This window comes from Parendozoicomonas sp. 209JJ7-1, from assembly GCF_058147085.1.
Genome location: NZ_JBYVJU010000023.1, coordinates 1 through 42,152, shown reverse-complemented (window position 1 = coordinate 42,152; position 42,152 = coordinate 1). Strand labels below are relative to the sequence as shown.

Genomic DNA, 42,152 nt, shown 5'->3' with positions numbered 1-42,152 from the left:
TACAGGGTTATGGAGATCTGAGGCGATCTAGCACAACTTTACGGCCATGGTCTTATTTTCCTGTCAACTCCTGCATTAAGCATCCCTCAGCCAGTAAAAATTTATAAAAGCCGCCCAGTAAAAAATCTTATATGTATGGCCATCCTGTAAATCACCTGGTGTGCATATGACGTGACGATTATCACCTTTATAGCTCCAATTATGTGCACAGTGTCCGTCTCCGTTTGACCACTGCACGCCAAATGGATTCCAGGGGACTGCAGCCACCTCAATGGAAATGCCCTCGTGATGCTGGCATGTCACAGTATCTCCGTTAATGTTGAGGGAGGTTACATGGCCATCACAATAGACATATATCGTATCAATCCCCGTCGTATATTGAATATAAACTTCTGCGGGCGCTGACGTAGCCAAGGCTGTCAGCATGGCAAGAAAAACGTAGTTATGGCAGTTTTTAAAAGGCATCAGAGAGTCACTCTGTAAGTCAATATATTGGTGGTGAGGGCTAAGGATGGCACACATATCGCCTCTGTGCGTGCAGACAGCGGAAGAACACGGCAGGGTTTTGCTGACATACAGGGTTATGGAGATCTGAGGCGATCTAGCACAGCTTTACGGCCACAGTCTTTATTTTCCTGTCAACTCCTGCATTAAGCATCCCTCAGCCAGTAAAAATTTACAAAAGCCGCCCAGTAAAAAATCTTATATGTATGGCCATCCTGTAAATCACCTGGTGTGCATATGGCGTGATCACCTTTATAGCTCCAATGATCTGCACAGTGGCCGTCTCCGTTTGACCACTGCACGCCAAATGAACTATAGGCACCTGGAGTCACCTCAATGGAAATGCCCTCGTGATGATGGCATGTTGCAGTACCTCCGCTAAAGTTGAGGTTGAATTTCTGGCCATCACAATAGACATGTATGATATCCAAGCCCGTCGTATATTGAATATAAACTTCCGCGGGCGCTGACGTAGCCAAGGCTGTCAGCATGGCAAGAAAAACGTAGTTATGGCAGTTTTTAAAAAGCATCAGTCAGTCACTCTGTAAGTCAATATATTGGTGGTGAGGGCTAAGGATGGTACATATATCCCTTCTGTGCATGCAGACAGCGGAAGAACACGGCAGGGTTTTGCTGACCTCATGAGAGATCCTATGCATATTGGTCTATTCACACATGACCAGTGGCGCTATGATAGTAATACCTCAAACAATAAAGTGCTTATGCCACCATTATCAGCACCTGCGATGGGCAGGGATGCAGATACCCTTCTACTGACGACTATTCGCCAGCAAGTGAAAGGGCATACACCCCGTGAGTTTGCTGGGGATATGCCTGAAGCTGCGGTTCTGATCGCGCTGACCAGGGATGAGAGCAATCCCGAAATTATTTTTACCCGCCGTTCAACCCATATGAATACCCACAGCGGTGAGGTTGCCTTTCCCGGAGGAAAGCGTGACCCGGAGGATATGAATCTGGAGATGACGGCGCTAAGGGAAAGCCATGAAGAGATTGGGCTCTCCCCCTCAGACGTTGAAGTGCTGGGTGCGGGGAATGATGTGATGTCCCGTTTTGGTTTGAGAGTCCGGCCTTTTATCGGTGTTATCTCTCCCAGTGTTGAGTTGGTAGCCAATACCGATGAACTGGATCGTATTTTCCGTGTGCCGGTGCGTTTCTTCCTGGAGCAGGGCCGGATACGCACAGACCGCATCACTTACAAGCACAGGGCCTATCAAGTGCCGGCCTGGCAATATGGGGAATATCATATCTGGGGTTTGTCAGCGATTATGCTGGCGGAATTTTTGCAGTTTGGCCTTGGGGCGGACTTTCGCCTTTGATTGAGAACTGCCTTTCTCTGGTAAACGCACTGTTTGTGGTAATTTAATACTCCCTTTATCTGTCTCAAGAGTCATTTTAATGATTTACCAACTGGGCGAAAGAACCCTGGAGTGTCAGGGAGAAGACTGGTTTATTGCTGACAATGCCACCGTAATCGGTTCCGTGGTGCTCGGGCACAATGCCAGTGTCTGGTATAACGCAGTGATACGTGGTGATAATGATCTGATTACCATTGGTGAAAACAGTAATGTGCAGGATGGCTCTGTGCTCCATACCGACCCGGGTATTCCTCTGACCATTGGTAAAGGCGTAACCGTTGGCCATAAGGTCATGCTTCACGGCTGTGAGGTTGGCGACTACAGTCTGATCGGTATTAATGCGGTGATTCTTAATGGCGTGAAAATCGGCAAGTATTGCATTATCGGCGCTAATGCTCTGATTCCGGAAGGCAAGGTGATTCCTGATGGTTCCGTGGTTATGGGTTCGCCGGGCAAAATTGTAAAAGATGTTACCGATTCCCGGAAACAGATGCTGGAAATGTCCGCAGAGCATTATGTGCAGAATTTCAAGCGTTATAAGCAAATGCTGAAGGTGGATGAACGGTTTGCGCCTGCGTGATTATCTCATTAGTTCTCCCTGTATTTCCGTCTGCGAGCTGGATGAAAACAATATCTGTACAGGCTGTTTTCGTACTATCGAAGAAATTCGCGACTGGGGTGTAATGACCCGTGAACAGAAACTAAAAGTGCTGGAGAACAGCGGGGAGAGGCAGGAAAAGTCCGGGGACAAAGCATCCCCGGAATAATATTTACTGATTCCGCTTATCCCAGACTTTTACAGTTTTCACCATGTTGTCCCGAATCTGCAGAATTTCCATCCGGTAATTGCCAATGGCCAGGCAGACACCGGACTCGGGAATCTCTTCCATATATTCGGTAATCAAGCCATTTAGGGTTTTCGGACCGTCAATGGGCAGTTCCCAGTCCAGGGACTTATTGGTTTCCCGAATGCTTGCGGAACCATCAATAATAAAAGTGCCGTCTTTCTGTGGGGTGATATCCTGGCTGATGTCGTCTACATCAGTAGTAAATTCACCGACAATCTCTTCCAGAATATCTTCCAGGGTAACCAGTCCGCGTACATCGCCGTATTCATCCACAACAAAAGCTGAACGCAGTTTCTGTTTCTGAAAGTTAATCATCTGGGTGTGCAGGGGAGTGACTTCCGGTACGAAGTAAGGCTCGGTTGTTTCGTTTAACAGCGCCGCTTTGTTAATGTCCTCCAGATTCAGCAGGCGGGCAATATTTCGCATATGCAGAATGCCGATAATATTGTTGATATCCCCTTTATAAATCGGCATACGGGTATGCTGGGTGGTACGCAGCTGGTCGAGAATATCAGCAATATCTTCTTCGATATCTATACCGACAATTTCATTGCGGGGCACCATGATATCGTCAACGGTTACCTTCTCCAGGTCGAGAATATTCACCAGCATGCCTTTGTGGCGGGCAGGGATGAGACTGCCGGCTTCGTTCACCACCGTGCGCAGTTCTTCCTGGCTGAGCTGGTCACCGCTGGCATCAGCGGGATTGACCCCCAGTAGCCGCAACAGGGCATTGGAGATGGTGTTGGTCACAACAACAAATGGATAGAGCAGGGTCAGTAAAGGTTTAAGCACGACGGAGGCAGGAAAAGCAATCTTCTCAGGGTGCAGTGCAGCCAGGGTTTTTGGCGTGACTTCTCCGAAAATCAGCACCAGCAGTGTAAGACCCAGGGTGGCAATGGCAATACCGCTGTCACCCCACAGACGGATGGCGACAATGGTGGCAATGGAAGAAGCAAGAATATTGACGAAGTTATTGCCAATCAGGATAACCCCAATCAGTCTGTCGGTACGCTCCAGCAGCTTGCTGGTGCGGATGGCTCCCTTGTGTCCGCTTTTTACCATGTGCCGCAGGCGGTAGCGGTTCATGGCCATCATGCCTGTTTCCGAGCTGGAAAAGAATGCGGAAAGAAAGATCAGGAAAAACAGGACGCCCAGCAGTATGCCGATGGGTGCTTCGTTCAAGGTGGTATGCTCTCAGTTTAGAACCAGGTCAATAACAAATTTGCTGCCAAGAAAGGCCAGCATCAATATGGCAAAGCCGCTCAGGGTCCAGCGGATAGCGGTTTTCCCCCGCCAGCCCAAAAAGGATCGTCCGGCTACAAGGATACCAAAAAGCATCCAGGCCATAACCCCCAGAACTGTTTTATGGGCGATGTTCTGGGCGAACATATCTTTCAGGAAAACAAATCCGCTGCCCAGGCACAGGGTCAGCAGAATCAGGCCGGCCCAGATGAATTCAAACAGCAGTTTTTCCATGGTCTGCATGGGCGGAAAAGCCCGGACAATGCCAGTGGGGTGATGGTGTTTCAGGTGGTTTTCCTGGTAGGCCAGCAGCAGGGCCTGAAAGGCGGCAACGGTGAGTACGCTGTAGGCCAGGATGGAAACAATAATATGAAAAACAATACCCGGCTGGTGCAGAACCAGAGGTGTCTGCGGACCTTTCAGAAAGGCACTGGCGGCGATGGTGACAATATTCAGGGGCAACAGTACAACCAGCAGGTTTTCTACCGGTTTGCGTATACTGCTGATCAGGACAATAAGGATCACCATCCAGAAACTGAGGGATGCCGCAGCATAGAAATGCAGGTTGATGCCATGGCCGGTATGGAAGATCTGGCAAATACCGAGGCACTGGGCTGCGGCACCTGCCAAAGCCGTCAGTTGAACCGACAGTTTATTAATTTTCCACCCTTTGATTCGCAACCACTGACTCAATGCGCTGCATGAATACAGAATGATTGCGAGGATGCTGAGCACTTCTAATATCATTCGCCTACCTTCCCTCTGTTGGGAGAGTTTGGCATAAGCTGTGTCAGTGGTGAAGTGCTGCAGCCCCTGCTTTCAACCGGAAGGTGCCATTAAATACCTGTTCGGGGCAGATTTTGTTCAAATTTCAGGAGGGTGGAGCTTCTCCATATTATGAAATCCGGGATTGGGGATTCTTAAACCCGGGGTGCAGGAGTTGCGGCCATAGGGGTATAATCCCCCGATTTACAGTTATTCACATCGCCAGAATCAAGAGAGCGCCGGATGTTTGAGAACCTTTCTGATCGCCTGTCAAAGACACTCCAGCATGTCACCGGCCAGGCGAAACTTACTGAAGACAATATCAGAGAAACCCTGCGTGAAGTGCGCATGGCCCTGCTGGAGGCGGATGTCGCCCTGCCGGTAGTCAAAGAGTTTGTCGGTCGTGTGCGTGAACGTGCGGTTGGCCAGGAGGTGATGCAGAGCCTCAGCCCGGGTCAGGTGTTCGTTAAGATCGTGAATGCCGAACTGGTTGAGGTGATGGGGGCAGCCAATGATGAGCTGAACCTGGCCACCCAGCCACCCGCCGTCATCCTGATGGCGGGTCTGCAGGGGGCGGGTAAAACCACCTCTGTGGCTAAACTCTCCAAATGGCTGAATGAGCGTAAGAAAAAGTCCGTGATGGTGGCGTCTGCGGACGTTTACCGCCCTGCGGCGATCAAGCAGCTGGAAACCCTGGCCAGTGAAGTGGGTGTGGCGTTTTTCCCTTCTTCTACCGAGCAGAAGCCCGTCGATATCGCCCGCAACGCCATTCAGGATGCGAAGCAGAAGCATATCGATGTGGTGATTATCGATACCGCCGGTCGTCTCCATGTTGATGAAAGCATGATGGACGAGATCAAGGATCTCCACAGTACTATCAACCCCATCGAAACCCTGTTCGTGGTTGACGCCATGACCGGTCAGGATGCGGCCAACACCGCCAAGGCCTTTAACGATGCCCTGCCCCTGACCGGTGTGATCCTGACCAAGGCCGATGGTGACGCCCGTGGTGGTGCTGCCCTGTCTGTGCGTCATATTACCGGTAAGCCCATCAAATTCCTGGGTATGGGCGAGAAGGTTGATGCCCTGGAACCCTTCCATCCTGACCGTGTTGCCTCCCGTATCCTGGGTATGGGTGACATCCTCTCCCTGGTGGAAGAGGCCGAGCACAAGCTGGATAAGAAAAAGGCTGACCGCCTGGTGTCCAAGCTCAAGAAGGGCAAGGGCTTTGATCTGGAAGATTTTAAAGACCAGCTGCAGCAGATGAAATCCATGGGTGGTCTCGGCGGCCTGATGGACAAGCTGCCGGGCATGGGCAATATGGCCCAGGCCGCCCAGAATCCCCAGGCGGACAAAATGTTCGTGCAGATGGAAGCCATCATCAATTCCATGACTCCCAAGGAACGCCATAACCCGGATGTGATTAACGGCTCCCGCAAAAAGCGTATCGCTGCCGGTTCCGGTACCCAGATTCAGGATATTAACCGTTTGATCAAGCAGCATAAGCAGATGGCCAAGATGATGAAGAAGATGACCGGCAAAGGCGGCATGGCGAAAATGATGCGCGGTCTTGGCGGCATGAAAGGCCAGCTGCCCGGAGGGATGGGAGGCATGGGAGGAATGGGCGGTATGCTCCCCCCTGGTGGAGGCAAAAAGTTCCCGTTCTGATTAAGACTATTGGTGATATAGATAAAGAAGAGTCAAAAGCCGACCAGCTTTGGACTCTTTTTTATAAGCGGTATTTTATAGTCAGTATGGTTTTCCCTTCCTCTATGGTGGCAAGGGATTATCTGTCTTTATAGTATGCACCATGATCTGTAAGCCCACTCCCGTTCTTCATCCTTCGGTGATGGGTGAAGAATATTTACACTCTCTGGGTGTTCGTTTTTAACCCCTTCCCACCATTTCATATCTTCACTTTGCCTTTCTGGAAGAGGCTTGTCTTCATAGTCTGGGTCGGCGATAGATTTTGGATAGGTCATGCTTGGGTCGATGATGATATTTTTGCCAGCGCTGAGAAGGTCGTCTTTCAGCGTAGGTATGAGTCTCTCGTCTGAGTCGCCTACCATCAGGACATGGTCAATGCCCTGGTCACTGAGGTGTTTGACGTATCCCTTGCCTCCTGGAGCGTTGTTGAGCATCTGCTGGTATTCTAAAGCCGATGTCACAAGGACATACTCCATTTTTCCTGCGCCTTCCCCATGGGAAATAACCTCCATGTAGAATTCCTCATATTTTTTCAGGGTGAACCCCTGTCTGTATCTCTCCATTTGAAACCCAGATGCCCCTGGTTGCACTGCCCGTTTATCCCAGGTGCTGATGACATCGGTAAAAGTAACCCGGTCATCAGACGCATACCGTTCATACAGAAGATCAATTTCGGATTTTTCTACTCGCCAGCGAATGGGTTTTGCTTCAGAGAAACCTACCTTGGCTCTTCTTCTTGTTCCCGGGGGAGATGTTACTGATCTGTATGTGGACATCTTTCGGGATTCCATTACATTGATTCTCGTTAACAAAATGTCAACCTTACCCCCCGCAGCAAGGATGCGGTTAATGGCCTCAATCGTTTCTGTAGCATTGGCGGATAGATCAAGGCTGAGAGCAAGGCAAAGCAAAGAGAGTATTCTGGAAATCATACTCGTCACTACTATAGGTGTGGTATAGGCATAACCGACTGCAATCTGATAGAGCCAGCGTTGTACTCTAGGAATCGGCTCCTGCCGGGTAGTGTGCTGCTAGGAGAGTCTGTAGGGAGGGGGCGCTTCATGGAGTGTATCCCGGAGCAATCTGTACCAACAGTAGTCGTTTTTATACGATTTTGTGGTCATTTTTCCTGATGTTGCATAAAACTGGAAATGCCGTAGAATACTGCGCCTTTGCGGAGGAAGGCTCTGTGCCTTCGTTCGCCCGGAAACAGCCTCTGCCAGCCCCGTCTGGGAATGCTGCGTTCGGTTACAAAAGAGGCAGATTTCGTCGTTTTGCCGTAAGGCTCTGCTTACTACAGGAAGAGAATATTTCATGGTAACTATTCGTCTGGCCCGGGGCGGCTCCAAGAAGCGTCCTTTTTATCACCTGACCGTTGCTGACAGCCGTAACGCCAGCACTGGCCGTTTCATCGAGCGCGTAGGTTTCTTTAACCCGCAGGCTCGTGGTCAGGAAGAGCGTCTGCGTGTTGACACTGACCGTGTTAACCACTGGGTTGAACAGGGCGCTCAGCTGAGCGATCGCGTCAAGCAACTGCTGAAAAGCGCTTGATGACTGTTGCCGGTGAAGCTGTAAATGCACCCGCTGACCTTCTGGTCATGGGGCGCATAACGGCGCTATACGGGATCAAAGGCTGGGTGAAGGTGTACTCCTTTACTGATCCGATGACCAATATCCTGGACTACCGGCAGTGGCTATTGCGATACCCCAACGGTCGTAATCAGACCGTTAAACTCGACGGTTGTCGTGTTCATGGAAAAGGGCTTATTGCTCTGCTTTCAGGGACCACGGACCGGGACGCAGCCCAGCAGTTTGTTGGTGCGGAAATCCTGGTTAACAGTCGGGAACTGCCGGCCCCGGCAGCTGATGAGTATTACTGGCATCAGCTGGAAGGTCTGACAGTACTGGCCCGGAATAATGACGACAAAGACATTAATCTGGGTAAGATTCATCATCTGATGGAAACCGGGTCCAATGATGTGCTGGTGGTGCGTGGCGCCAGTGGCAGTATCGACAGGCGGGAACGCCTGATACCCTGGCTGGAAGACCAGATGGTGGATGAGGTGAACCTTGAAGAAGGGTTCATCCGGGTCGAATGGGACCCGGAATTTTGAACATGAATACAGAATGAGGTTCGATGTCGTAACCCTTTTTCCTGAGATGTTCGCGGCGATCACCGACCACGGTGTAAGCAGCAGGGCGGTCAGGCAGGGGTTGATTGAGGTGCATACCTGGAATCCCCGGGAGTTTACCCATGACAGACATCGGACAGTGGATGACCGGCCTTATGGCGGTGGTCCCGGCATGTTGATGAAAATTCAACCTCTGCGTGATGCAATACAGGCGGCAAAGGAAGCTGCTGGTCCTGATACGACCGTAATCTATCTCTCACCCCAGGGGCGCAGGCTCGATCAGGGGGGAGTACAGGAGCTGGCTGAGAGGAAGAGGCTGGTTTTGGTCGCAGGACGGTACGAAGGCATAGATGAACGGCTGGTAGCCACAGAGATTGACGAAGAGTGGTCTCTGGGTGACTTTGTCCTGACTGGCGGCGAATTGCCCGCCATGACCCTTATCGATGCCGTATCGCGCTTTGTACCGGGCACCCTGGGTCATCAAGATTCCGCTCAGGAAGATTCATTTGCTGAAGGCCTGCTTGACTGTCCTCATTACACCCGACCTGAGGTGTTTGAAGACCGGCCGGTACCGGAAGTTCTGCTTTCGGGTAACCACGAGCATATTCGCCGGTGGCGGCTTAAGCAGTCACTGGGACGCACCTGGCTCAGACGCCCTGACCTTCTTGAAGGCAGAGCGATGACCGGTGAAGAAGAACGGTTGCTGGCGGAGTTTATGCGCGAACATCATGACGCGGATAATGACCCGACAGTTTGGTAAATGACTTTTCGATATTGAGTGGGTTCTCGATTTCGACTTATTTGGGAGCAACAGAGCAAATGAGCAAGAACAAGATCATTCAGCAGCTTGAAGCTGAACAGATGCAGAAAGAAATTCCTTCTTTCGCCCCCGGCGACACTGTTGTCATACAGGTTCGCGTTAAGGAAGGTACCCGTGAGCGTCTGCAGGCGTACGAAGGTGTGGTTATTGGTAAGCGTAACCGCGGCCTGAACTCTGCATTCACTGTACGTAAGATTTCCAACGGTATTGGTGTTGAGCGTTCTTTCCAGACCTACAGCCCGCTGGTTGCCAGTATTGAAGTCAAGCGTCGCGGTGACGTGCGCCAGGCTAAGCTGTACTACCTGCGTGAGCTGAGTGGTAAGGCTGCTCGTATTAAAGAAAAGCTCGGCTAATCTTCACCTACTGCCTGGCGACAAAACGACGAGAAAAAGGCGACCGAAAGGTCGCCTTTTTTATGGTTCAGAATTTATAGGCCAGGATTAATGCGAAGACGCTGCACTTTCGAGAAGGTTGTCTGTACGTGATTTTTTGTGAACCCGTATGGTGACCAGGGCCATGTTATTGGGTCCCATCAGGCTTTTTAAACTCTCATAGCCTGAGTAAGAGACCCTTTCGTGGGTAAAGGTTGTCCACTGCTTCCCCCAGGGGAGCAGGGTGTTGGGAATCAACAGGCTCTGATTGTTATTTCCGATGCTGCCAGTCTTCTTGTCCGGCATATATCTTTCAAGGCGGAACGCTGTTGTATAGGGTCTGGTGAAGGTCAGTTCACCTTCGGGGCTGGCTTTTATATAAGTGACTTTTTTCCCGTGGGCATTCCTGAACTGCAGATCTTCATGTGGGACCGCCATCCTGCTTTTTTTCAGGATGTAGGCTTTTCCCGGCTGGAGGCCGGAAATGGTTATCAGCGTGTAGTCGTAGGTGCCGCGGGGTAACCCCATTCTGTGGAGCATCTCCCAGTTTTTCAGACTTTCATCCTGGGCCGACTGCAGATAATCGAATTGTGTGAAACTTGGGTTGGGATAAATACTCTGGAAGTTGTTGGTGAAAAACATAAAGACCCTGGTGCCTGCCAGCATATCGCCGGCTTCCAGAGAGGAGAGCAGTTGTTCATCGGCCAGCAGCATTTTTTCCTGCTCCTGAATGCCTTCAAGGAGATGTGGCGGAACAGGGCGGCGCCTTTCCAGAAGCTGGTCTTTGAAATAGGCAGAGGCGCAGGCCGGATAATACTTGTCGTCTTTACCTGTTGTACCTGATTTTAAAAAGCCGCAGTAACGGATAAACCGGGAAAAATTATCAGCAATATTCATTCTGGCAGCTTTATTCTTAATTTTTATGGGGAAATCCTTTTGCCTGATAATGGTGTTTATAAATCCGCCAAGTATCTGTACATCAACCCATTCCTGACTGTTTTCCATTCTGTTGACGGGGCTGGCTGAGAAAATTTCACCGGGATCATCGTACATGGGGGTTCCCTGAAGGTTTTCCCGGGGGTAATAGTCCAGTTCTACATCAAACCCCACGATGGTTTTGTCATGTCTCTGATCCCAGAAGGTAAAGAAGCCCATAAGCTCGGAGTCTTTCTCGGCTTCAGTGTGCAAACATAACTTGAATATTGGAGTATGGCTGAGGTTGTCACAGGACTCCTGATTGTTGCTTTGTGTGCCGGGCCACCAGCTTGAGGTGTAATACCATGCTGAGGCGATAGACAGGCTTGCCAGGGCTGTCAGCGTCGACATGGGATGTTTTTTTATAAAGCGTTTAAAGGTCCGCAGCGGGTGGGCGTTTCTGTTGGGCCTTCCAGGGGCTCTTCTGGCAGCGGCTGCCGCGATAGGCGCAAAGCTTTTTATTTGTGGAGGCGGGTTTTGCTGGTCACCGGTTTTTGGCCTGTTGTCATTTTCTTTTGGTGGAACCGGAGCTGTCAGTTGGGCTATCTGTTGTTTGAGATGTTCTACCTGAGCTATTAGTTTTTGTTGGGATTGCTGGTTATTTTGCTGGGTTTTTTGAAGTTTTTTCTCAAGTTCTTTTTTTTGATCCTCCAGGTCTCTTTTTTCCCGGGCGCGTGACTTACGTTCACGGTGGATATTTTTTTCCGCCTCCTCCTTTTTTTTCCTGTTCTCGTTGGCCGTTGCTAACAGTACCTGTTGATTTTGTTGCTCCTGCTGTAACAAGGCCAGCAATTGTAAATAGTCGGCCTGGATCTGGGTATTAGTGATCTGCATAACCTGAAGTTGCTGGGAGAGATAAATAATAGCCTGATTCTCTTCAGCCAGTTGAAGCTGTGCATTGCCGTCAAGTAATCCGTGGACATCAAATGCTACTTCCTGATTGACTCCGAAAGTCATCATATTCGCCCCAATCTGATTCAGGGTAAGTAGCCAGAATCCCACAGAGGAATCCACCTGAAATCCCCCCAGGGTTTGCATGGCAAGGCTTACCAGATAGTAAATGCACCGGTTCTGGACGTTCTGGTTTAGATCAACTCCAGGGTAGCGCCGTGCGAAAGCCTGAAAATACGCGTGAAGGGCATCAGCAAGATTTTTCTGGCCATGGTCGCTCAGAGCGGGAACGGGGGCCTGTGATGTAGAGTTCTCAGGGGTCGTGGCTTGTATATTCAGTACAGTCTGCTTAAGAGCCTCAAGAATATTTGCCGAAGGACCTGTGTACCCCCCCTGGGCTGCAGCGGAAAAGAACAGACTCAGGAAGGTTGCCAGAAAGGTCAACCTTAAGCTTTTGGATATGTCATGTAAATTGGCCATATCTCTCCCGTTATCCCGGAGAAGCAGAGAATATAAAACCGGGACTATTCAATAGTCAGACAGGGGTATTGAAGAGATGTTCTGCTGAGGGGGTATAAAGGTTAAACAAACTAACAGCGTTGTGAAGAAGAAAAAATCGTAGAGCTGATTTCTGTCTATACTCTGGCCTTTTGTCGTGTAAGGAATCTTGTATGTCTTTTTTACATGCCATTAAGGCGGCATTTGTCATGTTGCCTCTGGTTCTGTCAGGAACACAGGCTCTGGCGTTTAGCTGCGCCCAGCCTGCTGACCAGAAAACCGTTACTTTTCATAACAACGGAACCAGCGAGAGGAACTTCTGGTTTGTGGATAACTGCAATAGCCAGCATAAAGCTGGTTCGGGTGATTCCTACTGTGCACTGAAACCGTGGACATCATGCACCATGAATTTTTGCCATGAAGACGGTCATTCAGTCTACGGTATTCTTATCACGGGTGGCGGAGGGCAGGAGTGTTTCAGAAGGGATATTGATCCACATGCTAGTCATGTTGATATTAATGTTAATTTTTGAAAACAGTCTAAAAAGTCATTTATGAGGTCAGGTGTCCCACTATGATTATGGATCATTGCCGCCGTTATCTCCGGGGACACTTATCTCCGGGGCACTTTATCAATTTTACAAAGGCGCCTGTTGTGATTCAGTCATGCAAATGTTTTTTCCATGTCTATCCATAACTAACTGTCTGAAAGATACCTTGAACCTTTTCTGGTTGCCACAGCGCAGGGCAAACGATTGTACCTTTAGTCTATTGCTCAGGAGACAACTACAAAATGGCCAGTTCTTTCAGTCTGAGTTTTATTAACAGATATAAATAAACGACGTTATTCAAATATCGAATAATAAAAACAAAATCAGCGTCTAAACTTCTCTCTGTCTGTTTGAACACGAGTTATGCTGAGTCCTTTCCCCATGCGTTCTGTATATTGCGTTGCTACTCATTCGGTTTGGTATAAAAGTACAGGGGGGAGGCCGTGTAGCCGGGCAAGCGTACTGGGTATGCTGCTCTGGCCTCTGGCCGTTCTCTCTTCTCCCCCGCCGGTACCACCGGAAATTGCGAACATGAGTATTCCTCCTTCTCCTTTTGCAACACTGGTGTTGTCGAATGAGGGGGCGTTCGATGCTCATCTGGAGTATGTCGATATTGTATCCGGTCAGCGGATAGGATGTCTGGCAAGATCCCCCCAGGGTTGTCTGTATACAAATGTTGCTCCAGGAAGTGGAGTGGTCGCGTGGGCCGGTTGTGGCATTAACCCACCTTCATGTCATGGCAACACGAACATGCCCTCCGTGAGCTGGGGAAAATCCGGACACGGTGATCAGAACATTGTCTTCAACAACAGGCTTGACGTGGTCTTTAAGGCGAGCGGGCTATGTGGTAGCAGCGCAAATATCAGTTTTGACAGCCAATTTAAAATGCAGAATCAGACTTGCCAGAATTAGTAAAGTCAGGGAATACCCAGGTTGATCGTGCAGGCCGAACTATTAAGCTTCGGAAGTACCAAGGCAGATTATTTATGGTATGGCGTTACATTCTTCCTTGCTTGTTGATGCTCCCGATCTGTCAGCAAGCCCATGCAGTGACTGTACAGTCACGGATTAATGAGAACTATTTACTCTACGGGCAGGTGTCTTTTCTCAATCTTGGTTTTTATCAGGCCGGTGTGACTATTTATGATCCGTCCACCCGTCAGTCAATTGAGTGCAGCCGGCCTCAAGGTCAGGCCTGCTCGCTTCTTAAGGCTCCTCCAGGGGCTCAGGTGGTAGTTTGGGCCAGCTGTGTCGTGGGTAGCGCCAAAACACACTGGTGCAAGGGCAGAATGGCAAGCCTTGCATTAAGTAATGGAGAAAAATATGAAGAAGCCACCATGGATGTGAATGGTTACTTTAGCGGTTCATGTCTTAATGTTTCTTTCAGTAGTTTCAGCCGTTACCTCGAAGGCTATAACTGTAACTTTTAAGATTGGCTCATTTGAGCCGGTTCAGCGGAGATTGTGATGCTGTGCTGGTATTCTATCGTCGTTTTTCGATATCTTTGGCTACGATGCAGGCAGAATCAGATGCGCTTCATGTTCATTGCAGTTACTGTCTGGGGTCTTGCCGCAGGCAATGCAGGCAATATTGTGGCCTCGCCCTCGCCCTCGCCCTCTACCGCGCAAGCACTGAATATATATACTGTTGATGGCACGTTACAGGCCACAGCCTTTCACTGTTATAACGCATTTCCAGAAGGCTTCGACCAAAAGTGTTTTCATGCCTGCATGTCTGTACTGAAAGCAAAAAAAAACACAAATAATGTCACAACCTATATAAGCAACACTGACACTCACAGCTTACCTGCCCATTGCAACTGCAGTGGATATGCCAGCTTTTCTTCCGAGCAACCGGCATTCCCTGGGAAAGACTGGGGTCCCATGTCCCAGTATGCAGGGCATTTCGTGGATAGCACATCTGATTGGCGAAATATGAAGATGATAGTCTTTTATCCGCAGGATATTTCGCTCAATACCCCCTTTATGATACCTCGACATATCAACATGGCCTATTACGGCAGCCCGCAGCAGATCGCCAGGGGCAGCCCCGATTGCATCTGGAGGTACGCTGTTACCGATGGCTGTGTTTTTGGCCTTCCGGGGCAGCACTCAGGTTCCTGTCCTTAGTTGAGAATTGTCATGTTCCATCATCATTGCCCCTTCAGATTCATATACCCATTCTGTTTTTTGTGGGGAGCCATATCTCAGGTATTCTTTCCTTCTTCCGCCACGGCCAGTCATTTCAATGTAAAAATGCGGGCACAAGAAACGGCCGGGGAGGAAGAGAATGATGTATTCGTGCTCACTAATGGCAGTGCAGCCAAAAGCTACTGGACACCGGAAAAAATGAGAAATGCTCAACCTCTGGATCAGTCCGTCTCCCTCCAAAAAATTACCCGCAGAAGTCCCTTCACCCCGCCGGGGCCAAGTGAGTCAATTGAAAGCTCAGGCTGGACACCACCCCCAGGCTTCCAGCCAGATGCTGTAGCGACAGAAGGTCAGATTTTCAAGCCCAATGTCAAACATTATCCTTTTTCCGCCGGCGGTAGGATTTTTTTTACGAACAATGGAAAAGACACTAGTTGCAGCGCGCAATATGTCGGGTCCTCCCGTGTTGTGATGACGGCGGCCCATTGTTTGCGCAGTGCAGATGGGACCTGGTCTGACAACATTGTTTTTCAGCAGCAGTATGAAAATGGACGGGGCATCCCTGTCGACTGGTTGTGTCTTTCCATGTGGTCTGGATGGAAATACTACAATGGTAGATTGACCTACAATTCAGTTGGCTGGGACTATGCCTTTCTTTATATGGCAGAAGATTCCCATGGTGGTTTTCTTGGACTAAAAACCGAGCTTCCCGACAGGTCCGTCATCAATATTGGTTATCCGGGCAATACCTTTCAGGGTAATGCGATGTCTGCTGTACAGGGGACAACATCTGTTGTGGCATTCGGTCTTAGTTCAGATGACAGTTCAGGAGGTGCCGTAATGCGTAACAATCCAACGACTGCCGGAGGTAGCGGTGGAGCCTGGATTGGTGAATACACCCAGAGCAGCAGGGGTGGAAACTTTGCAGTTGGCGTATTTTCATCATACGATAATTACATAGGTGCGCGGTCAGTTTTTTCCCCTTGGCTTGATGAGAAAACCATGGAGCTATTTCACTTCGTTAACAGTCGTCGTTGCCTGCTTTCTGAATGAGAGTCTGCTGCTCAGAGTCGTTTATAATAATCCTTGTAAAGACACCTGTTGTGATTCAACCATGCAAATTCGAACGGCTGCATTCAGACGCTTCTAAGGTTGGGGGGAAACTCCAGTAGTTTCTGGAGAAGCCGCTGGCGATAGTGAGATCTGTCATCCATTTTGGAATGATAACGGAATGCCCTGTATATCTGGCTGCCTGTTCCTGTCACACCAAAGCGCAGACCGTCAATGTTCTCGTTATTGATAACCTTGTCGAAATCACCGCCTTCATTGTGAATGGCACCAGCGTTAAAGATGGCTACTGAATCAGAACGGAATGTCTGGTGAACGCTTTCTGAACAAACAGGTTTTATCCCGACTGGCTCTGTAGAGCACAATAAACGCTGATTGATGGAAGGTTGTAAGAATGACTGGAGTGAGGAATGTCATCGGTGGCTGATATGGAGAACAGGGCTTCCCCCGAACTTTCTGAATATCTCGAGTTCCTGTGGCTGGAGAAAGGATTAAGTGAGAACAGTCGACAGGCTTACCGTCGTGACCTTGCCCAGCTTGCCAGTTGGCAACAGTCCCGCGGTGAAAATGAAAACCTGTTATCCATGACCCAGAAGGATTTGAGTGATTTTCTGGCTTGGCGGCTAAAGCAGGAATACAGTGCCCATTCTTCGGCCCGTATGTTGTCATCGGTCAGGGGATTTTATCGCTGGCTGTACCGGTTGGAGCGCATTGATACAAATCCGGCCCTGCTTGTGGAGTCACCTCGGCAGGGGAGGCGGTTACCGAAAACCCTGACAGAAGGCGATGTCGATGCTTTACTGGCAGTTCCAGATTTGAGAACGCCTCTCGGGCTGCGGGACAGGGCCATGTTGGAGCTGCTTTATGCCTGCGGGCTGCGGGTATCTGAACTGGTGGAGCTGGACGTATCCAGGGTGAATCTGCGTCAGAGTGTGGTGCGTATCTCCGGCAAGGGTGGTAAAGAGCGACTGGTTCCCATGGGTGAGGCTGCGGCCGAGTGGCTGCAGCGTTACCTTAATGAAGCCCGGAGTCATTTTTTGAAAGGGGCTGTCAGTGACGTTATGTTTCCGGGGCGTGACGCAAAGCCCATAACCCGTCAGACGTTTTGGCACAGGATTAAAAAATATGCGGTGATGGCCGACATTCACAAACCCCTGTCTCCCCATGTGCTGCGGCATGCTTTTGCTACACACTTGCTGAACAATGGAGCGGATTTACGGGCTGTACAGCTATTGCTTGGACATAGTGACCTGTCGACCACTCAAATCTATACTCATGTCGCCCGACAACGGCTGAAGCAGCTCCATGAGCAGCATCACCCCAGGGGATGATGGAGAAAATAGCGAATTTATGGCAGAGGAATTTACGGTAAAGGGTTTTGCGAGAATTACAGGGTTAGCTAAAAAGAGAGAGTTACAGGGTTAGCTAAAAAGAGAGCTACAGATGCTCCGGTAGGCTTTGCCCTGCTATTGTTAACAAAAATTATTCCGGCGCAAAAAATGAGGTTGCCAATGAACAACAGAACATGGCTGGGGGCACTGGTGCTTTCGGTAATTATGGTATCAGGTATCAGCCAGGCTGAAGAAACCAGGGCAGCGTCAGGCAAGCCTGAGGTGGCCAAAACGGTGGGTCCGACTGAGAAGAACATTCAGGCGGGGCTGACGGCTATCAACGAATCTCTGAAGGTGGAATCAGTCCGGGAAACCCCGGTTGCCGGTGTGTATCAGGTGGTTCTTAAATCCGGTGAACTGCTGAATATGTCCGGGGATGGTAAATATATTTTCAGCGGTGACCTGATGGCTATCCAGGAAGATGGTCTGAATAACCTCAGTGAGAAGATTCGTGAAGAACTGGTGAGAAAGCGGCTGGCGGCTCTTGATTCAAAGGATATGGTTGTTTTCCCGGCCAAAGGAGAACGCAGGGCCATTATGTATGTGTTTACGGATGTTGATTGCGGATATTGCCGCAAGCTGCACCAGGAAGTTCCTGAACTGAATGACAACGGGGTAGAGGTGCGTTATCTGGCATTCCCCCGTGGCGGCCAGAAGGCACCAGCCTACGCCAAGATGGTTACGGCCTGGTGTTCCAAGGACAGAAAATCTGCCATGAACACCCTGAAGAGCGGTGGCTCTCTTGAGCCTTTGACCTGTGATAATCCGGTTCTTGCCCAGTTTGAACTGGGAAGCAGCCTTGGAGTGCGTGGAACCCCCGCGATCTACCTTGAAGATGGTCGCAGTATTCCCGGTTACCAGCCTGCCCCTGCCCTTTTGAAGCTGATGGGTTTATAAATATTTTCAACACCAGAATTGTGCTTTTAGCGCAGTTCTGGTGCTGAAACATCCTTTCTCCCTGTTCCTCCTTCCCAGAATCTTTTTCTCCCTGTCTGTCGGGCTATTGTGGTAGCGAGGCTGACGTTATAATCTTTTCCCATCTTTATGTATCCGGTGGAAAAATTCTTAAGAATGCCGGTTCAGCAATAATAAATTCTGGCCAGAGGTGGGGTGTCACTTGAAGTCTGTCAATGTAGGGGTCTGCGGACTGGGAACTGTCGGCAGTGGTACGGTCAATGTTTTACGACGCAATGCTGCTATTTTAAGCAATCGCACTGAACGGGAACTGCGTGTTGTCCAGATTGGTGCCCGTCGGCCCAACCCAGCCTGTGATACCACCGGTATTCCGGTGACCGATGATATTTTTGCCGTCGCTACCAACCCCGAGATTGATATCCTGGTCGAGCTGATTGGTGGTTATGATGTTGCCCTCAAACTGGTGATGACTGCCATTGAAAATGGCAAGCATGTTGTTACGGCTAACAAGGCCTTGATTGCCATACATGGCAATGAGATCTTTGCCATGGCCCGCAAGAAGAATGTTATTGTCGCCTATGAAGCGGGTGTTGCCGGTGGTATTCCCGTAATCAAGTCCCTGCGTGAGGGTCTGGTTGCCAACCGTATTAACTGGCTGGCGGGTATTATTAACGGCACCGGTAACTTTATTCTTACGGAGATGAAAGAGAAGGACATCCCCTTTTCTGATGTACTGAAACAGGCTCAGGAGCTGGGTTATGCGGAAGCAGACCCGACCTTTGATGTGGAAGGTATTGATGCTGCCCATAAACTGGCTATTCTTGCGGCAAATGCTTTTGGTACGCCTCTGCAGTTTGATAAAACCTTTACCGAAGGTATCAGCAAGGTCACTCCGGATGATCTCCGGTACGCTGAAGAGTTGGGTTATCGCATCAAACATCTTGGTATTGCAAGAAGAACAGAGCAGGGAGTTGAGCTACGGGTACACCCCACGCTGGTTCCGGAAACCCACCTGCTGGCCAGCGTCAATGGTGTCATGAACTCTGTGCTGGTGGATGGTGATGCCGTTGGCCAGACCCTCTATTACGGTGCTGGCGCGGGTAGTGAACCCACAGCCTCTGCTGTTGTGGCGGATATAGCCGACATTGCCCGTTTGATTGATGCGCCGGAAGTGGCTGTAGCACCTCTTTCGGCCATCGATGGCGGAGAGGATGTACCGGTGCTGCCTATTGGTGATGTGGTTGCCGCGGCCTATCTGCGCATTCGGGCAAAAGACCATCCCGGCGTGCTGATGAAAGTGACAGAGGCACTCGGCCACTACGGCATTAACATTGATGCTCTGTTGCAGAAAGAAGCTCGTGGGGAAGATGGTATTGCAGATATCGTTCTGCTGACCCACGAAGCCAGAGAATCTTCTTTGCTGAATGCTCTGGGTGAACTTGAGAAACTGAATGATGTTTCCGGGCCTGTCACCCATATCCGTGCCGAACACCTGAATTAATAAAAGGCGGGAGAAATAATGAAATATATCAGTACCCGCGGGCAAGCCCCGACACTGGGTTTTGAAGATGTGATGTTGACTGGCCTGGCCAGTGATGGCGGCCTTTATATTCCGGAATCACTGCCCCGTTTCAGCCATGAAGATATGGTGCGTCTGGCAAAGCTGGACTACGCCGAGCTGGCCATTGAGGTTATCCGCCCGTTCGTGGCTGATTTTCTGGAAGAAGATCAGCTTCAGAAAGTGATTAATGACACTTACGGTGCTTTCCGTCACAAAGCTGTCGCGCCCCTGATTCAGCTGGATACTAACGAGTGGGTGATGGAACTGTTCCATGGACCGACCCTGGCTTTCAAAGACTTTGCCCTGCAGTTGCTGGGCCGTCTGCTGGATGAAGCTCTGAGCCGCCGTGGTGAAAAGGCGGTAATTCTGGGAGCCACGTCCGGTGATACAGGTTCTGCGGCTATTGAAGGTTGCCGGGCCTGTGAGTATGTGGATATTTTTATCATGCATCCCCATAACCGGGTGTCGGCAGTTCAGCGTCGTCAGATGACGACAGTACTGGCTGAAAATGTCCATAATATTGCCATTGAAGGTACCTTCGATGACTGCCAGGCGATGGTAAAAGCCAGCTTTGCGGATCAAAGTTTCCTGGAAGGCAAACGTCGTCTGGTGGCGGTCAACTCTATTAACTGGGCCCGTATCATGGCTCAGGTTGTTTACTACTTCCATGCTGCTCTTTCATTGGGAGCACCGGATAAAGAGGTTTCCTTCTCAGTACCCACAGGTAATTTCGGTGATATTTTCGCCGGTTATATTGCCAAAGGTATGGGGCTGCCGGTGAAGCAGCTGATTGTGGCTACCAATCAGAATGATATTCTGCACCGCTTCTTTGCTGATAACGATTACAGTAAAGGCCCGCTGGAGCCGACTCTTTCTCCCAGTATGGATATTATGGTGTCCAGTAACTTTGAACGTCTTCTGTTTGATATCCATGACCGGAATGGCGAAAAACTCCGTGCTGTTATGGAGGCTTTTGATAAGAGCGGAGCAATTTCCATTAATAATGCAGCCATGGCTTCTGTCCGTGAATTGTTCCGTAGTGACCGTTCTTCTGATGAAGAAGTTGTCTCGGTGATTAAACAGGTGTCTGACCAGTGCGGTGGTTATCTGCTTGATCCTCACTCTGCGATTGGCGTTAAGGCTGCGCGGGCATGCCGGACCGATAAGAGCGTGCCAGTTGTGACACTGGCGACAGCGCACCCGGTGAAGTTCCCGGAATCCGTTGTCCGGGCGGGGCTTGACGAGCCGGTTTTACCCCAGTGGCTGGCTGATCTCCATGAGCGCCCGGAACAGTATGAGATTTTGGATAATGATATAGGCGAGGTTCATAATCATATCCGTTCAGTGCTTGGGCTGTAAAAGACCGAGGAACTGGTTTGACAGATTGAAAAACGCAGGTTTTCAAACCTGCGTTTTTTTTCACCCGATAAATTGGGAAATGCCCGTCAGCAAGGGCATAGAGCAGCTTTAAGTGGTCGCGTTAAATTTATTTCCCATGTATGGACGCGTGCCAGTCATTAATCGGAGAATCTGGCGAAGTCTTTTAAGTAGCCTTTCAAGGCTCGACCAAATTATGTTCAATGGCATATCTGATCAGTCCCGCCAAAGTGGAAATCTCCAGTTTCTGCTTAATGTTGTGTCGATGGGCTTCCACAGTACGCACGGAGATTTCCAGCTTTCTGGCGATTCCCTTATTCACATGACCACTTGCCAGTAACTTGAGGACACTCTCTTCCCTGGGTGACAGCCCAGTCACCACCTTCGGTGAACTCTCTGTTACTGTCTTTTCATTAAAAAGAATGCCCGAGACTCCTGAGCTGAAATAAGTACCGCCGTGATAAACAGTCTGTACTGCCAAAGCGATCTCTTCGGCAGCCACATCCTTCAGCACATAACCGGCAACGCCGGCCTGTACCATTTTCAGCATATACTCCCGGTCCGCGTGCATGGTCAGAATCAACACTTTGATCTCCGGCATCTTTTTACGGAACTCAATAGCGGTTTCTAATCCTCCCAAAACAGGCATGGAAATATCCAGCAGCACCACATCCGGGCGCACTTCTGCGGCCTGATTCAGGGCTTCACGACCATTGGCCACATCAGCAACCACCGACAGGCCCCCTTCACCATCCAGGCTGGCCTTGAGTCCTTCCCGCACCATGGGGTGGTCATCAGCCAGCAGTACCCGAATCGTATCGCTCATCAGGCCACCTCGCTAATAGAGTTGAGATAAAAAACAGCTTCAATCATTGTTCCACTTCCGCCTTGAGCCCCTGAGAGATAAATCGGGCTGTCCACACTAAACCGGCCGCCCAGCAGTTCGGTACGCTCACGCATATTGGTTAATCCGATACCCGCTTCGACCTGCTCAACGGTAAAACCACGACCATCGTCTTTCAATTGCAGTTCGACAATTTCGTTATGCCGGGAGCGAATACGCAGATCGACCCGCCTGGCATTGGCATGGCGCTCAATATTGGTCAGGGCTTCCTGGACAATCCGGTACAGGGTGATTTCAACAATATCCGGTAGCCGGTGGTCCGGCAGGCTGACCCTGCAGCTCACTTCAATGCCCCGACTCTCGGCCAGATCCTCAAGCATCATTTTCAGGGCCGCTTCCAGCCCCAGATCATCCAGAACAATGGGTCGCAGGTTATGGGATACGCGACGAACCTCTTGTATCGCATGATCAATAATGTCCGAGGTTTTCTTCAGATGCTCCCGGGCCAGGTTTTCATCCTGCTCCCATTTCTTTTTCACCAGCCCCAGTCTCAGTTTGGCGGAAACCATCATCTGGTTTATGCCGTCATGGAGCTCCCTTGCAAATACCCGTCGCTGATGCACCTGCAACTGCAGCGAGCGCTGGGTCATTTCCTTGAGTTTTTTATCCGCCAGCTGGGACTGATGAATATTAATGGCCAGGCCAAGAAAGATAATCAACACCACGGTGCCGGAGATAATCATCACCACGGTAAAAAAGGTTTTGTGGATATTCTCCTTCACGCCCTTACGAATGGCGGCAACCTCATCGGCAATATCATCCACATAGAGCCCGGTACCCATCATCCAGCCCAGCTGGGGAATGGTCACCACATAACTGAGTTTATCCTCCTGTCCGTTTTCAGAAGGTTTGCGCCATTTATAACGGGAAAAGCCGCCTCCCTGGGCAGCTTTACTGAGCAGGTCTCGGATCAGGTATTTGCCGTCGCTGTCCCGAAAGTCCACCAGGTTCTGGTCCACCAACTCTGGCTGCACCGGATGCACAAGATTCACACCTTCGGGGGTATAGGCGAAATAGTAACCATCGTCACCATAGGAGAGAGAGTCGATAATATCCTTGACCTCCTGCTCCACCTCGGCACGATTGCGCCCCTGCTCCAGGCCAGCCAGGGAGGGGGAGATAGCCCCCAGCCCGAGTGCCACATAGTGCTGCAGCTGCTCACGCTTGGAGTTCATCAGGTTTTTTTCGAACGTTGAAATTTCCCTATCGGAGAGTTCTCTGACCTGCCGCTGATTAACGACAGTGATTGCTACAGAGATAAAGATAAGTGGAAGAATTGTCAGCGATAGTATTTTGGTTTTTAGAGACACTGCAAAAAACGTTCTGACTGTCATTGCTGCCGAGCTTATCCCTGATACAGCGCAGGTGCAAACAGTGGCCTGTTTACACCTGCAAAATGGACGTTTTCCCCCCGTAGGCTGCCTGGATAAAATCTAGGTCAGTCCGTAGAACCCGGGGAACAACAGAATGGAGAGCACCACGGCCACCTGCATGATAATAAAAGGCACCACACCTTTATAAATATCGACCGTTTTCACCCCTGCCGGTGCCACTCCTTTCAGATAGAACAGGCTGAACCCGAATGGCGGAGTCAGGAAGGAAGTCTGCAGGTTCATGGCGATCAGAATGGCGAACCATACCGGCGCAATACCCAGAGCATCGGCCACGGGTGCCAGAATGGGCACGATGATGAAGCTGATCTCGACAAAGTCGATAAAGAAACCCAGCACCATAATCGCAAGCATGGAGAGCAGCAGGAACCCGGTGGCACCTCCGGGCAGACCAGAAAGAATCTCTTCGACAATGTAATCACCGCCGGTATAGGTAAAGGCCATGGAGAACGCAGTCGCCCCCAGCAGAATGGCAAACACCATCGCAGAGACTTTTACAGTCTCCTGAGCGGATTCAAACACCATCTTCCAGCTGAACTGCTTGTAGATAGCCGCCAGCACCAGAGCACCAATGCCGCCCAGGGCAGACGACTCCGTAGGTGTAGCAATACCGGCGAAGATAGAGCCCAGCACCACCAGAATCAGTGCCAGCGGGGGAACAATGGCTTTCAGAGCCTTGAGTACCTGCTCTCTCTTGTCGGCAACATCCTCATCCATAGGCAGAGCGGGAGCCGCTTCCGGCTTCCACCAGGTGTAAATCAGGATATAAACGACATAGGCACCGATCAGCACAAAGCCAGGGCCAACCGCAGCTTGAAACAGATCACCCACTGGAATACCCAGCACATCGCCAAGAATAATCAGCACGATGGAGGGAGGAATAATCTGCCCGAGAGTACCAGACGCACAAATAGTGCCGCAGGCCAGAGACTTGTCGTAGTTGTACTTCAGCATCACCGGCAGGGAGATCAGGCCCATGGCCACTACCGAGGCACCAACCACGCCAGTTGAAGCCGCCAGCAGTGCCCCTACCAGTACGGTAGAGATGGCCAGACCACCACGGACACCGCCAAACAGCTTGCCCATGGACTCCAGCAGCTGCTCCGCCAGACGGGTCTTCTGCAGCACAATACCCATAAAGATAAACAGTGGCACCGCCATCAGCACTACGTTTTCCATAATGCTTTGAATGCGGAACGGCATAAAGGCGAACATCTCCGCCCCTTCGGCCCAGACACCAAAGATCAAGGCGACACCGCCAAAGGTAAACGCCACCGGGAAGCCAAACAGCAGCATCACCAGGGCGGCAAAAAACATCACAATACCAATCATTGATTCAACCCCGGTTGTCAGTGTTGTGGTGGGGTGTAATCGTCATCATGACGCAGGCCGCTGAGGATATTGATGCTTTTCAGCATCAGGCCCAGGCCGCTGATGGCGATTGAGAAAAACGCGAAGGGAATCACTGCCTTGATAATCCAGCGATGGGGCAAACCACCGGGATCGCCGGACATCTCGCCCAGCTCATAGGCTTCCCGGGCAAAACCGATGCCGTAATAACCCACCAGAAGCGCAAAGGGCAGCAACAGCAGCAGAGAACCCAGAATATCGATAATCGCCTTGGTCCTGGGGGACAGGCGTTCGTAAATCAGATCAACACGAACATGGCCACCGGCCCGCAGGGTATAAGGCACACCCAGCATGAACATGGCCGAAAACAGGTGCCACTCCAGCTCCTGCATGCCGATAGATACATCGTTAAACACATAACGGGCGACAACGTCGTAGAACACGTTAAACAGCATCAGCACAAACAGCACTGCTGCAATCTTGCCCAGCAGGTCGGAGAAACGGTTCACCAGATTTTCCAGCTGCACCAGAATCATCAGATCACCTCACAGGAAATCAACAGACAGGCCAGGCAGCGAGGCTGCCTGACCGGCGACGGGTTTTATTCAGCTGAGAGGCTGTTGAGGTAGGCTTTGTCGGAGATATCGGTCCAGCGACGTACTTTCTTCATGTACGCAGCCTGGGATTCCAGAATCTCTTTAGCGACAGGGTCAGAGGCAGCTTTCTCTTCCAGCAGCTCATCGTTGGCCTTACGCATGGCGTTGATCACTTCCGCGGGGAAGGTCTTGATCTGAATATTGGGGAATTCATTCAGCATTTTCTCCCAGTTCACAGCGGAAGCATCGTAAGACTGAATGTACATGTCGTAAGACGCAGTACGCATAGCGACACGCAGGATCTCCTGCAGGTCCGCAGGCAGACGGTCCCAGACACGCTTATTCACCAGGAACTGCAGCTCAGTGGCAGGTTCATGCCAGCCGGTGTAGTAGAAGGGGGCGATCTTGTGGAAGCCCATACGCAGGTCCAGAGACGGGCCTACCCACTCCAGTGCGTCGATAGTGCGACGTTCCAGGGCGGTGTACAGCTCACCGGCAGGAATGTTGGTGGGCTTGGCACCCAGCTTGGCCAGCACTTCACCGGCGAAACCGGGAATACGCATCTTCAGGCCCTTCAGATCGTCCAGGGTGTTGATTTCCTTCTGGAACCAGCCGCCCATCTGGTTACCGGTGTTACCACCGGGGAAGCTCAGCAGATTGTACTTACTGTACACCTTGTTCATCAGCTCCAGACCACCGCCGTGGTAGAACCAGCCGTACTGCTCAGGAGTGGTCATACCGAAAGGCATAGTGGTGAAGTACAGAGTGTTGGCAACCTTGCCCTTCCAGTAGTAAGAGGCGGAGTGGCCCATATCGTACTGGCCGGAACGCACCATATCGAAGATGCCCAGGGGAGCCTTATGCTTGTTCTTGGAGTCGATGGTGATCTTCAGACGGCCATTGGACATCTTCTCGGCCATTGCAGCCATATTGCGGGGAGCATCACCAAACACAGGAAAGTTAGTAGGCCAGGTTTCCGCCATCTTCAGGCGGTAGACTTTCTCAGCGGCTTGAGCCGAGCCTGCCATCGCCATCACACAGGCGGCAGTGGCCATCAGCTTTTTTGTTATAGAGAGTTTTGCTAGAGAGAGCTTCATTATTGTTTTCCGTTGCTGCGGTTATTGCTCTCAAGCCACAACAATCTTTGAAAGATTGCCTGAGAGCTCGTAAACAACATATTGAGACAGCAACCTTCTGGACTCTATTGGTAAGACTTCGGTAGATAACCATAAAACCACCTAGAAATTGCGGATACTACCTATGGTCTATTGAGGTTTTATGGTCGGCTCAGTGGTTCTAAAAGCCGTCATACCCGGAGGGCACAATAGTCCGCTGCGTTAAGTCCGACAGGCCCCCAGAATTATGCATTTCCCGTTTTCCTGTTTCTTCCTGAAAAATCAGTGCTTGCCGGAATGACGGACTATTATAAATGCCGATTGTGAGTCACTGTCGTAAAGATAACCTGGCCATGCCCGAGAGTTTGAAATGGAGGGTTGAAATGAGTGCCTTAACACGATTTTCTGGTATCAGAAACCGGATGGTCTCCAGGTTCATCAAAAGCCTTCTGGGGGGAATGCTGGTAACGTGTTCCCTTCCACTGTTCGCAGATTATGCTGACCGTACCTGGTATGGCAGCATTTATGTCGATTTTTTCGACAGCAATGAAAAACATATAAAAGCCCACTGTAATATGACCATAGGCTTGGTCAAGACCCATGCAGTGAAGCAGAAAAACAAGCCGTATAACTATGCCCTCGATCAACTCAGTGTCACCATAAAGCCATTTGTTTTTAAAGATCTCTGCCCGTTTGACCAGACAATTCATGTGCCCGTCTCAAGCGCAGTCGATCCCCATGACAAGTCCAGTCTCAGGGTATCACTGGGTATACAGCAGGCCGCTGGAGGCAAGCTTGCGCCGGGATTCAGGAAAGCCGTCGCAGACCACGACCAGATTACACTCCATGTCACCCGTGATCCCAAAGTCGAGGATTTTCTTTCCTCTATCAGGGAGGTGACCAGTGAACGTATCATACAAACCTCGATAGACCCTGAAAGCCATAAGCATGCCGGCTCTTATGGTTATAAAATTCACCTCTGGTCGGAATTATCAACGGTCACGATTGCGGAATCCGGCGGCTTGTTTAACTGGAGCCTGAAAGGCTGCCATAACAACCATTCCATCTATGGGGCCTTGTCTGATAAACAATGCCCAGGTGATCAAGCCTGCTGTAAGAGAGAGTCATGTTCTCTTGGCTCTTATACTGATGTTTACAATCTGCCTGCAAATACAACAATGATGGTGATGGCTGATGTCGCTTCAATAGTATATGCCTGGAGAATAAACAATCCGGGCATTTACCATATAGATATGTATGGAGCAATACCCTATTTACATGTCGATATAAACAAAAAGAAATCCGACGGTACCTGGGGCTGGGCCACTCCCGGAGACATTACCCAGTCATGGTTTGAAGGTGATATAAGTGACCATCTGGATGTCCAACGCTGCCAACCCAGGAGCTTTGGTCCATAGGGCCTGCCGGACTTTTTCTCGCTACGGTCGGTTAAGTCCAACAGGCTCCCAGAGTTGTTTATTTCTCTTTTTCCTGTTTCTTTCTGAAAAATCAGTGCTTGCCGGAATGACGGACTATTATAAATGCCGGTTGTGAGTCACTGTCGTAAAGATAACCTGGCCATGCCCGAGAGTTTGAAATGGAGGGTTGAAATGAGCGCCTTAACACGATTTTCCGGTATTAGAAACAGTATCTTCTCTGGGATGTTCTCCAGATTTATGGGAAGCCTCCTGGGGGGAATGCTGGTCATGTGTTCCCTGCCACTGTTCGCCGATTATGCTGACCGTACCTGGTATGGCAGCGTCGATATTGATTTTTTCGACAACAAGGAAAAATATATAAAAGCGCACTGTAATGTGACCATGGATTTCGTCAAGGCTCATACAGTGAAACAGAAAAACAAGCCGGATGTTCACGTTCCCGATCAACTCAGTATCACCATAAAGCCATTTTTTTTTAGAGATGTCTGTCCGTTTGGCCAGACAACTTATGTGCCCGTATCAACCGCAGTCGATCCCCATGACAAGTCCAGTCTCAGAATATCACTGGGTATACAGCAGGTCGCTGGAGACAAGCTTGCTCCGGGGTTCAGGAAAGCCGTCGCAGACCACGACCAGATTACACTCCATGTGAGTCGTGATCCCAAAGTCGATGATTTTCTTTCCTCTGTCAGGGAAGTGACTGCTCAACGGACCATACAAACCACTACAGACCCTCACAGCCATAAGCACACCGGCTCTTATGGTTATAACATTCACCTCTGGTCGGAATTATCAACGGTCACGATTGCGGAGTCCGGCGGCGGGTTTTACTGGAACCTGATAGGTTGCCATAACAATCAAATGATCCACGGGGCGAATGAACTCCATTGTCCACCTGATCTAGCTTGCTGTGCGCCAGATTCATGTGGTCTTGGCTCTTATACTGATGTTCACAATCTACCCACAAATACAACAATGATGGTGAGGTCTATTACCTCTCTTATAACATATGCCTGGAGAATAAACAGGCCAGGCACCTACCATATCGATATGTATGGAGCAATACCCTATTTACGTGTCGATATAAACAAGAAAAAATCCGACGGCACCTGGGGCTGGGCCACTCCCAAAGACGTTACCCAGGAATGGTTTGAAGGTGCTACAGATGAGCGTGTTGATCTCAGAAGCTGTAATGCGAGGAGCTTTGGTCCCTAGTCCGGAGCCTGTCGGCTTTTTTCTCGCTAAGGCCGGTTAAGTTCGACAGGCTTCCAAGATTATTCATTTCTCTTCTTCCTGAACAATAAGTGATGGCCGAAATGACGGACTATTATAAATGCCGGTTGTGAGTCGCTGTGGCAGTCACTGTAGTAAAGCTAACCTGGCTATGCCCGGGAGTTTGGAATGAGCACTTTAACACTACTACTACTATTTTCTGGTATCCGAAACAGGGTGGCCTCCAGATTCAGCCAATGCTTCCTGGGGGGAATGCTGGTCATGTGTTCCCTGCCACTGTTCGCCGATTATGCTGACCATACCTGGTATGGCAGCATTTATGTCGAGTTTTTTGATAACGATGAAAGACATATAAAAGCTCACTGTAATATGACCATAGGTTTCGTGAAGGCCCATACAGTGATACCGAAAAAAGATCCAGATTATCAAGCTCCCGATCAATTCAGTGTTACCATAAAACCATTTATTTTTAAAGATCTCTGCCCGTTTGATCAGACCACTTATGTACCCGTTCCAACTGCAGTCGACCCCCATGACAAGTCCAGTCTCAGAATATCACTGGGTATACAGCAGGCCTCTGGAGACAAGCTTGCGCCGGGATTCAGGAAAGCCGTCGCAGACCACGACCAGATCACTCTCCAGGTCACTCGTGATCCCAAAGTCGATGACTTTCTTTCCTCTATCAGAGAGGTGACCAGTGAACGTATCATACAAACCTCGATAGACCCTCAAAGCCATAAGTACACGGGCTCTTATGGCTATAAATTTCACCTCTGGTCAGAATTATCAACGGTCACGGTTGCGGAATCCGGTGGGGGGTTTGGCTGGGACCTGAAAGGTTGCCATAACGGCCATTACGTTTATGGGGCCTTGTATGACTATGATTGCCCAATTATTCGTCCTCTAGCTTGCTGTAAACCAAATTCATGTGGTCTTGGCTCTTATGCCGATGTTCACAATCTGCCCACAAATACAACAATGATCGTGATAGGAGGTACTACTGCTATGACATATGCCTGGAGAATAAACAGGCCAGGCACTTACCATATCGATATGTATGGAGCAATACCCTATTTACGTGTCGATATAAACAAGAAAAAATCCGACGGTGCCTGGGGCTGGGCCACTCCCGAAGACGTTACTCAGGAATGGTTTGAAGGTGATACAACTACTCGTCTGGATATTAAATCCTGTAAAGCGAGGAGCTTTGGTCCCTAAAATTGTTCACTTTCCTTTTTCCTTTTTCCTTTTTCCTTTTTCCTGTTTCTTCCTGAAAAATAAGTGCTTGCCGGAATGACGGACTATTATAAATGCCGGTTGTGAGTCACTGTCGTAAGGATAACCTGGCCATGCCCGAGAGTTTGAAATGGAGGGTTGAAATGAGCGCCTTAACACGATTTTCTGGTATCAGAAACAGTATCTTCTCTGGGATGTTCTCCAGGTTTATGGAAAGCCTCCTGGGGGGAATGCTGGTCATGTGTTCCCTGCCACTGTTCGCCGATTATGCTGACCGTACCTGGTATGGCAGCATTGATGTTGATTTTTTCGACAACAATGAAAAATATATAAAAGCACACTGTAATATGACTCTGGATTTCGTTGGGGCACATACAGTGAAACGGAAAAACAAACCGGATCTCCATGTCCCCGATCAACTCAGTGTCACAGTAAAGCCATTTGTTTTTAAAGATGTCTGCCCGTTTGACCAGACGACTTATGTGCCCGTCTCAACCGCAGTCGATCCCCATGACAAGTCCAGTCTCAGAATATCACTGGGTATACAGCAATTTGCTGGAGCCAGGCTTGCCCCGGGATTCAGGAAAGTCGTCGCAGACCACGACCAGATTACACTCCAGGTCAGTCGTGATCCCAAAGTTGATGACTTTCTTTCCTCTATCAGAGAGGTGACCAGTCAACGTACCATACAAACTACTACAGATTCTAAAAGTCATAACCATACCGGCTCTTATGGCTATAACATTCACCTCTGGTCGGAATTATCAACGGTCACGGTTGCGGAATCTGGCGGGGCGTTTGGCTGGAATCTGAAAGGCTGTCATAACAACCATTTGATCTATGGAGCCTTGAGTAATGATGAATGCCCATCTGGTCAAGGTTGCTGTGGGGTCGAATCATGTCATCTTGGCTCTTATACTGATGTTCACAATCTGCCTGTAAATACAACAATGATAGTGATGTCTGTTTACGCTGATATAACATATGCCTGGAGAATAAACAGGCCAGGTACGTACCATATTGATATGTATGGAGCAATACCCTATTTACGTGTCGATATAAACAAGAAAAAATCCGACGGTGCCTGGGGCTGGGCCACTCCCAAAGACGTTACCCAGGAATGGTTTGAAGGTGATACAATTACTCGTCTGGATATTAAATCCTGTAAAGCGAGGAGCTTTGGTCCCTAGCCCGAATATTTCATAAACAAAGGCAGGTTCTGCCCAATCACTTGATATATGATTGGGTCGACCAAAAGAAAACTTCGGAAAAAGCTCACCGGAACCTGCCATGCCTCAAAATACACAAGAAAATCTTCACTGAAGCATCCGGGTTAGAGGATGTGTTCTATCTTCAGCAGCATCTTTTTCATCTCCAGGCCCGAAGCAAAACCGGTCAGGCTGCCATTGCTGCCCTGCACTCTGTGGCAGGGGATAATAATAGAGATAGGGTTACGTCCCACAGCACCGCCAATAGCTCTTGCACCTTTAGGCTTCCCCAGTTCATGGGCAAGTGCGCCGTATGTGCTGCTGGTGCCAAACGGGATGGCCTGTAGTGCCTTCCAAACAGATTGCTGGAACGCTGTTCCCCTGGGTGAAACGGGAAGATCAAATGCTGTGCGCTCTTCGCTGGCATATTGCTGAAGCTGGATTTTCAATTCTTTAAACAGGGGCAGGTTATCATCCTGTTCCCAGTTTGATGTATCAGGCTCGTGTTTCTGTTTTGGAAACCACAGGTGGCAGAGCTTTCCATGGTCTGCGGCAGCCAGGGTTATGCCGAAAGGAGAATTGAAGAGGCAGTATTTCATGGTGGAGATCATACAGGTTCCTTAATGGGATGTTGGGCCGCAGGTTCTGGCTGGTGCCACAGGTGCATAACGGCATAGGCCCGCCAGGGACTCCACTGTCGGGCTCTATCCAGAATCTCTTGTTTCTTTTTGGTTCCCAGTGCTTTGATAACGCCAAGATCCTGGTCGGGGAAGGCATCGGGCCAGCCGAGAGCCCGCATGGCAATATACTGGGCTGTCCAGGGGCCGATACCGGGAAGCGCCTGCAGTTTTTTCAATGTGACAGGAATATCCGTCTGGGGGGAGAGGTCGATATCTCCAGCCGCAACTGTTTGTGCCAGCCCCAGAATGGCTTTGCATCTTTGTCGTATAATGCCTAGCTCACCTAACTGCTCCGGTTGCAGCCCGGCAACGGTATCAGCATTGGGAAAGGTGAATGATAAGCCCATAAAAGGCGTAACGACCGGCGTGCCAAAGGCTTTTGCCACACGGGTTGCCAGGGTATGAGCTGCTTTTACGGTGATCTGCTGACCGAGAATGGCCCGAATGCACATTTCAAAGCCATCAAACGCCCCCGGTAAACGCTGTCCAGGGTTGTTTCTGGCCAGTTCCCCCAGCATCTGGTTGATAGGTTCCGGGTCACATTCCAGATCAAACAGATGTTTTACCCTTGTCAGCACCTGATTAATCACCGGAGTCAGCTCTGTGTCCAGAGTCACCCGTAACTGAAACCTGTCGGGTAAATGACTGACCTCTATCCATCCGCGAAGTTGTATATTTTTGTCCAGGAGAGAAGGCATAGAGACAACACGACGGTAGCTGTGTTCTGTAATCTCTTCAACGCCGGGAATCATTCGGCTTTTCAGAAAGGTCAGCAGTCCGTACCAGTCATAGGGGGGACGGTAGCCAAGGTGTAGTGTTATGGGTTCTGTTCCGCTGACGTTTGTCTGCTTACGCATGGAGGTCGGTGTCTGTCGATAACGCTTTTGAAAGTGGTGATTGAAACTGCGCTGGCTTTGAAAGCCGCTGAGCAGAGATATCTGGGAAAGCGACAGGCTGGTATCCCGCAACAGCAGGCAGGCCTGAAGAAGTTTTCGGCTGATAGCAAAGTCCTGGGGAGAAATGCCCAGTTCATCCTGAAACAACCGGCGCAGATGGCGGTCAGTAATACCCAGTCTCTCAGACAATTGAGTAAGAGAATGCTGTTCGAGATACCCCAGGTTAATAAACCGGCAGGCATGGCTTAACAGGGAGTCGGGCATATCAATACAGGACAGCCCCGGTGCCAGTTCCGGTCGGCAGCGTTTGCAGGGGCGAAAACCCGCAAGTTCGGCCGAGGCCGCCGTTTTATGGAAAGTACAGTTTTTCTGTTTGGGCAGGCGGGCCGGGCAGATGGGACGGCAATAAATGCCTGTGCTGCTGACGGCCACAAAAAAGCGGCCATCAAAACGGCGATCCCGGCTTTTTAGCGCCTGGTACAACAGGTCTGACTCGGTATGCTCTGTGTTCATAGGCGTACTATATCCCGCCAGCTGGCTATTGGCTCGCAAAAACCGGACATGAATATGCCGCTGTAATGTTTATGTTTGGTCTGGGGAGACCGCTGGGTGAAAAGACAGGGGGAATAGGGTTTTGTCTGGCGCTTTCCCGTCTACACTGTTGTGCCCTCAAGTTTGTATGACTTTGGGTACAATGCTGACAGGATTCGGTAGAGGCAGAGAGACCTGTTTCAAAGTGGGATTGTTATCAGGACTCCTGGTCATAGTTCTTAAGGCCATAGTTCTTAAGGCCATAGTTCTTGGTGTCCTGCTGGCTGGTGGTAATTGTAATGCCAGTGGAAGAGGTTTGAAGTCCCCTGAGGCGCTAAAGCAGAACGGCTCCGGCAGAATGCATAAGTTATGGCAGGATATCTGGAAAATCTTGCAGGACAGCCCCTCTTACAAAAAACTGTATGATGATATTACTGTTCAGGACACGCTGCCTTTCTCTTTTGAGGATATTGAGAATCCGGGTGTGGCTCCTCCCAGAGGGGTAAGGTCGATACTTTTACATAATCTGTTGAATAGATATACCGACTACCTGTATGCCTGGCTTGACAAGAGCTTCCGGGCTGGGGTGCTGATGGGGGCAGGGTATGAGTTTATTCCGGTCATGGTTGACCCTGATAAGCAGTTTAGGACATTTGTGAACTGGAATGACCCATTACTGCTACCTGCGCTGACCCATCTGCTGCATTTGGTGAAATACAACAATGACGACCTCCCTGAGGTTGAGCGGCGATATACTGATTTTCGCTTGCGGTGGATTAAAGAAGTACTGTTGCCTGAACCCATGACAGGCATTGATTGGGAAAAGGAATATAACACTCTGAAAAAACAATTTACTGGCTGGAATACCGGAGTCCTATTACCTGAAGCGCAAACTCTGCAGGAACTGTATGAGCTGCCACATGGCTTAAGAAGCCACAGTGAGTTTGTGCGCCGGTTTCTTACTATTCGTGAATATGCGGGAGAGCTTGCTATGCAGACCGTCTGGGATGCCTGCATAGCCATGGGAAAATCCGGCATGTTACAGGGAAGGCCGCTGAAAGACCCGTTACTCAAAGCCCATATAGGGTTTGTTTATCGTGCCGCGATAGGGGGGGGGTATTACAGGGGAGGGAAGCGCAAGCTGGCAGCTGCATGGTTGCAGTTAACAGCCATTGAGCATAGGGTGCCGGGGTTGTCATGCCCCTGGCACCGACTGTTGGAAAATTATCAGTTACCGGACAACCCAGGAAAGACGGAAGCTGACCGTGACGTAATGAGACCTCCGAGAAAACCATTTACGTCGCGGTTTGAGGGGGTGCCTGCTGTTCACAGAACAGGAGCATCTGCCCAGGATGGCATGGACAGGGAGATAGGTGAGCACATTTTTATCCAGACCGGCTACCGGGGGCGTGAAAGCACTGCGGGAGAGGTATTTTCCCACAGGGGGTTAGAGCAGTTTCTGCCCGCTATTGAGACGATGAAGGTTTATCCGGAAAGTCCAGTAAAGAAGCTTACAAAACATCTGTAAAACTACAGGCAGGTGATTCAAGGCAGGACGAATTATTCCTGTCCGCATAAAATGCGCCCTGACACTGCGACTATTGAACTCGCGGACGTGGAGTGAAACGTGTTTGTATATCCCCTTCGCCGGGCTGCTTGTCCTGCCATTGTTTTCGGTTTGTTTCTCGTTATGCTGTCTGGTTGCTCAGACCAGCAATCTGCAAAATCCTTAGACGATAGCTTTCAAACCGATAGCTTTCAAAACGATAGTTTTTCACTCCTGTCCCCTGACAAGATTAAGGACATATTAATGGATGGCGGTATAACGCTGATTGATGCAAGAAGCCCTGATGCCTTTAATGGCTGGCAGTTTGTTTCTGGCAAATCCGGTGGTCGAATGGTGTCTGATCAGCCCGGTGGACATATTCCGGGTGCTCAACTGTTTTCGGCCCGATGGCTTGGGCTGGATTCCGATGACCTGCAGAGAGCCTGGGAGCGAACCGGCGCTGGCGAGCAGGTGGTGATTTATGGTGATAGCCAGAAGCAGGCTGCCCAGGTGGGTCGCTGGCTGGTGAACCAGAACATTCTTCAGGCAGAGAATATTCAGATTCTTAAAGCCGGTGTTGCAGGGTGGGTAAAACAGGGAAACGGAACGCTGGATTATCTTCCGGGTTTTCGTTCCCTTGTTCCCCCTGAGTATGTATTTGACACCCTGATCAACAACCAGACTCAAACAAATAAAACAAAAGTGATTGAAATTGGCTGGGATGGGGGTGAAGGCGAGGATTATCGCAAGGTCCATATCCCCGGTGCTTTGTACTGGAATGATCTGGAGTTTGAAGCCCCTCCCATTTATGAGGTTCGGCCTGTTGATGAGATTCGCGCTTCCCTGGCCCGTTTAGGTATAGATAAAGATGCTTCGGTGATTGTCTACAGCACTGAATCTATTGGCGCAGCGCGTGGCGCTGCGATTTTGAAATATGCCGGTGTCAGTGATGTGATGATGCTGAATGGTGGTATTAATGCCTGGATGAACGCAGGTTTCAGGATTGAGTCCGGCTGGAACCAGCCTGTGCCACTGAAAAGTTTTGGGATGACTGGAAGCGGTGACAGGGGCGTGATTATTGATGTTGGCGAAGCTGCCCGTATGTGTACCGAAAAGAACAGCGCCCTGGTCAGCATACGAGCCTGGAAAGAGTATATCGGTGAAGTCAGTGGTTATAACTATTTCAACAGGTGTGGACGCATTCCAGGAGCGCTTTGGGGGCATGCCGGCGAGACATCATGGGATATGAGGCATTATCATAATCCGGACAATACGCTGCGAAACTACCATCAGATAGACGCATTCTGGCAGGAGTGGGGCATTGAACCGGAAATGGCCCTTGCGTTTTATTGTGGCAATGGCTGGCGGGCTTCCGAAGCATGGTGGTATGCCCAGGCCATGGGTTATGAAAAATCAACAGTTTACAGCAGTGGCTGGATGCGCTGGCGTGAAGATGACAGGCCTGTTGACTCTGGGTATGTCACAAAGGAACAGAGCATAGCGGCCTGGCAGGCTGTATCCGAACAGGCTGAAGGGAAGGCTTTGGAGTCAGTGCTTTAAGTGGGTGTTTGGGGCAATATAGAGATAAAAGTGAAGGCAAATAAAAAAGGGTAGTACCTGGTCGGTGCTACCCATCAGATCCTACACTTCAGAGAAGGCAGGAGAAAGCAAAAGATGACAGCTGTTTGTTCTGGTCTTACCGGTCAGGGCAGAATAACTACTCTGGTTTTACGTTAACAGCGCAGGGGCCTTTCTGACCCTGGCCTACTTCATACTCCACTTTCTGACCATCGTTAAGCGTGGCGTAACCAGACACCTTGATCTCCGAGTGGTGAACGAACAGATCCTTGCCTCCGTCATCCGGAGTGATAAAACCAAAGCCCTTGTCCGCGTTAAACCACTTAACTGTACCCTTGCTCATACCTTACCTTTTCCTCGTTTGGTTGGTATTGATCTTCTCTCATCAATTCCGTGGAATTACGGACATCGGTGGACAGCAAAGAATGACGCCAGCTCTTATCTGACCGCGACATTACGTACCGGAGAACGATCACCCTGATGGAGTGTAGTCGAGTCTGACGCGCACCGGCTGTTAATAGTTGCAGTGCTACATTTTGCTGTTTATGGGGCCTGAGTACAAGAGTTGTTTTACAAGTTTCTTTGGTGGCCTTTCAGGGGGTTGAGGGTGGGGGTTTATATCGGGGAGCATAAAGAAAAATAACTGTCGACTAGGATTAGGTCTTGGTCTCTATCTTGCAGGGAATGTGATGATGTGTCATGGCGGACGAATAGAATATCAGGGGTCAGCATGTTCACCGAAGGGTTTTATGTGAGTCCCTGGGTGAAAACTATATGGATTACGACAGCTATACGTTTACGACACTATTGGGTGATCGTTAGTCGACTCCGCAAGAAAATAAAAACTTATCTCCCTGATGCTGATCTTATAAAAACGTCCAGAGGGACGGGCACCAGGCTTTAATCAAATCAATGTGCTTAAGCGATTGTCAGTTCTGACATCTTGTTGTTGTGGTATTTCAGGTGCATTTTTATCATGGGGCTTATAGGCTACAATATGCGTATTTTTATTTCTTGATTATTTATATAATTTCGCAACACAGATCACAAAAATAATGGCTGTGTGTCGCGTACTAGAGCAAAAGGCAGTGTGTCATGCTCGTTTGTATTGGGTTTATACGGACGATCAATATTCAAATAATAAATTGCGTTAACGGCGATTGGGTGAATAGGTTCGGTATTGGCAGACGTAAAAGATAATGTTTCCGTATCGCGAAGTGGCGGGCGCTATAAGTGGTTCTGGCAGGCAATAACACCCTACTGGCGTGTGTACAGGGATGTGTTAACAGCCAGTTTTCTGGTGAACCTGTTTGCCCTTGTGTCCCCATTATTTGTAATGAATGTTTATGACCGGGTGGTGCCAAACCAGGCATTTGAAACATTATGGATGCTGGCTGTTGGGGTGATGCTGGCATACTTCTTTGAATTTATTCTTCGTTCACTAAGAACCCGTTACATTGATTTGGCTGGTCGTCAAGTGGATTTAACCCTGTCATCCCGCCTTATCGATCGCCTTTTGGGTTTGAAAATGGCATCACGTCCCGGCAGTGCTGGAACTTTAATGAACAGTCTTGCTGAATTCGACAGCATTCGTAATTTCATCACTTCAACAACGGTGATGGCATTTATAGATTTGCCGTTTGTCGTATTATTTCTGGGGCTTGTTGTCTGGCTTGGTGGCTGGATGGTTATAATACCAGTGACCTGTATTGGACTGTCTTTAATTGTTGCCTGGTTGCTGAACCGGCCATTGCAGAGGGTTATTGAAAAGCAACAGCGGGTTTCCTCTCAGAGGCAAAATTTTCTGATGGAACTTCTGCTTGGGCTGGTATCTATTAAAGCTTGTAATGTTGAACGACAGAATCAGCAGAAATGGAGCAGTCTGAACAGAGAAGCGGCTGACCTCAGTCTGCATATTCGAAAATTGCAAACCCTTTCCACTCAGTGCGCGACCTTCCTGCTGCAGGTGAATAGTGTGGCGCTGGTTATTACCGGGGTTTATTTAATCAGTACTGGCGATCTTTCCATGGGCGGTTTGATAGCGACCATGATGATCTCTGGCCGGTGTGGAGCGCCGGTTGCCCAGGTAATTGGGCTGCTGAACCAGTATGACAAAACCCTTCATGCTTTGGATCATGCCGGACAGATTATGAGCCTGCCCCAGGAGCATCCGGCTGATCGTCAGTTTTTGGTTCCTGGTGAATTTAAAGGGCACTGGCGGGTACGGGATATCACTTTTGCTTATCCGGATATGCCTGCGCAGCTGAAAAATATCTCATTGGATATTGCTCCCGGGGAGAAAGTGGCTGTTCTCGGCCATATGGGATCCGGGAAAAGCACGTTGTTGCAGTTGCTGATGGGATTGCAGGAACCGGGAACCGGTTACCTCAGTATTGATGACAGGGATATACGTCAGTTAAATCCCGATTGGATTCGCCTGCATGTGGGTTACGTGCCCCAGAAGGTGGATCTGTTTAACGGTTCTCTCCGTGACAATATCACTATGGGACGTGCTGGCATCAGTGATGATGATGTTCTGAGTGCTCTTGATAAATCCGGGTTGGCTGGCATTGTTCAGGCTGGAAGCCAGGGGCTGGATTACTCCATAGGCGAAAGTGGTCGTAATTTATCCGGCGGCCAGGCCCAGGCTGTTGGTCTGGCCAGAGCTTTGGTGACAAAACCCGGTGCGTTAATTCTGGATGAACCTACAAGTTCTATGGATAGCCAGGGTGAAGCGAGGTTCCGGCAGCTTATAGAAGAGTTAAACCAGCAGACGGTGATTCTTGTTACCCACAAGGTAAATCTTCTGGATGTAATGGATCGTATTGTTGTAATGGAGCAGGGTGAAATAAAAGTCAGAGGTTCTGCGAGGGAGCTATTAGCGCCACAAGCTTCGAACCAGCCGGCAACAACAAATAAAAAACAGGAGGAAATGGTTTGATGAATACTTCTCCTGAACGAACACAAAACTCGGGTTGGCATGCTGCTTCGGCGGAAGATATTGCCAGCATTACCCGTGGCAGCCGCCCCTTGGTGTTTGTCACCTTGGCAGCTATTGTCGTGTTTGTTGTCTGGGCTGGTTTAAGTGAGATTGATGAGATTACCCGGGGCATGGGCAAGGTAATTCCCTCCAGTCAGGTGCAGGAGGTGCAGAACCTGGAAGGGGGGATTGTTAAAGAGATCCTGGTGAAAGAGGGCGAACTGGTTGAGCAAGGCCAAGTGTTGATGGTTATGGATGATACCCGCTTCGCTTCCACACAGGGCAGCCAGAAAGCCGCTCTCTATGCTCTGAAGGCCCGGAAGGGAAGGTTGCAGGCAGAAGTTCAGGCGGATGGCAGTGATGCCCTGGATCCGGAGTTTCCACAGAATGTATTGACCTTTGTTCCTGAGCTTGCCCGTCGTGAACTGGAATTGTTTGAAAGCCGAAAGCGTGAGCTGGAAAGTACAGTGGGCGTATTCAGGCAGCAGCTGGTTCAGCAACGTAATCAGAAAGAGGAAAGCCAGGCCCAGAAAGCGTTGCTGGAACGCAGACTCTCGCTGGTTGATGAAGAGCTGAAACTCTCCAAAGAACTGGAGCAGGAAGGAGCGGTGTCCAGGGTTGAAGTTATACGACTGGAGCGTCAGGTTAGTGATACTCGGGGCGAACTGCAGATGAGTCGTGAATCTCTGGAGCGATTGGCGGCCCAAATTGAAGAAACACGGCAACGTTTACAAGAAACTCGCCTGATATTTTCCAACAAGGCCAGAGCCGAATTAAATAATGTGCTGGCTAAGCTAAAAGAGTTGGAAGCCAAAGATGCAGCTGTGACCGACCAGGTGGAAAGAACAAAAGTCCGTGCGCCAATGCGTGGTGTTGTTAAACAGGTGCTGATCAATACCGAAGGTGGAGTTGTGCAGCCAGGAATGAAAATGATGGAGCTTATTCCTGTAGACGACACTCTTGAAGTTGAAGTCCGTATTCGACCGGAGGATATTGCCTTCCTTCATCCCGGTCAGAAAGCTACTGTTCGTTTTACTGCCTATGATTTCACGATATATGGTGGTCTTGAAGGTGAGCTTACTCACCTAAGCGCAGATACAATTACCGATAAAGAAGGCGAGAGTTTTTATCTCGCTCGTATAAAAACAATGAATAGCCATCTTGGGAATAATAAAAAATCCCAGCCTGTGATTGCGGGAATGGTAGCGAATGTAGATATTCTGACAGGTAAAAAGACATTGCTTCAATATCTTCTCAAACCTGTATTAAGAGCAAAGCAACTGTCGTTTACTGAACGTTGAATTTAATTTTAAAAACAAAAAATGGCTGTTTAAAAGTTGTACAGCCGGGCAAAAAATAAAAGGGGCTGATTCATGGACGTAACAACTGATATCGCAATTGGGCGTGTGGTCTTTTCCAAAGGAGACGTGGTTGCTGTTGATAAAGCAGGCAATCTTAGAACGCTCAAGGTAGGAGATGTTGTTTATCAGGATGAAGTGGTTCGTACTGGTCCTGATAGTGTCGTTCATATTGATGCCCATAATAGCCGGCGGGTTGAGCTGAATGCCAATAGTGAGTTAGATCTTTCCTTTCAATCTATTACGGAACTGGATGCTTTAGACCTTTCTGGCTTGGAGCGTGATCAGGTGCAACTGCTTGATGGTGATTCCGAAAACCGCGATTTATTAAGAGATGACCCGGTTGAAAGGGAAGGCAGCGAATCAATAACTTCCCGTATCAGCCGGTTACCTTCCCCCGCAGCAGGCCAGGAGATTAACGCTAATACCGGTTTTGATCCCCAGTCCGTGGTTAAGTTAAGTGGATTGCAAGGAGACCCGGTTGCAGGCTTTGAAACGGGTATATTCTCCGGAGAACAGGAATTCCTTGAAGATCAGGTATCCCTTTTTGACAGTTCTGAAATTGTTGAACCAGAAATTCTTACCGCTCAGGCCAGTATCGTTATTGGTGATGCTGAGCCTGTGGCAGAAGCGGATAAATCCTACCTGGAATACGAAGTCAAGCTAAGTAATGCTGTCCTGGGGGATGTGGCTATCACCCTGGGCTTTGACGAAAGCGGGACTGCCATCAAAAGTGTGGATTATGTCGATGGGCTGGAGTACCTGGACAGCAGCGATAACACTTGGAAAACCCTGACAGGTAATCTGACCCTGCCTGCGAATGCCGGGATGGTGAAGGTACGTGTGGCAGTGATAAACGACACGGACACAGAGCTTGCGCCGGAAACGGTGGTCCTTAATGCCCGTACTAGTAGTGCCCTGATCAGTGATGCCAGCGATACCGGGACGGGCAGCATCGATGATGAT

Annotated in this window: 40 protein-coding genes; 25 read left to right on the top strand and 15 right to left on the bottom strand. The window is 49.7% G+C overall.

Features of this window, described 5'->3' with window-relative positions; genetic code table 11:
* Window positions 1-75: 75 nt before the first annotated feature.
* Window positions 76-465, bottom strand: coding sequence for a hypothetical protein (locus ACY2RQ_RS18160; RefSeq protein ID WP_490114418.1), 390 nt, complete (start codon window positions 463-465; stop codon window positions 76-78).
* A gap of 185 nt (window positions 466-650) precedes the next feature.
* Window positions 651-1,034: a hypothetical protein gene (locus tag ACY2RQ_RS18155; RefSeq protein WP_490114417.1), complete on the bottom strand. Its 384-nt coding sequence runs from the start codon at window positions 1,032-1,034 to the stop codon at window positions 651-653.
* 111 nt (window positions 1,035-1,145) lie between these two features.
* On the opposite strand from ACY2RQ_RS18155, the gene ACY2RQ_RS18150 reads away from it, so the two are divergent.
* From ACY2RQ_RS18150 to ACY2RQ_RS18140, 3 genes are all read left to right on the top strand, one after another.
* Complete coding sequence (locus ACY2RQ_RS18150; protein ID WP_490114416.1) at window positions 1,146-1,841, top strand: NUDIX hydrolase; 696 nt, start codon at window positions 1,146-1,148, stop codon at window positions 1,839-1,841.
* Between the two features lie 79 nt (window positions 1,842-1,920).
* Complete coding sequence (locus ACY2RQ_RS18145; RefSeq protein WP_490114415.1) at window positions 1,921-2,460, top strand: gamma carbonic anhydrase family protein; 540 nt, start codon at window positions 1,921-1,923, stop codon at window positions 2,458-2,460.
* Window positions 2,438-2,647 (top strand): DUF1289 domain-containing protein, encoded by a 210-nt coding sequence (locus ACY2RQ_RS18140; protein ID WP_490114414.1) that lies wholly within the window; start codon window positions 2,438-2,440, stop codon window positions 2,645-2,647. Before ACY2RQ_RS18145 ends, ACY2RQ_RS18140 begins: the two co-directional genes overlap by 23 nt.
* 3 nt (window positions 2,648-2,650) lie before the next feature.
* On the opposite strand, the gene ACY2RQ_RS18135 is transcribed toward ACY2RQ_RS18140, so the two are convergent.
* Both ACY2RQ_RS18135 and ACY2RQ_RS18130 read right to left on the bottom strand, forming a co-directional pair.
* Window positions 2,651-3,913 (bottom strand): HlyC/CorC family transporter, encoded by a 1,263-nt coding sequence (locus ACY2RQ_RS18135; RefSeq protein WP_490114413.1) that lies wholly within the window; start codon window positions 3,911-3,913, stop codon window positions 2,651-2,653.
* A 12-nt stretch (window positions 3,914-3,925) separates the two neighbouring features.
* Window positions 3,926-4,720, bottom strand: coding sequence for a cytochrome C assembly family protein (locus ACY2RQ_RS18130; protein WP_490114412.1), 795 nt, complete (start codon window positions 4,718-4,720; stop codon window positions 3,926-3,928).
* Between the two features lie 261 nt (window positions 4,721-4,981).
* On the opposite strand from ACY2RQ_RS18130, the gene ffh reads away from it, so the two are divergent.
* Window positions 4,982-6,406, top strand: coding sequence for a signal recognition particle protein (ffh, locus tag ACY2RQ_RS18125; RefSeq protein WP_490114411.1), 1,425 nt, complete (start codon window positions 4,982-4,984; stop codon window positions 6,404-6,406).
* 128 nt (window positions 6,407-6,534) lie between these two features.
* Here the strand turns inward: ffh and ACY2RQ_RS18120 are convergent, their stop codons facing one another.
* The gene (locus tag ACY2RQ_RS18120; protein ID WP_490114410.1) at window positions 6,535-7,377 is read right to left on the bottom strand and encodes a hypothetical protein; all 843 of its coding nucleotides are present in this window, start codon (window positions 7,375-7,377) and stop codon (window positions 6,535-6,537) included.
* A gap of 382 nt (window positions 7,378-7,759) precedes the next feature.
* Between ACY2RQ_RS18120 and rpsP the strand changes: the two genes are divergently transcribed.
* The 4 genes from rpsP to rplS are packed head-to-tail and all read left to right on the top strand — an operon-like array spanning window position 7,760 to window position 9,750.
* Window positions 7,760-7,996, top strand: coding sequence for a 30S ribosomal protein S16 (rpsP, locus tag ACY2RQ_RS18115; RefSeq protein ID WP_490114409.1), 237 nt, complete (start codon window positions 7,760-7,762; stop codon window positions 7,994-7,996).
* Entirely contained in the window at window positions 7,996-8,559 is a 564-nt protein-coding gene (rimM, locus tag ACY2RQ_RS18110; protein ID WP_490114408.1) for a ribosome maturation factor RimM, read from the top strand. Before rpsP ends, rimM begins: the two co-directional genes overlap by 1 nt.
* 13 nt (window positions 8,560-8,572) lie before the next feature.
* Window positions 8,573-9,337: a tRNA (guanosine(37)-N1)-methyltransferase TrmD gene (gene trmD, locus ACY2RQ_RS18105; protein WP_490114407.1), complete on the top strand. Its 765-nt coding sequence runs from the start codon at window positions 8,573-8,575 to the stop codon at window positions 9,335-9,337.
* 59 nt (window positions 9,338-9,396) lie between these two features.
* Complete coding sequence (rplS, locus tag ACY2RQ_RS18100) at window positions 9,397-9,750, top strand: 50S ribosomal protein L19 (RefSeq protein ID WP_490114406.1); 354 nt, start codon at window positions 9,397-9,399, stop codon at window positions 9,748-9,750.
* Between the two features lie 87 nt (window positions 9,751-9,837).
* Here the strand turns inward: rplS and ACY2RQ_RS18095 are convergent, their stop codons facing one another.
* A complete protein-coding gene (locus tag ACY2RQ_RS18095) occupies window positions 9,838-12,114 on the bottom strand; it encodes a hypothetical protein (protein WP_490114405.1) in 2,277 nt (758 codons plus the stop codon).
* Window positions 12,115-12,305: 191 nt separating this feature from the next.
* On the opposite strand from ACY2RQ_RS18095, the gene ACY2RQ_RS18090 reads away from it, so the two are divergent.
* The 4 genes from ACY2RQ_RS18090 to ACY2RQ_RS18075 all read left to right on the top strand — a co-directional run bounded on the left by ACY2RQ_RS18090 (window position 12,306) and on the right by ACY2RQ_RS18075 (window position 15,886).
* Window positions 12,306-12,665, top strand: a complete 360-nt coding sequence (locus ACY2RQ_RS18090; protein ID WP_490114404.1) for a hypothetical protein — start codon at window positions 12,306-12,308, stop codon at window positions 12,663-12,665.
* A gap of 1,067 nt (window positions 12,666-13,732) precedes the next feature.
* Entirely contained in the window at window positions 13,733-14,113 is a 381-nt protein-coding gene (locus ACY2RQ_RS18085) for a hypothetical protein (RefSeq protein ID WP_490114403.1), read from the top strand.
* Window positions 14,114-14,212: 99 nt separating this feature from the next.
* On the top strand, window positions 14,213-14,812 hold the full coding sequence (locus ACY2RQ_RS18080) for a hypothetical protein (RefSeq protein WP_490114402.1): 600 nt from the start codon (window positions 14,213-14,215) through the stop codon (window positions 14,810-14,812).
* 12 nt (window positions 14,813-14,824) lie between these two features.
* Window positions 14,825-15,886, top strand: coding sequence for a trypsin-like serine peptidase (locus tag ACY2RQ_RS18075; RefSeq protein ID WP_490114401.1), 1,062 nt, complete (start codon window positions 14,825-14,827; stop codon window positions 15,884-15,886).
* A gap of 83 nt (window positions 15,887-15,969) precedes the next feature.
* Here ACY2RQ_RS18075 and ACY2RQ_RS18070 read toward each other — a convergent pair whose 3' ends face one another.
* Window positions 15,970-16,266: a hypothetical protein gene (locus ACY2RQ_RS18070; RefSeq protein ID WP_490114400.1), complete on the bottom strand. Its 297-nt coding sequence runs from the start codon at window positions 16,264-16,266 to the stop codon at window positions 15,970-15,972.
* A gap of 45 nt (window positions 16,267-16,311) precedes the next feature.
* Between ACY2RQ_RS18070 and xerD the strand changes: the two genes are divergently transcribed.
* From xerD to thrC, 4 genes are all read left to right on the top strand, one after another.
* On the top strand, window positions 16,312-17,232 hold the full coding sequence (xerD, locus tag ACY2RQ_RS18065) for a site-specific tyrosine recombinase XerD (RefSeq protein WP_490114399.1): 921 nt from the start codon (window positions 16,312-16,314) through the stop codon (window positions 17,230-17,232).
* 180 nt (window positions 17,233-17,412) lie between these two features.
* Window positions 17,413-18,189 carry a DsbC family protein gene (locus tag ACY2RQ_RS18060; protein WP_490114398.1) on the top strand — a complete coding sequence of 259 codons (777 nt, stop codon included), beginning with the start codon at window positions 17,413-17,415 and terminating at the stop codon, window positions 18,187-18,189.
* A gap of 220 nt (window positions 18,190-18,409) precedes the next feature.
* Window positions 18,410-19,708, top strand: a complete 1,299-nt coding sequence (locus ACY2RQ_RS18055; protein WP_490114397.1) for a homoserine dehydrogenase — start codon at window positions 18,410-18,412, stop codon at window positions 19,706-19,708.
* An 18-nt stretch (window positions 19,709-19,726) separates the two neighbouring features.
* Complete coding sequence (gene thrC / locus ACY2RQ_RS18050) at window positions 19,727-21,127, top strand: threonine synthase (RefSeq protein ID WP_490114396.1); 1,401 nt, start codon at window positions 19,727-19,729, stop codon at window positions 21,125-21,127.
* A 196-nt stretch (window positions 21,128-21,323) separates the two neighbouring features.
* On the opposite strand, the gene ACY2RQ_RS18045 is transcribed toward thrC, so the two are convergent.
* The 5 genes from ACY2RQ_RS18045 to ACY2RQ_RS18025 form a co-directional block, all read right to left on the bottom strand.
* A complete protein-coding gene (locus ACY2RQ_RS18045; protein ID WP_490114395.1) occupies window positions 21,324-21,971 on the bottom strand; it encodes a response regulator in 648 nt (215 codons plus the stop codon).
* Window positions 21,971-23,383 carry a cache domain-containing protein gene (locus ACY2RQ_RS18040; RefSeq protein ID WP_490114394.1) on the bottom strand — a complete coding sequence of 471 codons (1,413 nt, stop codon included), beginning with the start codon at window positions 23,381-23,383 and terminating at the stop codon, window positions 21,971-21,973. Before ACY2RQ_RS18040 ends, ACY2RQ_RS18045 begins: the two co-directional genes overlap by 1 nt.
* 99 nt (window positions 23,384-23,482) lie before the next feature.
* Window positions 23,483-24,772 (bottom strand): TRAP transporter large permease, encoded by a 1,290-nt coding sequence (locus ACY2RQ_RS18035; RefSeq protein WP_490114393.1) that lies wholly within the window; start codon window positions 24,770-24,772, stop codon window positions 23,483-23,485.
* 17 nt (window positions 24,773-24,789) lie between these two features.
* The gene (locus ACY2RQ_RS18030) at window positions 24,790-25,326 is read right to left on the bottom strand and encodes a TRAP transporter small permease subunit (protein ID WP_490114392.1); all 537 of its coding nucleotides are present in this window, start codon (window positions 25,324-25,326) and stop codon (window positions 24,790-24,792) included.
* Window positions 25,327-25,391: 65 nt separating this feature from the next.
* Entirely contained in the window at window positions 25,392-26,483 is a 1,092-nt protein-coding gene (locus tag ACY2RQ_RS18025) for a TRAP transporter substrate-binding protein (RefSeq protein WP_490114391.1), read from the bottom strand.
* Between the two features lie 332 nt (window positions 26,484-26,815).
* Here ACY2RQ_RS18025 and ACY2RQ_RS18020 point away from each other — a divergent pair, with 332 nt between their 5' ends.
* The 4 genes from ACY2RQ_RS18020 to ACY2RQ_RS18005 all read left to right on the top strand — a co-directional run bounded on the left by ACY2RQ_RS18020 (window position 26,816) and on the right by ACY2RQ_RS18005 (window position 31,599).
* Window positions 26,816-27,919 carry a hypothetical protein gene (locus tag ACY2RQ_RS18020; RefSeq protein WP_490114390.1) on the top strand — a complete coding sequence of 368 codons (1,104 nt, stop codon included), beginning with the start codon at window positions 26,816-26,818 and terminating at the stop codon, window positions 27,917-27,919.
* A 123-nt stretch (window positions 27,920-28,042) separates the two neighbouring features.
* Window positions 28,043-29,155, top strand: a complete 1,113-nt coding sequence (locus ACY2RQ_RS18015) for a hypothetical protein (protein ID WP_490114389.1) — start codon at window positions 28,043-28,045, stop codon at window positions 29,153-29,155.
* 186 nt (window positions 29,156-29,341) lie between these two features.
* Window positions 29,342-30,391 (top strand): hypothetical protein, encoded by a 1,050-nt coding sequence (locus ACY2RQ_RS18010; protein ID WP_490114388.1) that lies wholly within the window; start codon window positions 29,342-29,344, stop codon window positions 30,389-30,391.
* A 92-nt stretch (window positions 30,392-30,483) separates the two neighbouring features.
* Complete coding sequence (locus ACY2RQ_RS18005; protein WP_490114387.1) at window positions 30,484-31,599, top strand: hypothetical protein; 1,116 nt, start codon at window positions 30,484-30,486, stop codon at window positions 31,597-31,599.
* A 143-nt stretch (window positions 31,600-31,742) separates the two neighbouring features.
* Here the strand turns inward: ACY2RQ_RS18005 and ACY2RQ_RS18000 are convergent, their stop codons facing one another.
* Both ACY2RQ_RS18000 and ACY2RQ_RS17995 read right to left on the bottom strand, forming a co-directional pair.
* Window positions 31,743-32,228: a methylated-DNA--[protein]-cysteine S-methyltransferase gene (locus tag ACY2RQ_RS18000; protein WP_490114386.1), complete on the bottom strand. Its 486-nt coding sequence runs from the start codon at window positions 32,226-32,228 to the stop codon at window positions 31,743-31,745.
* Entirely contained in the window at window positions 32,225-33,706 is a 1,482-nt protein-coding gene (locus ACY2RQ_RS17995) for a DNA-3-methyladenine glycosylase 2 family protein (protein WP_490114385.1), read from the bottom strand. Before ACY2RQ_RS17995 ends, ACY2RQ_RS18000 begins: the two co-directional genes overlap by 4 nt.
* 223 nt (window positions 33,707-33,929) lie before the next feature.
* Here ACY2RQ_RS17995 and ACY2RQ_RS17990 point away from each other — a divergent pair, with 223 nt between their 5' ends.
* The gene (locus ACY2RQ_RS17990) at window positions 33,930-35,252 is read left to right on the top strand and encodes a hypothetical protein (RefSeq protein ID WP_490114384.1); all 1,323 of its coding nucleotides are present in this window, start codon (window positions 33,930-33,932) and stop codon (window positions 35,250-35,252) included.
* 252 nt (window positions 35,253-35,504) lie between these two features.
* A complete protein-coding gene (locus ACY2RQ_RS17985; protein ID WP_490114419.1) occupies window positions 35,505-36,830 on the top strand; it encodes a rhodanese-like domain-containing protein in 1,326 nt (441 codons plus the stop codon).
* Between the two features lie 157 nt (window positions 36,831-36,987).
* Here ACY2RQ_RS17985 and ACY2RQ_RS17980 read toward each other — a convergent pair whose 3' ends face one another.
* Complete coding sequence (locus tag ACY2RQ_RS17980) at window positions 36,988-37,191, bottom strand: cold-shock protein (protein WP_490114383.1); 204 nt, start codon at window positions 37,189-37,191, stop codon at window positions 36,988-36,990.
* 837 nt (window positions 37,192-38,028) lie between these two features.
* On the opposite strand from ACY2RQ_RS17980, the gene ACY2RQ_RS17975 reads away from it, so the two are divergent.
* The 3 genes from ACY2RQ_RS17975 to ACY2RQ_RS17965 form a co-directional block, all read left to right on the top strand.
* Window positions 38,029-39,789: a type I secretion system permease/ATPase gene (locus tag ACY2RQ_RS17975; protein WP_490114382.1), complete on the top strand. Its 1,761-nt coding sequence runs from the start codon at window positions 38,029-38,031 to the stop codon at window positions 39,787-39,789.
* Entirely contained in the window at window positions 39,789-41,129 is a 1,341-nt protein-coding gene (locus ACY2RQ_RS17970; protein WP_490114381.1) for an HlyD family type I secretion periplasmic adaptor subunit, read from the top strand. The genes ACY2RQ_RS17975 and ACY2RQ_RS17970 overlap by 1 nt, the downstream gene beginning before the upstream one ends.
* 72 nt (window positions 41,130-41,201) lie before the next feature.
* Window positions 41,202-42,152 (top strand): FecR family protein (locus ACY2RQ_RS17965; RefSeq protein ID WP_490114380.1); only part of this gene is annotated, 951 nt, incomplete at its 3' end.

Bases quoted from the DNA above. Each gene is read 5' to 3' on its own strand.
- ACY2RQ_RS18160 (WP_490114418.1), bottom strand. From the start codon at position 465: ATGCCTTTTAAAAACTGCCATAACTACGTTTTTCTTGCCATGCTGACA.
- ACY2RQ_RS18155 (WP_490114417.1), bottom strand. From the start codon at position 1,034: ATGCTTTTTAAAAACTGCCATAACTACGTTTTTCTTGCCATGCTGACA.
- ACY2RQ_RS18150 (WP_490114416.1), top strand. From the start codon at position 1,146: ATGAGAGATCCTATGCATATTGGTCTATTCACACATGACCAGTGGCGC.
- ACY2RQ_RS18145 (WP_490114415.1), top strand. From the start codon at position 1,921: ATGATTTACCAACTGGGCGAAAGAACCCTGGAGTGTCAGGGAGAAGAC.
- ACY2RQ_RS18140 (WP_490114414.1), top strand. From the start codon at position 2,438: ATGAACGGTTTGCGCCTGCGTGATTATCTCATTAGTTCTCCCTGTATT.
- ACY2RQ_RS18130 (WP_490114412.1), bottom strand. From the start codon at position 4,720: ATGATATTAGAAGTGCTCAGCATCCTCGCAATCATTCTGTATTCATGC.
- ffh (WP_490114411.1), top strand. From the start codon at position 4,982: ATGTTTGAGAACCTTTCTGATCGCCTGTCAAAGACACTCCAGCATGTC.
- ACY2RQ_RS18120 (WP_490114410.1), bottom strand. From the start codon at position 7,377: ATGATTTCCAGAATACTCTCTTTGCTTTGCCTTGCTCTCAGCCTTGAT.
- rpsP (WP_490114409.1), top strand. From the start codon at position 7,760: ATGGTAACTATTCGTCTGGCCCGGGGCGGCTCCAAGAAGCGTCCTTTT.
- rimM (WP_490114408.1), top strand. From the start codon at position 7,996: ATGACTGTTGCCGGTGAAGCTGTAAATGCACCCGCTGACCTTCTGGTC.
- trmD (WP_490114407.1), top strand. From the start codon at position 8,573: ATGAGGTTCGATGTCGTAACCCTTTTTCCTGAGATGTTCGCGGCGATC.
- rplS (WP_490114406.1), top strand. From the start codon at position 9,397: ATGAGCAAGAACAAGATCATTCAGCAGCTTGAAGCTGAACAGATGCAG.
- ACY2RQ_RS18095 (WP_490114405.1), bottom strand. From the start codon at position 12,114: ATGGCCAATTTACATGACATATCCAAAAGCTTAAGGTTGACCTTTCTG.
- ACY2RQ_RS18090 (WP_490114404.1), top strand. From the start codon at position 12,306: ATGTCTTTTTTACATGCCATTAAGGCGGCATTTGTCATGTTGCCTCTG.
- ACY2RQ_RS18080 (WP_490114402.1), top strand. From the start codon at position 14,213: ATGCGCTTCATGTTCATTGCAGTTACTGTCTGGGGTCTTGCCGCAGGC.
- ACY2RQ_RS18075 (WP_490114401.1), top strand. From the start codon at position 14,825: ATGTTCCATCATCATTGCCCCTTCAGATTCATATACCCATTCTGTTTT.
- xerD (WP_490114399.1), top strand. From the start codon at position 16,312: ATGTCATCGGTGGCTGATATGGAGAACAGGGCTTCCCCCGAACTTTCT.
- ACY2RQ_RS18060 (WP_490114398.1), top strand. From the start codon at position 17,413: ATGAACAACAGAACATGGCTGGGGGCACTGGTGCTTTCGGTAATTATG.
- thrC (WP_490114396.1), top strand. From the start codon at position 19,727: ATGAAATATATCAGTACCCGCGGGCAAGCCCCGACACTGGGTTTTGAA.
- ACY2RQ_RS18045 (WP_490114395.1), bottom strand. From the start codon at position 21,971: ATGAGCGATACGATTCGGGTACTGCTGGCTGATGACCACCCCATGGTG.
- ACY2RQ_RS18040 (WP_490114394.1), bottom strand. From the start codon at position 23,383: ATGACAGTCAGAACGTTTTTTGCAGTGTCTCTAAAAACCAAAATACTA.
- ACY2RQ_RS18035 (WP_490114393.1), bottom strand. From the start codon at position 24,772: ATGATTGGTATTGTGATGTTTTTTGCCGCCCTGGTGATGCTGCTGTTT.
- ACY2RQ_RS18030 (WP_490114392.1), bottom strand. From the start codon at position 25,326: ATGATTCTGGTGCAGCTGGAAAATCTGGTGAACCGTTTCTCCGACCTG.
- ACY2RQ_RS18025 (WP_490114391.1), bottom strand. From the start codon at position 26,483: ATGAAGCTCTCTCTAGCAAAACTCTCTATAACAAAAAAGCTGATGGCC.
- ACY2RQ_RS18020 (WP_490114390.1), top strand. From the start codon at position 26,816: ATGCCGATTGTGAGTCACTGTCGTAAAGATAACCTGGCCATGCCCGAG.
- ACY2RQ_RS18015 (WP_490114389.1), top strand. From the start codon at position 28,043: ATGCCGGTTGTGAGTCACTGTCGTAAAGATAACCTGGCCATGCCCGAG.
- ACY2RQ_RS18010 (WP_490114388.1), top strand. From the start codon at position 29,342: ATGAGCACTTTAACACTACTACTACTATTTTCTGGTATCCGAAACAGG.
- ACY2RQ_RS18005 (WP_490114387.1), top strand. From the start codon at position 30,484: ATGCCGGTTGTGAGTCACTGTCGTAAGGATAACCTGGCCATGCCCGAG.
- ACY2RQ_RS18000 (WP_490114386.1), bottom strand. From the start codon at position 32,228: ATGATCTCCACCATGAAATACTGCCTCTTCAATTCTCCTTTCGGCATA.
- ACY2RQ_RS17995 (WP_490114385.1), bottom strand. From the start codon at position 33,706: ATGAACACAGAGCATACCGAGTCAGACCTGTTGTACCAGGCGCTAAAA.
- ACY2RQ_RS17980 (WP_490114383.1), bottom strand. From the start codon at position 37,191: ATGAGCAAGGGTACAGTTAAGTGGTTTAACGCGGACAAGGGCTTTGGT.
- ACY2RQ_RS17970 (WP_490114381.1), top strand. From the start codon at position 39,789: ATGAATACTTCTCCTGAACGAACACAAAACTCGGGTTGGCATGCTGCT.